This window comes from Roseicyclus salinarum (assembly GCF_029624655.1).
GTDB classification, from domain to species: Bacteria; Pseudomonadota; Alphaproteobacteria; order Rhodobacterales; family Rhodobacteraceae; genus Roseibacterium; species Roseibacterium salinarum.
The window spans coordinates 111845-167793 of sequence record NZ_JARRSA010000004.1; the positions used below are offsets into that span (position 1 = coordinate 111845).

Consider the following 55949-nt stretch of genomic DNA (forward strand, 5'->3'; position numbering starts at 1 on the left):
GCGTCGACCGCTTCCTTGTCGCCGTTGACGACCTGCAGGACGCCGTCGGGCAGACCCGCCTCCTGCATCAGCTCGGCCAGCATCATCGGCACCGAGGGGTCGCGCTCGGAGGGCTTGAGGATGAAGGCGTTGCCGCACGACAGCGCGGGCGCCATCTTCCACATCGGGATCATCGCGGGAAAGTTGAAGGGCGTGATGCCGGCGGCGACGCCGATGGGCTGGCGCATCGAGTACATGTCGATGCCGGGGCCGGCCGCATCGGTGAACTCGCCCTTCAGGAGGTGCGGCGCGCCGATGCAGAACTCGACCACTTCCAGCCCGCGCTGCACGTCGCCCTTGGCGTCCGGGATCGTCTTGCCGTGCTCGCGGCTCAGGGCCTCCGCCAGCTTGTCCATGTCGCGGTTCAAGAGGCGCACGAACTCCATCATCACCCGCGCGCGGCGCTGCGGGTTCGTGGCGGCCCATGCGGGCTGCGCGGCGGCCGCGCTGGCCACGGCGGCGTCCAGCTCGGCCTTCGAGGCGAGCGCGACCTTCGCCTGAACCTCGCCCGTGGCGGGGTTCCAGACGTCCGCGGTGCGCCCCGACGTGCCCGGCACGCGCTTGCCGTCGATCCAGTGTCCGATCTGTTCCATGGGTCTCTCCCTCCGGGTGAATGCTCTGGCGCGACCATACCCTTGCGCGGACGCCCGTAAAAGCGGCAGGTTGTCAAAGTCGTTTTGCGAAAATGCAAGGATGTGGAGATGAGCGCACCGACGAACTGGGACGACATGCGCGTCTTTCTCGCCGTAGCCCGGCAGGAGGGGCTTTCGGGCGCGGGGCGGCTGTTGCGCCTTGACCCCGCGACGGTCGGGCGGCGCGTGGCGCGGCTGGAACGGTCGCTCGGCGCGGTGCTTTTCGCGAAGTCCCCGCAGGGCTACCGCCTCACGGAGGCGGGGCAGCGCCTGCTGCCGCGGGCCGAGGCGGCGGAGGCCTCGCTGCGCGACGGGCTCGACGCGGCGGGCGACGGGGCCGGGGGGCTGACCGGCACCATCCGCATCGGCGCGCCGGACGGTTGCGCCAATTATCTCCTGCCGCAGGTCTGCGCGCGGATCTCCGCCGCGCATCCCGACCTCGACATCCAGATCCTCGCGCTTCCGCGTGTCGTCAACCTGTCGCGCCGTGAGGCGGACCTCGCCATCGCCGTCTCGGCCCCCAAGACCGACAGGCTGCGCGCCGAACGGCTGGCCGATTACCGCCTGTCGCTGGCCGCGACGCCCGAACTGCTCGAGCGCGAGGGCACGCCGCTGTCCGTGGCCGACCTGCGCGGCCGGCGGATGATCGGCTACATCCCGGACATGATCTTCGACGCCGAACTCGACTACCTCGCCTCGCTCGGCGTCACGCGGGTCACGCTGGCGTCCAACGCCGTCTCGGTGCAGCTCAATTTTGCGCGGGCGGGGGCGGGGCTGGCGATCGTGCACGATTTCGCGCTGCCCTTCGCGCCCGGCCTTGTGCGCGTGCTGCCGGGCGAGGTCGCGCTCGCGCGCACGTTCTGGCTCGTGACCCATGCAGGCCCCCGTGACGCGCGGCTCGACCGTTTCGCCACGATGCTGCGCGACGGCCTGCGCGCCGAGGTGGCGCGTCTCGAGGCCTCGGTTGCCTGAGGGCGCTCAGCGTCCCGGCGTGCGGACCGGCGCGTCGGTGCACGCAGCGGGACGCCCGTCGCACCGAGGAATGCCAAGAACACGGGCGCCTCGAGCACCAGAAGCGACAGGAGCGCGAAGGCCCACCGCCTCGGCGGCACGGGGCCCAGCCGGAACTCCGGGCCGTCGCCCGCGTAGATCAACGGTGCAAGCCCGAGCGTGGTCACGACGATGTCCCCGCACCGGCAAGTGCCGCGTTGCTGGCGAGGATGGTCATGCTCAGGCGCCGTCGCGGCATTCCTGCCCCGCGGCCATGCCGTTTTCCTTGACTCGCAGGGGGATGACGGCGGACCCTCGGTGCGAGGAGACGGACATACGGCGCAGCGGCAAGGGAGGTGCAGCGATGCTGGTGAAGCAGATACTGAAGTCGAAATCGGACGACGGGATCGTGACGGTGCAGCCCGGAACGAGCGTGGCGGATGTGGCGAAACTCTTGTCCGCAAGGCGCATCGGGGCGATCGTGGTCTCGCCCGACGGCAAGCGCGCGGCCGGCATCGTGTCCGAGCGCGACATCGTCCGCGAACTCGGCCAGTCCGGCGCGGCCTGCATGGCGCAGGATGTCGACAGCATCATGACGTCCCAGATCGTCGGATGCAGCCTGTCGGACACTTCCGACCATGTGCTGGCCGCAATGACGCAGGGACGCTTCCGCCACATGCCGGTCGTCGAGGCCGGCGAGATGGTCGGCCTCATCTCCATCGGCGACGTGGTCAAGGCGCAGCTCGCAACGCTCGAGATGGAGAAGGACGCGCTCGAGAGCATGATCAAGGGGTTCTGAGCGGCGCCGCGTCGGCGGGCAGGTCGCGCGGACAGGGGGTTGCACCCCGGCTCGCAATCGTGTTGCGTCGCCCGCGACGAGGGGCAGGGGACAGCATGACAATGCGCACAGGGCTATATCCGGGCACGTTCGACCCGATCACGTTCGGCCATGTCGACATCATCAAACGCGCCTGCCAGCTTGTGGACAAGCTGGTGATCGGCGTGGCGATCAACCGCGACAAGGGCCCGCTTTTCTCGCTGGAGGAGCGCGTGGCGATGGTCGAGGCCGAGACGGCGCACCTGACCGCGGCCACGGGCGCGGAGATCGTCGTGCATCCCTTCGAGAACCTGCTCGTCGATTGCGCCCGCGACGTCGGCGCCAGCATGATCATCCGCGGGCTGCGGGCGGTTGCGGATTTCGAGTACGAGTTCCAGATGGTGGGCATGAATCGCAAGCTCGACGCGGATATCGTGACCGTCTTCCTGATGGCCGAGGCCGATCGCCAGGCCATCGCCTCCAAGCTCGTCAAGGAGATCGCGCGGCTGAAGGGCGACGTGTCGCATTTCGTGCCGCCCGCCGTCGAGATCGCCCTGAAAGAGAAATTCGCCGGCTGAACCCGGCATCGTCACACAACGCGAAAGAGAAGAAAAATGGCCGATATCAAGGACCCGGAGAACACCATCCTGATCGAACTCAAGGGCGGCACCGTCGTGATCGAGCTTCTGCCCGACGTGGCGCCCGCACACAGCGCGCGGATGAAGGAACTCGCGCGCGAGGGCGCCTATGACGGCGTGATCTTCCACCGCGTGATCGAGGGCTTCATGGCCCAGACTGGCGACGTGGAACATGGCGTGGAGGGCGGCAACATGCGCCGCGCGGGCACCGGCGGTTCCTCGAAGCCCGACCTGCCGGCCGAGTTCTCCCGGCTGCCGCACGACCGCGGCACCCTCGGCGCGGCGCGGTCGCAGAACCCCAACTCGGCCAACAGCCAGTTCTTCATCAACTTCTCCGACAACCATTTCCTGAACGGCCAGTACACCGTCTACGGTCGCGTGATCGAAGGGATGGAGCATGTCGACGCCATCACGCGGGGCGAGCCGCCCGCCAATCCCGACAAGATGATCTCGGTCAAGGTGGCCGCCGATGCATAGGCTCGCCGCCGCGGTCTGCCTGCTCGCCGCGCCCGCCTTCGCCACCGGCCTCGAGATCGAGGTGGACGGCGACGCGCAGGGCACCATCGTGATCGACCTCTTCGAGGAGACGGCCCCCCTGCACGTCGAGCGGATCACCACGCTCGCCGCCGAGGGCGCCTATGACGACATCGTCTTCCACCGGGTGATCGACGGCTTCATGGCGCAGACGGGCGACGTGGAGTTCGGCGCCCTCGGGCAGGACATGCGCTATGCCGGGCGTGGCGGGTCGCGATATCCGGACCTTCCGGCCGAGTTCTCGAACATTCCCTTCGAGCGCGGCATCGTCGGCATGGCCCGCGCCCAGAGTCCCGACAGCGCCAACTCGCAGTTCTTCATCATGTTCGCGCCCGCACCGCCCCTGAACGGCCAGTACACTGTCGTGGGCGAGGTCGTCGCGGGGATGGACGTCGTCGATCTCATCAAGCGCGGCCGCGGTCGCAACGGCGCGGTGATCGGTGAGCCCGACCGGATGGTCGGACTGCGCGTGCTGGAGGAGGACCCCGCACCGCCCCAGGAGACGGGGAACGACGGCTGAGACGGGCCGCGGCCTCGCGGCGTGGCGACGCTTGCATGAACGATTGCGTGAAGGGGGCCGCTGCGCCCCCTTTTTCGTGGCAGACTGTCAGCAGCCACCGTGCCCGCACCCACATCCGCAGGAGCCCGCCCATGCCCCGCCGTCTTGCCGCAACATTCCCGCTCGCCTTCGTCCTCCTCCTCGCCGGGCAGGCCCCGGCCCAGTCCCCGCCTGCCTTCGCGCAATGGCCCGACACCGACTTCGCGAGCGCCACGGTCGATCTCTCCGAGATCGTCTCGGGCGGGGTGGGGCGCGACGGCATTCCGGCCATCGACGACCCCGACTTCGTGCCGGCGGCCGAGGAGGATGCGCTCGAGCCGCGCGAACCGGTCATGACCCTCGCGCTCGACGGGGTCCCGGCACGGGCCTACCCGCTGCGATACCTCACCTGGCACGAGATCGTGAACGACGAGGTCGCAGGCATTCCCGTCGCCGTGACCTTCTGCCCGCTCTGCAACACCGCGCTCGTCTTCGACCGCCGCGTAGCGGGCGAGGTCCTGACCTTCGGCGTCTCGGGCAACCTGCGCCATTCGGACATGATCATGTTCGACCGCCAGACCGAGAGCTGGTGGCAGCAGGCGGTGGGCGAGGGGATCGTCGGCCATTTCGCGGGCGCGCGCCTCGAGCCGCTCGTATCCTGGGTCGAAAGCTGGGAAAGCTTTCGCCGCAGCCATCCCGGCGGGCTCGTCATGGCCGAGCCGGACAGCGCCAGACCCTACGGACGCAACCCGTATGTCGGATATGACAGCGCCTCCGCGCCGTTCCTCTATTTCGGAGAGATGCCGCCCCACGGCATGGACCCGGTAGCGCGGGTCGTGCGCGTGGGCGCGCGGGCCTGGCCGCTCGCGCGGCTCGCGGAGGCCGGCGAGATCCGCGAGGCGGGCCTTACGATCACCTGGCAGGCCGGAGCGGCCTCCGCCCTCGATGCCGCGCGTATCGCGGAAGGCCGGGACGTGGGCCAGATCAGGGTGCGCGACGGGACCGGCGCGGATGTCCTGCACGACGTGATGTTCGCCTTCGCCTTCCACGCCTTCTGGCCAGAGGGCACCTGGATGCTCGGCGGCCAGGCGGCCGGATGCCTCGACGGCTGCGCCGCCGACCCGTGAAGCCGCGCCTCGGGACCTGAAGGCCCATCGGCGCGGCTTTCGCCTCCGGCGGGAGTTTTTTCGCAAGGATGAAGGAGGAACGCGGGAAGCTCTTCATCCTTGCACGAAAACTCCGGGGGAGCCGGCGCAAGCCGGCGGGGGCAGGGCCCCCGGCATCGCGTGTCCCCCTGGCGAGAGGCCCGCCTTGGGCGCGCCCAGCATGCTTGCCATTGACGCCCCCGCACCGTGCCAATACCTCCCGGCCATGGCGAACGCACCCATCCTTCAGCTGTCCGGTCTCACCCTGTCCTTCGGCGGCGATCCCGTGTTCGAGGGGCTCGACCTTGTCGTGCATCCTGGCGACAGGCTGGCGCTGGTTGGGCGGAACGGATCGGGCAAATCGACCCTGATGAAGGTCATGGGCGGACTGGTGGAGCCCGATGCGGGGGAACGCGTCCTGCCCGACGGCACGCGCGTGGGATACCTCGAGCAGGATCCCGATTTCTCTGGCTACGCGACGCTGGGTGATTTCGCCACCGCCGCGCTCGACCCTTCGGAGCGGTGGCGTGTCGAGGCCGCGGCGGAAGGGCTCGATCTCGATCTCGGGAAGCAGACCGGCACTGCGTCGGGCGGGGAGAAGCGGCGCGCGGCGCTGGCCCGCCTTCTGGCGGAGGCGCCCGACCTGATGCTGCTCGACGAGCCCACGAACCACCTCGACATCACGGCGATCCAGTGGCTGGAGGCGGAGCTGTCGCGCACGCGCGTGGCTTTCATCGTGATCTCCCACGACCGTGCGTTCCTGAGGCGTCTGGCGCGCGCGACGCTCTGGCTCGACCGCGGCGTCGTCCGCCGCATGGAGAAAGGCTTCGAGCATTTCGAGGAATGGCGCGACAGGATCTGGGAAGAGGAAGACCAGGCGCGCCACAAGCTCGACCGCAGGATCAAGGCCGAGGCGCGGTGGGCCGTGGAGGGCATAAGCGCGCGGCGCAAGCGCAACCAGGGGCGTGTGCGCGAGCTTGCGAACCTGCGCGCGGAGCGCGCCGGGATGATCGCGCGCAGCGGCGCGGCCGCGCTGGCGCTCGAGGCAGGGACCACGAGCGGAAAGCGCGTCATCGAGGCGAAGGGGATCTCGAAGGCCTATGGCGGCAGGACCATCGTGGCGCCGTTCGACCTGCGGGTGCTGCGCGGCGACCGCGTCGCATTCGTCGGGCCGAACGGCGCGGGCAAGACGACGCTCCTGCGGATGCTGACGGGCGAGGTGCCGCCCGACACGGGCAGCGTGCAGCTTGGCACGGGACTGGAGATCGCGGTCTTCGACCAGGCCCGCGCGGCGCTCGACCCCGAAGCGACGCTGTGGGAAAGTCTCACGAGCGATCCGGTCGTGGGCCTGAGCGGCCGGTCGGACCAGATCATGGTGCGCGGCACGCCGAAGCATGTCGTCGGATACCTGAAGGAATTCCTGTTCGACGAGGCGCAGGCGCGTGCGCCCGTGCGCTCCCTTTCGGGAGGCGAGAAGGCGCGGCTTCTGCTCGCGCGGATCATGGCGAAGCCCTCGAACCTCCTGGTCCTCGACGAGCCGACGAACGATCTCGATGTCGAGACGCTGGATCTTCTGCAAGATGTCCTCGGGGCCTATGACGGCACCGTCCTTCTGGTCAGCCATGACCGGGATTTCCTGGACCGGATCGCGACCGTGACGGTCGCGCTGGAGGGCGCGGGGCGCACGGTCGCCTATGCCGGCGGCTGGAGCGACATGCAGGCGCAGCGCGCGGCCGGTGCGGGCGGGACCGCGTCGCCCGCGAAGCCGGAGGTCCGCCCCGCGGCGCGCAAGCCCCAGCCGCAAGGCGCACCCGGAAAGTCCGCGAGGGCGGGCGGCCTTAGCTTCACGGAGGCGCACAGGCTCGAGGCGCTGCCGGCCGAGATCGACCGGCTCGAGGCCGAGATCGCGAAACTGGCCGAATTTCTCTCGGATCCCGAGGTCTATGCGTCCGCGCCGGCCAAGGCCGAGAAAGCGAGCGCGGCGCTGGCCGAGCGGCAGGCGCGCCTGGGCGCCGCCGAGGAGGAGTGGCTGAGGCTCGAGGACAAGGCGGCGGGCTAGCGCGGGGCGAGCTGGGTGAGCGCGACGCCGAGGCCCATCAGCCCGATTCCCGCCAGCCGAAGCGCGGAGACCTGCGCGACCTGCGCCCCGAACAGGCCGAAGTGGTCGATCGCCGCGGCAGACACGAGCTGCCCCAGCAGCACCAGGAAGACCGCGTTCCCGACGCCGAACGTGGGCGCGATCCAGGTGATCGAAAGGACGTAGAAGGCCACCAGAAGCCCCGCCAGGAACAGGTGCGCGGGCTGGCCCGCAAGTCCCCGGAGCGAGGCGGGGCCGGTGAACAGAAGCGTCGCGCCGGCGGCGAGAAAGGCCACGACGAACAGCACCGTCGCGGCCGCGGCGGGCGATCCCAGGTTGGCGCCCAGCCGGGCGTTGAGAGCGGCCAGAAGCGGAATGCCGATGCCGGCGGCGAACATGACGAGGGCCTGCGCGGCCATGGGTCTTCCTTTCTTCATGAACAGACGCCGCCAAGCTCGGCGCCCTCCCAGGGCAGGACCTCGGAAAGCTCGTCGGCGCGGGACTGCAGCGGCGTGACCGGCATGACCTGGCCGATCAGCGCCTCGAGGCGGGTGGTGCGCGCTCCGGTCGGATCGACCGCCCGGCAGCAGACGTATTCCTCCACCAGCGAGGCCTGCACCTCGTATCCGTAGTCGAGAAAGCGCCGGGTTTCGTGCGGATCGAAGAGGTAGGGGTCCTCGATCCGAACGTGCTCCGCGAAGGCGCGCGCGGGGTGATAGCCCGTCGTTTCGCGGTTCTGCCATTGCCAGACATGCGTCATCTCGTGGGCGAAGAACATCGCCGCGGCAAGGCTGCGCCGCCCGTCGCGCCCGGCGACGTAGTCGTCCAGCCAGAAGCCGGGCCGCACGTGCATCGTGTCGAAAAGCACGATCCCGGCGGTGCGCGTCTCGATGAAGCCGTCTTCGGGCGGCGGCCAGATGCGTTCGCGGCAGGCAGTCCGGGGCCGGGCCGGATAGCGGCGCGTTCCGAGGCCGATCAGAGGGTTCTCGACGATGCGCACGGCGCCGGCGTCGAAGGTCTCGCCCTTGAGGTCGGCCATGTAGGCGGCCTCGGCCTGCGTCAGCGGACGACCGCACGCGGCGAGCGAAAGGCAGAGCGTCAGGAGGAGAGCGAGGCGCATGGCGCGTAGGATGGCGGGATTCCCGCCGCCTTGAAAGCCCCCCGGCGCGGTTTGACCCGGATCAATGCGCCCGACGCGATGCGGGCGGAGGATGGTCGCGAAGGAGGACGACCGATGCGCATGACCATCCCGATCTCCTGCGTCGTGGCCCTTGGCCTTGCCGCGCCAGCCGCCGCGCAGGACGCCCGCGCGGGGGCGGTCCTCTATGCCGATTTCTGCGCGGTCTGCCATGGGCGCGACCTGCGGGGCGATGGGCCTTTGGCCGGCGCGCTGGCGGTGCGGCCGCCGGACCTGACGACGCTTGCAGGCGACGGCGAATTTCCGGTGCTGGAGGTCGCGCGCCAGATCGACGGGCGCAGCGGGATCCTGGCGCATGGCGGGGAGATGCCGCTTTTCGGGCGCTACTTTGAGGGGCGGGGTCCCCATGTCGCGTTGCAGGGGCCCGCCGGCCAACCGGTCCTTCTCAGCCAGCCCGTCGCCGACCTGATCGCATACCTTATGGAGGAACAGTCTTGAGACACCTGATCGCCGCGGTGGCCATGGCCGCCGCGCTGCCTGCCGCCGCGCAGGACGCCGCCCGCGGAGAGCGCCTGTTCGCCGAGCATTGCGCGGTCTGCCACGGGCTGGGTCTTCGCGGCGACGGGCCGATGGCGGAGATCCTCCTGATCCCGCCGCCCGACCTCACCCGCATCGCCGAGCGGCACGACGGCTTTCCCCGCGTCGGCATCGCCCGGACGATCGACGGGCGCGCGCCGATGGTCAGCCACGGCTCGGACATGCCGATCTACGGCTACGTGTTCAGAGAGATGAGCCGCGTCCTCCACGACGGGTCGCAGACGGTCGTGACCGCGCCCGAGGTGGTGGACCTCGTGGCCTATCTGGAGAGCGTGCAGGAATAGACGGCCGGGCGCGAGCGCCGGTCGGACGGTCATTCGACAGAACCTTGGATGCCGCTCTGCCGCCTCCGCGGCGCGGTCGGGGCCTCTGGCACATGCGCGTGGCACCCCCCGCACGCCATGTCCCCTCAAGGCGACGGGCCGGCGTGTGACAGGCCGGCCCGCCGGTCTGCTCACGATCCGGGGGCCTTGTAGCTCGCGGCGATCTTGGCGGCCTTTTCCGCGACGCCCTCGAATTCCTCGGGGCTCCAGGCGCGCATCGTCTGAAAGCTGTCGGCCACGCCCGAGGCTGCAATGGCCATGTTGACGGCCATGGAATCCGCCCCGTCAGGCATCTCGGCGATGGCGAGGACGTCGTGGCTTCCGGTGGTCATGTACATGTCCTTGAGCGTGCCGCCCGCCGCCTCGATAAGCGCGCCGATGGCCTTCCGGCGGCCCTTGGCGCCGGACATGAGCCCCTTCACGCCCTCGCGGGTGTAGCAGGCCTGAACGATGAATGTCGGCATCTTCCGATCCTCCCTAACGGTTTCAGCCGCTCGGCAGGGGATCGCCTGGATGCCTGGCTCAGGGGCGGGGAACTCTGGGGAACCCTCGGGGCGGAGCCTATCCCAGAGGGGGGATTCGGGCAATCGGCGGGGGGGGCACGGCGGCGCGGAACCCAGGGCCGGAACAGTGGCGACGCCGCCGGCCCTGCGGCTGCCGCGCCCTGGCGAGGCTTGGGGCGCGTGCCGCCCTTCAGACGGCAGCAGACCCCCGTCTTGCCGCTCCGCTCGCTTCAGACATCCAGTTCCTCCACGAACCGCGCGTTTTCCTGGATGTACTGGAACCGCAGTTCGGGTTTCTTGCCCATCAGCCGCTCCACGAGGTCGCCGGTCTCGCCCGGCACCTCGTCGTCCACCGACACCCGGATCAGCTTTCGCGAGGCGGGGTCCATCGTGGTTTCCTTGAGATCCTTGGCGTCCATCTCGCCGAGACCCTTGAAGCGGGAGACGTCGATCTTGCCCTTGCCGCCGAGGCCCTTGCGGAACCACGCGTCCTTCTCGGCCTCGTCCAGGCAGTAGACGCGCCGCGCCCCTTGCGTCAGGCGGAACAGGGGCGGGCAGGCGAGGTAAAGGTGGCCGCGGTCGATCAGGGGCTGCATCTGGCTGAAGAAGAACGTCATCAGGAGCGAGGCGATATGCGCGCCGTCGACGTCGGCGTCGGTCATGATGATGATCTTGTCGTAGCGCAGGTCCTCGATGTTGAACCGCGTGCCCATGCCGACCCCGAGGGCCTGGCAGAGGTCGGAAATCTCGGCATTCTGGCCGAGCTTGGACGAGGCGGCGCCCAGCACGTTCAGGATCTTGCCGCGAAGGGGCAGAAGCGCCTGCGTCTTGCGGTCGCGCGCCATCTTGGCCGAGCCGCCCGCGCTGTCGCCCTCGACGATGAACAGCTCGGTCCCGTCGCGCGCAGATTGCGAGCAATCGACCAGCTTGCCGGGCAGGCGCAGCTTCTTGGTGGCGGTCTTGCGCGCCGTCTCCTTCTCGGCGCGGCGGCGCAGGCGTTCCTCGGCGCGCAGCACGAGGAAGTCTAGGATGGACCCCGCCGCCTTGGTGTTGTTGGCCAGCCAGTTGTCGAAATGGTCGCGCACCGCGCCCTCGACCATCCGCGCGGCCTCGGTCGTGGCGAGGCGGTCCTTTGTCTGGCCGACGAATTCGGGCTCGGCGATGAAGCATGACACCAGCGCGCAGCCGCCCCCGGTGAGGTCCTCGCGCGTGATGTTTCCCGCCTTGCGGTTGCCCACCAGCTCGCCATATGCGCGGACGCCCTTGAGGATCGCGGCCCAGAAGCCCGCCTCGTGCGTGCCACCCTCGGGCGTGGGCACGGTGTTGCAGTAGGACTGGATGAAGCCGTCGCGCGAGGGGGTCCACGTGATCGCCCATTCGACCGAGCCGGGGGCGTTGAAGCGGGACTGGAACTCGACCCGGCCCGCGAAGGGCGCGTCGGTGTAGGTGGCCGAGCCGCCGATCGTCTCCGACAGGTAGTCCGAGAGGCCGCCGGGGAAGTGGAACGTGGCCTCGGCGGGCGTCTCGCCGTCGTCGATGGCCGATTTCCAGCGGATCTCGACACCCGAGAAAAGGTAGGCCTTGGAGCGCACCATCTTGATCAGGCGCGCGGGCTTGAAGCGGTGCGAGCCGAAGATCTGCTCGTCGGCGTGGAAGGTGACGGTGGTGCCGCGCCGGTTGCTGACCGCCCCCTCCGAGCGCACCGGACCCTGCGGGATCCCGCGCGAGAATTCCTGCACGAAAAGCTCGCGGTTGCGCGCGACCTCGACCCGGACATGGTCCGAAAGCGCGTTGACGACCGACACGCCGACGCCGTGCAGGCCGCCGCTGGTCTGGTATGCCTTGCCCGAGAACTTGCCCCCCGCATGGAGCGTGCAGAGGATCACCTCGAGCGCGGACTTGTCGGGAAACTTCGGGTGCGGGTCGATGGGGATGCCGCGCCCGTTGTCGCGCACCGACACCGAATGATCCGCGTGAAGCTCGACTTCGATGCGGCTGGCGTAACCCGCCACCGCCTCGTCCATCGAGTTGTCGAGAACTTCGGCGACGAGGTGGTGCAGCGCCCGCTCGTCGGTGCCGCCGATATACATGCCGGGACGCTTGCGGACGGGCTCCAGCCCTTCCAGCACCTCGATCGAAGAGGCGTCGTAGCCCTCGGGCGTATCGTGTCCGGACAGGAGGTCGTCGGCCATGGCGCTGCTCTATATTGTGGCGATTTCGCGCGAATATGGCAGGTTTGGTTGTGTGGGGAAAGGGCGCCGTGGCGGTCGGCAGGGCAGGTGCGACGCTTTCAGCGGGGGCGCGCGCTCCGATGTCGCGTTGCGCGGCGGGTCTTGCGCCGGACAAGCCCTGGCCGGGGCGCCGGACTTCGGGCGTCTAGCGCATCTCGGCGGGGGCGGGCGCGCTGATGTAGGGCGTGCTTCCGTCGAAACCGAAGTAGTAGTTGAGGACGGCGTCGTCGATGATGTTGCGCTGGTAGGCCACCGAGGCGACGGCATAGAGGTCGATCAGCTGCTGCTCGGTGATCGTGCCGTCCTGCAGCGCGATGATCCCGGCCTCGATCTGGTTGATCACGTCCTGATTCATCTTCTCGTTCGCCGAGGTGAACAGCTGCTCCGCACCCGCCTCCGTGACCATGCCCGTCGCGTAAAGCGGCTCGAAGTGGGCGGAGGTGAAGCCGATGAAGCTGTCGTTCAGCTGCCGGGTCCTGAGCTCGTCGTCGATCCGCGAGGTGAGGACGTCGATTCCCCCCGTGAGGACGGCCGTGGCGGCGATCGCCATGCCGACCGCTCCGGCGGCGACGACGGTGTAATCCACTGTGATTGCACCGTTTTCATCGCGCAGGTATTTCTGGACACTCGGAAACACGAACACATCCTCTCACATCGGCCGCGGGATCTCCTGATGATGGGGGACTTCGGCCGAATTATGGCGAATTGCACTCCGTGCGCTGAACAATCGCGGAAGGTACGGTAAACGACGCGGCCGAAAGCGTCGCGTTTCGGAACCAATCGCGATGCGGCGATTTCCTGCCGTCCGAGGTCCGGGGACGGGCAGGGCGCGCCGTGGCGCTTGCGCGCGCCGGGCCTTCTTCCCTATAGCGCATGGTCATGCGCAAGCTGCGAAACACTCCGATCCTTCCGGCCCTTGCCGCGCTTGGCGCGCTTGCCGCCGCGTCGCCGCTGGCCTCCCATCCCCACATCTTCATCGATGCCGGCGTGACGCTGTCGCTGGACGAGGCGGGCCGCATCGAGGCCGTGGAGGTGACGTGGCGCTATGACGAGCTGTATTCGCTGATCCTCTTGCAGGATTACGGGCTGGACGAGGATTTCGACACCAACCTGACCGAGGCCGAAATCGCCGCGACGCTGGGGTTCGACCTCAACTGGAACGGCGGTTTCGAGGGCGGGCTGCACCTGTTCCGGGGGGGCGCGCCCCTTGCGATCGGCGCGCCCGAGGCCGTTTCGCTGACGCTTCTGCCGGACGGGCGGCTGCAGACCGTGCATCGGCGGGCCGTCTCGGGCGATCCCGGCGGCGACGTGCCGGCCGAGGCGCGGATCTACGACGCGGACTTCTACATCGCCTTCGAGGCGACGCTTCCCTCGGGGGTGGCGGGCGGCGACTGCGCGCCCGAACTGGTCCGTGCCGATCTCGACGCGGCCTATGCGGCGCTCGAGGCCGAGATCGCCTCGATCGGTGGCGCCGTGGCGGCCGAGGACAACTTTCCGCCCGTGGGCGCGCTTTTCGCCGACAGCCTGGTCTTCTCATGCGGCCGCTGATGTCGCTTGCGATTCTTGCCGGCCTCGGCGCGGTCGCGGTGTTCTGGATCTCGGGCGCGGACCGCGTGGTCTGGGCCTGGTCGCTCGAGGGGCAGCGCGCCGCGCAGGGCGGGATGGCGGGCGCGATCCGAAGCCTGCGGGCAGGCGATCTGGCCGCGCTGCTCCCCCTGCTGGGCGTGTGCTTCACCTACGGCTTCTTCCACGCCGCGGGTCCGGGGCACGGCAAGCTCCTCATCGGAGGCTACGGCGCGGCGCGCGAGGTCGGTGCGTGGCGTCTTTCGGCCGTCGCGCTGGCGTCCAGCCTCGGGCAGGGGCTTACGGCGGTGGCGCTGGTGGCGGCAGGCCTCTGGCTGGTGGGCTGGAGCCGTGAGCGCATGACGGACATGGCCGACCGCCTGCTGCAGCCGCTCGGCTTCGCGGCGATCGCGGCCATCGGCCTGTGGCTCGTCCTGCGCGGCGTGCGGGGCGTCGCGTCGCGGCCCGGGCCGGCGGGTCATCACCACGCCGACCACCGCCACGACGGCGCCTGCGGGTCGGACGGGGGCTGCGGACACGCGCACGCGCCCGATCCGGCCACGGTCGCGGCGGCCACCGGCTGGCGCGAGCTTGCCGCCCTGATCGCGGCGGTCGCGGTGCGGCCCTGCACCGGAGCGCTTTTCCTGCTGATCCTGACGGCGCAGATGGGCCTGTTCGCGTGGGGTGTCCTCGGGACCTTCGCGATGGCGCTCGGCACGGCCTCGGTCACGGTGGTCGTGGCGCTCGGGGCGGTGGGGGTGCGGCGGGGCGTGCTTGGCGGGCTGGCGCGGGGCGGCGAGCGCCTGGCGCGGGTGCAGGCCGCGCTTCAGGTCGTCGTCGGGCTTGGCGTGGCGGGGATCGCCGGGGGGCTCGCGCTCGCCTCGGTCTGAGCCGCGCCGCGCAGCCCTGGGGGCATCCGGCGCGCCCGGCGACAAGCCTTGCGGCGGGTGGCGCGCGCGACTAGAGCGCCGTCATGACCCTCACCCAGCACATACGCGCCACGCTTCGCATCGGCGTGCCGCTGATCGGCGGACAGCTGGCGCAGATCCTCATCCAGCTGACCGATACCGTGATGATGGGCTGGTATGGCGTCGAGGAACTGGCGGCCGTCGCGCTCGGGGCGTCCTACTTCCACGTCATCCTGATCCTCGGGATGGGCTTCGCGCTGGCCGTCATGCCGATGGTCGCGGCCGCCGCGAGCAACGATGACGCCGTTCAGGTGCGGCGCGTGACCCGGATGGGTCTCTGGCTCGGGATCGCCTTCGGCCTCCTGATCCTGCCCGTGTTCTGGTTTTCGGGCGCGATCTTGCTGGCGGCGCGGCAGGTGCCGCAGGTGGCGCAGGACGCCCAGACCTACCTGCGCATCGCGGGCCTCGCGATCCTGCCCGGCGTCCTCGCGCTGGTGCTGCGCTCGCACCTCTCGGCGCTGGAGCGTCCGCGCGTCGTCCTCTGGGCGTGGCTTGGCGGCGCGGTCCTGAACGCAGGGCTGAACTGGGTCCTGATCTTCGGCAACCTCGGCGCGCCGGAGCTTGGCATCACCGGCGCGGCGCTCGCCTCGCTCGGGACGAACTGGCTCATCTTCGGGGTCTTGGCGGTCTTCGCGGCGCGGGCGCGGGGTCTGTCGGAGTACACGCTTTTCGCCCGCTTCTGGCGGCCCGACCGCGAAGCCTTCGTTTCGGTCTTCCGCCTTGGCTGGCCGATCGCGCTGACACTGCTGGCGGAATCGGGGCTGTTCGTCGCCACGATGCTGATGATGGGATGGATCGGGACGACCGAGCTCGCGGCCAACGGCATCGCGCTTCAGATCATCTCGGTGACATTCATGGTGCATGTCGGCCTCAGCTCGGCCGCGACGGTGCGCGCGGGCCGGGCCTGGGGACGGGCGGACCGGCCGAACCTGCGCCTTGCCGCCGTCGCGGCCCTCGGGCTTTCGGCGGCGATGGTGGCGCTGACGATCGCGCTTCTGGTGGGGTTCCCCGAACCGCTCGTCGGTCTTTTCCTGGACCCCGGCGATCCGCTTCGCCCGGCGATCGTGACGCTGGGCGCGCAGCTTCTGTTCGTGGCGGCCTTCTTCCAGCTCGCCGATGCGGCCCAGGTCATGGCGTTGGGGCTCCTGCGCGGGGTGCAGGACACTCGGATGCCGATGGTCTACGCCATCGTCAGCTACTGGCTGGTGGGAATGCCGTTGGCCTACGTGCTCGGTTTCACCCTTGGGCTCGGTGCGCCGGGTATCTGGTGGGGCCTCGTGGCGGGGCTTGGCCTCGCGGGCGGGTCGATGATCGCGCGGTTCTGGACCGGCGCGGTGCGCGGCGCAGGCCCGGAGGCAGGGCGCGCGGCATCGTGAACGGCCGGCGCCGCCGGCCCGGTTGCCTGCCGTCGCAAGGCCCGTTAAGCCGGGTCCACCCCGACACCCCGGAGATCGTGATGCGTCCGTTCCCTTTCGCCCCCGTCGTCGCTCCTGTGGCCGTTCTGATGGCAGCCCTGGTGGCCGCGCCGGCCGTGTCGCAGGACCTTCCCTCGATGCGGGACGCAAGCGCCCTCGTCTTTGCCGAGGACGGCGCGGTGGAATGGGAGGTCATCCCCGATCCTGCGCTGAGCGAGGCGGACCTCGCCACGCTCGACCAGATCAACCGGGTGCAGCCGCAGCCCTATTACGCCGCGCTTGCCATCGCGCCAGACGCGGGCCTCGCCTCGGAGATGACGGCGCTCGCGGCCAACTACCATGACGAGGCCAACGCCCGCACCGCCGCGCTCGACGCCTGCGAGGCGCGCCGCGACGAGCAGGGCGCACCCTGTATCGTGGCGCTCGTCATCCGCCCCGAAGGCTGGGAGCCGGGCCGCCCGCTGCAACTCTCGAGCCAGGCCACGGCCGCGCTTCGCGACGAATACCGGGCGCTGCCCCGGCGCAACCGGGCGATGGCGATCTCGCCCTCCACCGGCCAATGGGCCGTGGGAGAGGGGCGGCCGGCCGCCATAGAGGCCTGCGGCGCGCCCGATTGCGTCGTCGTGGTCGAGGGCTGACGGCGGGCCTCGCCCGTGTGGCCGGCGGGCCTTGACCCATGTCAATGACCGGTTCGCGTCAATTTGTACCTTGGTCTCGTCGGCCGGTGCGGACTATGTGCGAGGGACCGGGCCCGAGAGAGCTTCGCGCAGGAGATCCGCGCGAAGAGGCACGGTACGAAAAGCCAGCGTCTTGCCTGGCCTGAGGGTGCAAGCCCCGGCCTAAGGAAGGGAGATCGCCAGTGGACTACGACAGCGCGCTTTGCGGCGCCATCGATCGACTGCATCAGGAGGGCCGTTACCGGACCTTCATCGACATCGAACGCCGTCGCGGCCAGTTTCCGCACGCCGTGTGGAAGAAGCCGGACGGAACCGAGCAGGACATCACCGTCTGGTGCGGCAACGACTACCTGGGCATGGGCCAGCATCCCGTCGTGCTCGAGGCGATGCACGAGGCGCTCGAGGCGACCGGCGCAGGTTCGGGCGGGACGCGCAACATCTCGGGGACGACGGTCTACCACAAGCGGCTCGAGGCCGAGCTTGCCGATCTGCACGGCAAGGAGGCGGCGCTGGTCTTCACGTCGGCCTACATCGCCAACGACGCCACGCTTTCGACGCTGCCGAAGCTGTTTCCGGGCCTGATCATCTACTCGGACGAACTCAACCACGCCTCGATGATCGAAGGCATCCGCCGCAACGGCGGCGCCAAGCGCGTCTTCCGCCACAACGACATGGCGCACCTGCGCGCGCTGCTAGAGACCGACGATCCGTCCGCGCCCAAGCTGATCGCGTTCGAATCGATCTACTCGATGGACGGCGACTTCGGCCCGATCGCCGAGGTCGTGGCGTTGGCCGAGGAATTCGGTGCGCTGACCTACCTCGACGAGGTTCACGCGGTCGGCATGTACGGCGCGCGCGGCGCCGGCGTGGCCGAGCGCGACGGCCTGATGGACCGGATCGACATCATCAACGGGACGCTCGGCAAGGCCTTCGGCGTCATGGGCGGCTACATCGCGGCCTCGGCGCGCATGTGCGACGCCGTGCGCTCCTACGCGCCGGGTTTCATCTTCACCACATCGATTCCTCCCGTGGTCGCCGCGGGCGCCGCGGCGAGCGTGCGCCACCTCAAGGGCGACCAGGCGCTCCGCGACCTGCATCAGGAGCGGGCGCGGGTCCTGAAGGCGCGGCTGAAGGGGCTGGGCCTGCCGATCGTCGATCACGGCAGCCACATCGTGCCGGTGATCGTAGGCGACCCGATCCACACCAAGGTCATCTCGGACATGCTGCTCGCCGATCATGGCGTCTACGTGCAGCCGATCAACTTCCCCACCGTTCCCCGCGGGACCGAGCGCCTGCGCTTCACGCCCTCGCCGGTGCACGACCCGAAGATGATCGATGGTCTGGTGCGGGCGATGGACGCGCTGTGGAGCCACTGTGCGCTGAATCGCGCCGAGCTTGCGGGTTAACTCTTTCTGCAGGTGCACCACGCCCCGTCGCGTGTTAATCCACTTCAAACCGCGATCCGACTTGGGAATCGGTCGCGGTGGGGGTAACATTTCGAACAAGCCGGGCTGCCATCCGCAACATATGGAGGGCGCACCGGCGTTGCGACGGGACATGCCACATGGGCCAGGGTGACGGCCACCAGTGGGGGACAGACGAAGACCGCGCCGGTGACGGGGCGGCCTTCACAGGCTCGTCCGCCGCATTCGACGGCTACGACATGCTGGACGTCCCCCTCGGCGACCTGATGCGTGGAGAGCGTGCGACCCTGGGCAAGTCGCTTCTGGACGTCGAGCGCGAATTGCGCATCCGGGCCACCTACATCGCCGCGATCGAGAACGGCGATGTCGGGGCCTTCCAGAGCCCCGGCTTCATCGCGGGCTACGTCCGCTCCTATGCGCGCTACCTCGGGATGGAGCCCGAATGGACCTTCCGCCGCTTCTGCGACGAGACGGGGTTCCGCGGCGTCCATGGCGGAAGCGCGACCCAGTCGCGTCCGCGCAGGAGCGAGGCCCAGCCCGTGCCCCTGCGGGTCGATCCCAACGACGTGATGCGCCGCGCCCCGGTGATGCTTGCCCCCGAACGCGAGCCGTTCCTGTCGCGCCTCGAACCGGGCGCGCTCGGCTCCATGGCGGTGCTGCTCGTTCTTGCGCTCGGCATCGGCTACGGTGCCTGGGCGGTTCTTCAGGACATCCAGCGGCTTTCCATCGCGCCCGTCGACGAGGCGCCTGCGCCGCTCGCGCAGCTCGATCCTCTGTCCGGCGCGACGGGCGGCAGCCCCGACATCGGGCAGGGTTTCGACATCGCGCTGCCGGGTCCCGAGGATGGCGGGCGGCTGCGGCGGCCCGAACCTCTCGACACGCCGGTGCTCGCGCCACGCGACGAGGCGCTGGCGACGCTCGATCCCGACGAGGTCGGCACGCTTTCCGGCCTGCGGACTGCCGAACTGCGCGCCGGGACGGACACCGACGAGGCGCGCGCCGGCGTGCCCGAGCAGGGCCCCGGCCCGGTCCGCGTCACGGAGGCCTCGCTCGAGGACGAGGTCCTCGTCTTCGCGGTGCGCCCGACATGGGTTCGAATCACCTCCGCGTCCGGCACGACGCTGTTCGAGGGAACGCTGAACGCGGGCGACAGCTGGACGCTGCCCGAGACGGAAGAGGCGCCGCGCCTGCGGTCGGGCAATTCCGGCTCGCTCTACTTCGCGGTGAACGGCGTGACGCTCGGCCCGGCGGGCCAGGGCGCCTCGATCGTGCGCGACGTCGAGGTGTCGGCCGACGCGCTCAGCGCCACCTATCCCATGGCCGACGCGGGCTCGGACCCCGACCTGCCGCAGGTGGCCGAACTGGTTCTGGGCGCCGACACGCAATAGCGGACGATGGCCTGCGTCACGTCCCGGCAGGGCCTGCGCGGGGCGTTGTCCGCCGCCGCGGACGGGTCTATCCTTGCCGCCAAGACGAACCGCAGCCCGGAAGGCCAGACATGTCGCACAACCCCATCCGTCCCTGGCGGAACATCGAGCGCCGCCGGAGCCGCAAGATCCATGTCGGATCCGTCGCCGTCGGCGGCGACGCGCCGATCAGCGTTCAGACCATGACGAACACGCTGACGACGGACGTGAAGGCGACGATCGCGCAGGTGCAGGCCTGCGCCGAGGCGGGGGCCGACATCGTGCGGGTCTCGGTGCCGGACGAGGCCTCGTCGAAGGCGCTGAAGGAGATCGTGCGCGAAAGCCCGGTGCCGATCGTCGCGGACATCCACTTCCACTACAAGCGCGCCATCGAAAGCGCCGAGGCCGGCGCGGGCTGCCTGAGGATCAACCCCGGCAATATCGGCGACGAGACCCGCGTGAAGGAGGTCATCCGCGCGGCGCGCGACCACGGCTGCTCGATCCGGATCGGCGTAAACGCGGGCTCGCTGGAGCGTCACCTCCTCGAGAAATACGGCGAACCCTGTCCCGAGGCGATGATCGAGAGCGGCCTCGACCACATCCGCATCCTCCAGGACAACGATTTCTTCGAGTTCAAGATCTCCTGCAAGGCCTCGGACGTGTTCCTCGCGGCAGCGGCCTACCAGGGGCTCGCCGATGCGACGGACGCTCCGATCCACCTCGGCATCACGGAGGCGGGCGGCCTTACGTCGGGCACGATCAAGTCCGCGATCGGACTGGGAAACCTTCTGTGGATGGGCATCGGGGACACCGTGCGCGTCAGCCTGTCGGCCGACCCGGTCGAGGAGGTAAAGGTGGGCTTCGAGATCCTCAAGTCGCTTGGCCTGCGGCACCGGGGGGTGAACATCATCTCCTGTCCGTCCTGCGCCCGGCAGGGCTTCGACGTGATCAGGACGGTCGAGGCGCTCGAGAAGCGGCTGGAGCACATCAAGACGCCGATGTCGCTGTCGATCATCGGCTGCGTCGTCAACGGCCCCGGCGAGGCACTGATGACCGACGTGGGATTTACCGGGGGCGGCGCGGGGTCGGGGATGGTCTACCTCGCGGGCAAGCAGAGCCACAAGCTGTCCAACGACGAGATGATCGAGCACATCGTCGAGCAGGTGGAGAAGAAGGCCGAGGAGCTGGAAGCGCAGAAGGCCGGAGCCCAGGCGGCGGAATGAGTGCGGGCGGGCTGGTGCGAAGGCGCGGCTGCGCCGCATCGGGCCCCTGTCGCCGCGCAGGCGCGGCTCCGGCGGGGGCGCTGCCCCCGGCGGCGCCGATGGCGCCTCTCCCCCGGAGTTTCCGGCAAGGATGAAGCCCACGAAGGCTGCGTCGTGCGCTTGAGGAACGCCGGGCGTGACGCTAGCTTTCGCGGGCACGAAGGGAGGTTGCCGCCATGGCCCTGATCGCCGATCTGCCGAGAAACGAGGACGGGATCGCGACCGCGCTCGATCTGCTGCGCCAGAGGTTCGGGCCGGACCGGGTCGAGACCGGGCGGACGCTGCGCGAGCAGCACGCGCATACCACGACCTGGCTTCGGACCCAGCCGCCCGATGCGGTCGTGTTCCCCACGACCACGGAGGAGGTGCAGGCGGTGGTCGGCATCTGCGCAGCGCATCGCGTGCCGATCGTGCCGTTTGGCACCGGCAGCTCGCTCGAGGGGCACGTCAATGCGCCGGCGGGGGGGGTGAGCCTCGATTTCTCGAGGATGGACAGGATCCTCGCCGTGCATCCCGAGGACATGGACGTCGTCGTCGAGCCCGGCGTGACGCGCAAGGCGCTGAAGACGCATCTGCGCGACACGGGCCTTTTCTTTCCGGTCGATCCCGGCGCGGACGCCTCGCTGGGTGGGATGGCGGCGACGCGGGCCTCGGGGACGAACGCGGTGCGCTACGGGACGATGAAGGACAACGTGCTTGCGCTGAAGGCGGTGTTGCCGTCGGGCGAGGTGCTGAAGACGGGCGCGCGGGCGCGCAAGAGTTCCGCCGGCTACGACCTGACGCGGCTGATGGTCGGCTCGGAGGGGACGCTGGGGATCATCACGGAGCTGACGCTGAAGCTGCAGGGGATCCCCGAGGCGATTTCGGCCGCGACCTGTTCGTTCGGGTCGGTGGGCGATGCCTGCGCGGCGGTGATCGAGACCATCCAGTACGGGCTGCCGGTCGCGCGGATCGAGCTTCTGGACTCGCTTACGGTCAAGGCGGTGAACGCCTATTCGAAGCTCGACCTGCCCGAGGCGCCGCTTCTTCTGCTGGAGTTCCATGGCACCGGGGCGGGCGTGGCCGAGCAGGCGGAGGCGTTCGGCGACATCGCGGCCGGCTTCGGGGGCGAGGGCTTCGTCTTCTCCACGCGGGAGGAGGAGCGCGGGCGTCTCTGGCAGGCGCGCCACGACGCCTTCTGGGCAAGCCTCGCGCTGAGGCCGGGGGCGAAGGGCATCTCGACGGATGTCTGTGTGCCGGTCTCGCGGCTGGCCGATTGCGTCGTGGCGGCGCAGGAGAAGACGGCCGAGATGGGCTTCGTCGCGCCGGTGGTGGGGCATGTGGGCGACGGCAATTTCCACGTCCTTCTGCTGATCGACATCGGGGACGCGCAGGAGGTGGCGCGCGCCGAGCATTTCGTGGGCTGGCTGAACGAGCTTGCGATCTCGATGGACGGGACGTGCACCGGCGAGCACGGGATCGGGCAGGGCAAGGCGGCCTATCTCGAAGCCGAGCTGGGGCCTGCGGCGATGGAGGTGATGGCGGCGATCAAGCGCGGCATCGACCCCGGCAACATCCTCAATCCGGGCAAGCTGAGGCTTCCGGCATGAGCAGGCAACTCGGACCCGTGGGCGCCGTGCCCGTCTCCGCCCATGTCGAGCCGCATCTGTCAGGACGATCCGGCTGGCTGAGGGCGGCCGTTCTGGGCGCGAATGACGGCATCCTGTCGACCGCATCGCTGATCGTCGGCGTCGCGGCGGGCGGGGGCGACAAGGTTGCGATCCTGCTGGCGGGCGTGGCGGGCCTCGTGGCCGGGGCGATGAGCATGGCGGCGGGGGAATACGTATCGGTCTCGAGCCAGGCCGACGTGGAGCGCGCCGACATCGAACGGGAGACGACGGAGCTGCGGAAAAATCCCGGCGCCGAGCTGGCGGAGCTGCGCCGGATCTACGTCGAACGCGGGCTGGACGAGCCGCTGGCGCAGCAGGTGGCCGAGAAGCTGACCGAGGTAGATGCGCTCGGAGCGCACCTGCGCGACGAGATCGGACTGACCGACCTGTCGCCGCCGCGCCCGCTGCAGGCGGCCCTCGTGTCGGCGGCGACCTTCGCGGCGGGGGCGGCGGTGCCGCTCGTGGTCGGGCTGGCGTCGCCGGGCGACATTCTGGAATGGACCGTGGGCGGCGCGACGCTGGCGGCCCTGGCCGCGCTTGGCGGGCTTGGCGCACATGCGGGCGGCGCGCCGCGCGCGAGGGCGGCCGTGCGCGTTCTGGTGTGGGGCGTGATGGCGATGGCCGCCACGGGCATCATCGGGCGGCTGGTCGGCATGTCGCTTTGATCGCGGTCAGGGGCTGGCGTGCAGGACGTGCCATGCCTTGCCGTCGAACCCCTCGACATGATCGCCCTCGATATGGATCAGGCGCGCGGGCGTGCCTTGGGCGAGGCGGTTGGCCCGGCCGGTCAGCAGGCGATGGGGGCGCTCGAAGCCCATCGGCATGACCTCGGCCAGCGGACGGCCCGTCAGGCGCGCGATATGGCCGAGACCCTGCACCAGGCTGATGTCGGCGCCGGCGAGCGTTCCGTCCTCGAGCGTCAGCCTGCCGTCGCGGCGCAGCACCTCCCGTCCCGACAGGACGAAGCCCGTGCGCTCGGTGCCGGCGACGGCCATCGCGTCCGAGACGGGGATCGCGGCATGGCCGCGGGCGGCCAGCGCGACCTTCAGCGCGGCGTCCGCGACGTGGTGGCCGTCGGCGATGAGGCCGAAAGCCTCGGCGCGGGTCAGCGCCGCGCCGACGAGGCCGGGCGCGCGGTGGTGAAGTCCCGACATGGCGTTGTAGAGGTGGGTCGCCATCCGTGCCCCGGCGTCGAAGGCCGCCTCGGCCGCCTCGCAGGTGCAGGCGGTGTGGCCGAGCGCGACGAGGATGCCCGCGCGCGCAAGCTCGGCGATCAGGTCGGGTGTCGCGCGCTCGGGAGCGAGGGTGATCATCAGGGTGCCCAGCCGGGCCTTCGCGTCGATGTAGCGGGCGACGTCCTCGGACGTGAGGTCGCGCAGGCGCTCCGGGTCGTGCGCGCCGGGAACGGCGATGTGCGGCCCCTCGAGGTGAAGTCCCAGGATGCCCGCGTCCGCCCTGCGCGCGGTCTCGACGAGGTGGATCACCTTCTCCGTGGCCTGGGGCGTGTCGGAAACGAGCGTCGGAAGGATCGCCGCGGTCCCGAGACGGCGATGCGCCGAGAGGATCTCGAGCACGTCGCCCGGCGCCTCGCAGTCGCCCAGCATCCAGCCGCCGCCGCCGTTCACCTGGAGGTCGATCGGGGCCGGGCAGACGACCGGCGCACCCTTCCTGGCGACCGACGGCGCGATGTCGGCGATGCGCCCCTCGGCGATGCGAAGGTCGACGCCGCGCCGCCAGCCATCGCCGTCGAGGATGTCCACCGCAGACAGTTTCATGGCAGCCCCCGCGCGAGGTGAAGCGCCCCGTCGAGCGGGCGGCCCGCCGCGGCACGAAGGTCGCGGCGAAGGGGCGCGGGCAGATGCGGCGCGAGCATGTCGCCGAGCCCGCCGGTGATCACGAGGGGCGTGCCCGCGACATGGCCGACGTCGCCGAGGCCTTCCTCGAGCGACGCAAGCGCCTCGGCGACGAGGCGTTTCCCGAGGGGGGTTCCGGCATGGGTCAGGACGAGCCGCGCGAGCTGCGCGAAGTCGCCGGGCGCTGCGTCACGGGCGAAAAGCACCGGATGGGGCGGGGCGGCCGCGATCAGCGCCTCGGCCAGCGGATCGCGCGGCAGGCGCCCGTCGGCGACCCGCAGGCTCAGCGACAGGGCGCGGCGGCCGAGCCAGGCGGCCGAGCCCTCGTCCCCGAGATGGAAGCCCCAGCCGCCGATGTGGCGCATGTCCGCGCCGGACTTCCGGATGAAGAAGGATCCGGTGCCGAGGCTGGCGAGCGTGCCGTCCGTGCCCTGCAGCGCCCCCGCGAGCGCCGTCACGCTGTCGTCGACGACCCACGCGAGAAACGGCAGGCGCGTGGCGAAGGCGTCCGCGACGCCCGGCAGCCGCCCGCCCGCGAGACCAGCGCAGACGCGCGCGCGGCGCATGTCGTCGAGGCCGAGGCGGTGGGCGGTCAGCGCCTCGGTCAGCGCGTGGCGGATCGACGCCTCGGCAGACGCGGGGTCGGTGACGATGTTGGCGGGCCCACCGGTCGTCTCGTGCGTCGGGCCGCCGTCCACCGACACCGCGACCCGGCAGCCGGTGCCACCGCCGTCGATGCCGATGTCGATCCGTCCGGCCATGCTCAAAGGGTGACGGCCTGGCCCGAGACGGCCGATTCCTGCGCGGCGAGGCCGACCCGCACCGCCATCGCGCCGTCCTCCAGCGTCACCTCGGGCCGCTTGCCCGTGCGGACCGTGTCGAGGAACCGGCGATGCTGGTAATAGGTCGCGCCATTGTGGTCGCCGGCCTCCAGCAGCTGCGGATCGACGGGGATGTCCACGCGCCGGGGGCCGGTAGGATGGCGCGGGCTGACGATGAGGTGCGGCACCGGCTGCGGCCCGAGATCGAAGTTCCAGAAACGCGTCGGACCTGGCACGAAGGCCTGGATCTTGCCGTCCGGGCCGACCGCCGAAAGTTCTTCCTGGTAGTCGGAGCCTTCGGCGAACATGCACAACTCCAGCATCGCCCGCGCGCCGCGCGCGAAGTCGACGATGACGTAGCCGTGGTCCCAGATGTCGGGAACCTCGCCGTCTTGACGCTCGTCCAGGTGGTTCACCGCCTGGCCCGCGCTTGCCATCACGCGCACCGGTTCGTCCCGCAGGATCAGTCGCATGAGGTCGAAGAAGTGGCAGCATTTCTCGACCATCGTGCCGCCGGTCTTCCGGTTGAAGCGGTTCCAGCCGCCGACCTTGTGCAGGAAGGGAAAACGGTGCTCGCGGATCGTCAGCATCCTGATCCCGCCCGTCGCCTCCTCGGCCATCTCGCGGAAGCGGGCGATGGGGGGCATGTAGCGGTATTCCATCGCCACCCAGATCGGCGCGGGGTAATCGCGCGCGAGGCGCTGCATCGTGGCCTCGTCCTCTCGGCGCGTGAACAGGGGCTTTTCCACCAGGACGGGCACGGGCCGCGCGCTGGCCACGTCGTGCAGATGCGTGACGTGAAGGTGGTTGGGCGAGGCGATCACCAGCGCGTCCACGTCGTTGCGCGACACCAGCGCGGCAAGATCCGCGCAGGACGAGGCCTCGGGCACAAGGGCCTGCGTCCGCGCCGCCATCTCCGCGTCCGGTTCCACGAAGGCCGAGACCTTCGCCTGCGCCAGAAGTGCGATGTTGCGGATGTGCTCCTGGCCCATCATGCCGCATCCGACGATGCCGTATCGCGTCATGTCCTTCGCATCCTCCCATGCGGTCGCGCGCGTGCCATCCCTCATGGCACCGACGCGAAATAGCGTGCGCGCCCGGTGTCGAACCATGTCCGCGACGTCTCGGCCAGGCGCCTGTTTTGATCGAAGCTCTGCCGTTCGACAAGTCCCGTCACGTGTCCCGGCGGCAGGTGGAACGCCTCGGGCGTCCAGTCGGGCAGGGCCCCCGAACCCACACGGTCCTCGGCGCGGGCGATTGTCAGGTCGAGGCGCTCGGCGTAGCTCTTGTAGAGCGATTCCGACAATTGATCGGCGCGAAGCGCGCCGAAGCGTCCGTCGAGCCAGATTTCCTCGAGCGCCACATCGACGCCGTCGAGCGCGCGCAGCCTCCTGATGCGCCAGGCATGGGACGCGTCGCTGCCGAGAGTGCGCCCGGCGGGCTTGGGCAGATGATCGAGGCCGATCAGCCGCGCGGTCGGCAGGCCGCCGCCGTCGGGCACCGCCTCGAGCCGGAAGAAAGCGTAGGTGCCGACGTTCCGCCCTCCCTCGCGCACGTAGTTGCCCGAGCCCTGACGACGCTCGATCAGGCCGCGGTCGGCGACCACGGCGAGCGCCTTTCTCAGCGTCATGACCGACACGCCATGCGCATCTGCCATCCGCCGCTCGGGCGGCAGCCTGTCCCCCGGCGAAAGCCGCCCAGCTCCGATCTCGATCGTCAGGCGCTCGGCGATGCGCAGGTAGGCGGGCAGGGCGCCGGGATGCGGCTTTGGCAGCGTCGCGGACATCTGCGGGTGCGGTCCTTCGGGGCTACTCCGGCGTGCGGCGTAGCAGATTGTTATACTATTGATCTACCCGTTTTCCGGCGCTACGCAAAGGGGCCTGTCGCAATGGGAAGGGAGGCCCGCGCGCATGACCGTCGTCCCCGTCACGTCGCCCGATCTCGATGCCGCCGAGGTGTCGTGGTTCGCCGCGCTCTGCTCCGACGATTACCGCTATCTCGGGGTGCCCGAGGGTGACCTTCGCTCGTCCTGGGCGCATTGCTCGGACATTCTGCAGGAGGCCGAGGCGCAGGGTTTCCGCAACATCCTGTGCCCGTCCTCCTACCAGGTCGGGCAGGACACGCTGTCCTTCGTCGCGGCCGGAAGCCAGGTGACGGAGCGGATCAACATGCTTGCCGCCGTGCGCTGCGGCGAGATGCAGCCGATCATGCTCGCGCGCACGATCGCGACGCTCGACCACATGCTGGAGGGGCGGCTGACGGTGAACATCATCTCCTCGGACTTTCCCGGCGAGAAGGCCGAAAGCGGCTACCGCTACCGCCGATCGCGCGAGGTCGTCGAGATCCTGAAGCAGGCCTGGACCCGCGACGAGATCAATTACGAGGGCGAAGTCTATGACTTCAAGGGACTGACGACCGATCCGGTCAGGCCATACCAGACCGGCGGCCCGCTGCTTTATTTCGGGGGCTACTCGCCCGATGCACTCGAGCTGTGCGGACAGCATTGCGACGTCTACCTGATGTGGCCCGAACCGAAGGACCAGATCGCCGAGCGCATGAAGGCCGTCCACCAGGTCGCTGAAAAGGATGACAGAACGCTCGATTACGGGCTGCGCGTCCATGTCATCGTGCGCGACACGGAGGCGGAGGCGCGCGAGTATGCCGAGTATCTCGTCTCGAGGCTCGACGACGAGCTGGGGACGCTGATCCGGGAACGCGCGCTCGATTCAGGATCGCTGGGCGTCAGCCATCAGGCTCGGGCGCGCGAGCTGGCCGACCAGTTCGGCTACGTCGAGCCGCACCTTTGGACCGGCATCGGGCGCGCGCGCTCGGGCTGCGGCGCGGCCATTGTCGGCTCGGCCGACCAGGTCCTGTCCGAGATCGAGGATTACAAAAAGATGGGCATCCGCGCCTTCATCTTCTCGGGCTATCCGCACCTTGAGGAATGCCGTCATTTCGGCCGCCTCGTCATTCCCGAGCTCAAGACATGCTCGCTGCCGCACGAATACGGAAGGGTGCCGGCCGCAATGCCGGCGACGCCTCTGGGACAAGGAGAGAGACGTTGATGAACCGCGTGAAGATGGCCGAGCTGACCCTGTCCCGCATCGTCTACGGGATGTGGCGGCTGGGCGACGACAAGGACACGTCCCCGGCCCATGTCAGGGCCAAGGTCGAGGCCTGCCTCGAGCAGGGCATCACCACGATGGACCAGGCCGACATCTACGGCGACTACGGCGCCGAGGCGCTTCTGGGCGCGGCCTTCCGCGAAAGCCCCGGCCTGCGCGACCGCGTGGAGCTGGTCAGCAAGTTCGACATCGTGGCGCCCGTGGGCCGCAGCGCGGGCAGGCGGCTGAAGCATTACGACACGACCGCCGCCTACATGACCGAGGCGGTCGAAACCTCGCTGCGCGACATGGGCACGGACCGGATCGACCTGTTCCTCGTGCATCGGCCCGACCCCCTCATGGACCACGAGGAGACGGGCCGCGCGCTCGATGCGCTCGTCGCGTCCGGCAAGGTGCGCGCGGTCGGCGTCTCGAACTTCCGCCCGTGGGACTGGAAGCTCCTGCAATCGGCGATGGGCACGCCGCTCGTCACCAACCAGATCGAGATCTCGGCGATGCGGCTCGAGGCCTTCACCAATGGCGACCTGTCGTTCCATCAGCGCCACGGACATCCGGTCATGGCGTGGTCGCCGCTCGGCGGGGGGAGGCTCTTTGGCGAGGAGGGCGCGGGCCTGCGCGCGGTCCTGACGCGGATCGGGCAGGCGCAGGGCGTGGGGCCGGCCGACGTCGCGGTGGCGTTCCTGCTGCGCCACCCCGCCTGCATCCTGCCGGTCATGGGCACCAATTCGCTGGAGCGCATCCGGGGGCTGTCGGCGGCGATGAACGTCGAGCTCGACCGCGAGGACTGGTTCGAGATCTACTCCGCCTCGCTCGGCCACGAGGTGCCCTGAGGCGGTCCTTCACATTCGCAGCGTGCGGCCGCTGTCCGTGTCGAAAAGGTGGATGGCGTCCGAATTCGCGGTCAGCGCGACACGCTCGCCCGGCCGCACGCGGGTCTGGCCAGGATTGTGCACGGTCACCGGCGTGCCGTCGCCGAACGCGCCATAGAGGTAGCTGTCCGAGCCAAGCTGCTCGACCGAGCGGATCTCGGCGTGGAGCGCGCCGCCATCGCCGGGGTGCAGGTCGTTGGGGCGCAGGCCCAGCGTCACCTGCTGCCCCGCCCGCTGCGCGAAGCCGCGTTCGGGCAGCGTGACCGTGTCGCCCGTCGCAAGCAGCAGGTGCGTGCGGTCCTCGCCCACGGTGCCGTTCAGGAAGTTCATTCGCGGACTTCCGATGAACCCCGCCACGAAGAGGTTCTCGGGCGCGTTGAAAAGGTCGAGCGGGCGTCCGAACTGCTCGAGTTCGCCCAGCCGCAGGACCGCGATCTTGTCGGCCATCGTCATCGCCTCGACCTGGTCGTGGGTGACGTAGATCATCGTGTTGCCCAGACGCTTGTGCAGCGCCGATATCTCGCCGCGCATGTCCACGCGCAGCTCGGCGTCGAGGTTCGACAGCGGCTCGTCGAACAGGAAGACCTGCGGCTCGCGGACCACGGCGCGTCCGATGGCGACGCGCTGGCGCTGCCCGCCCGACAGGTCCTTGGGCCTCCGGTCCAGAAGCGGGTCGATCTGGAGCATCTTGGCGACCTGCTCGACCTTCCTCGCGATCTCGGCCTTCGGCGTGTTGATGTTCTCCAGCCCGAAGGAAAGGTTCTGGCGCACCGTCATGTGCGGGTAGAGTGCGTAGGACTGGAAGACCATCGCAAGGCCCCGGTCGGCGGCGGGCACGCGGTTCACCACGTCGCCGCCGATCGCCACCTCGCCGCCGGTGATCCCCTCGAGGCCCGCGATCATCCGCAGGAGCGTGGACTTGCCACAGCCCGAAGGCCCCACGAAGACGCAGAATTCGCCATGCTCGACGGTCAGGTCGACGCCCTTGATGACCTCCACCGCGCCGTAGGACTTGCGCACGCCGCGCAGCTCGAGCCTTGCCATCACGTTTCCCCCGTTCTTCTTGCCCTGGCGCTTCGCGGCATCTGCCGGGCGCCCGTTGTCGCGGCCGTCATTTCCCGCCGGTCGATGCGATGCCGGTGGCGATGTATTTCTGCAGGAACATGAACACGCAGGCGATCGGCAGGAGCGTCAGCACCGTCATCGCCAGCAGCGAGGACCAGTCGGTCAGAAGCTCGCCCTGGAACGAGTTCAGCGCCAGTTGCAGCGTGAAGTTCTCGGACTGCGTCAGCACGATCAGCGGCCACAGGAAATCGTTCCAGCGCCACATGATGGCGAGGATGGCGAGCACCGCGATGGCGGGCGCCGACAACGGCAGGACGATGCGCCAGTAGATCTTCCACTCGCTCGCCTTGTCCATCCGGGCGGCGTCGAGGATCTCGTCGGGGATGGTCAGCATGTATTGCCTGAGCAGGAAGACGCCCGTGGGCGTCGCCGCGCCGGGAATGATGACGCCCCAGAGCGAGTTGAACATGCCCAGCTCGGTCACGATCAGGAAAAGCGGCACCAGCACCACCGTCTGCGGGATCATCAGCGTCGAGATCACCAGAAGAAGGACGGTCGTGCGCCCGCGAAACTCGTATTTCGACAGCGCGAAGGCGGCCATGGAGTTCACCAGAAGCATGATCGCCGTCGACATCAGGGTGATGAAGGTCGAGTTCCAGAAATAGCGCAGGAAGGTGAAGCGCTCGAACAGCTCGGTGTAGTTCTCGGTGGCGAGGCGCACGCGCTGCACCGGCTCGCGCTGGTCGATGGTGGCGCGCAGCCGCTTGCCGGGATTGGCGGGGTCCACCATCTGCGCCTGAAGGCCCACGCGCCGCACCTGCGCGAGGACCATGCCCTCGTATTCGCCGCCGGTCATGAGGAAGAGGGGCAGGGGTTCGTCGTAGCCCTCAACCACCATGGTCTGCTGCTGGTAGGGCAGGAAGGTGGGTGGATAGCGCTGCAGGTCGGCCTCGGTCTTGAACGAGGACATCACAAGCCACACCACCGGCCCGAACATCAGCACGATGCCGAAGCCGAGGTAGGCGTAGGAGGCCCAGTCCGTCCAGTGCAGCCGGTCGCGGCCGCGGGTGCGGGCGAGGAAGGCGAAGCCGCGGCTCATGGTGCGGCCCTCGAGGGAAGGGGCTTGCGGCCGGGCCCGCCCGGTCGCCTGCGATCAGCCATCGACGTTCCTCCGGTTCACCCAAAGCTGCACGAGGGTCAGGATCACGAGGACGAGCGCCACCAGGAGCGAGGCCGCGGCCGCCAGCCCGAATAGCCTCGGCGCGCCGGCGAAGCCTTCCTCGTAGATGTACTGGATGATGAAGGTCGTGGCGGTGCCCGGGCCGCCGCCGGTGAAGGCATATATCTCGTCGAAGGTCTGCACGCCCTTGATGAGCGCAAGCACCAGCACGACCAGCATCGTGGGCGCCAGAAGCGGCAGTGTGATCCGGGTCAGGCTGCGCCAGGGCGAGGCGCGGTCCATGATCGCCGCCTCGTAGACGTCGCGCGGGATGGCCTGAAGCCCGGCAAGAAGGATCAGCGTGTAAAAGCCCATATGCGCCCAGACCGAGATGAATACCGACCACGCGAAAGCCCATTGCGCATCGACCAGCCAGTTGAAGCCGCCCGCGCCGGTCCAGTCGAGAAAGGCGTTCAGGACGCCTTCGCGCTGAAGGATCCACTTCCAGATCAGCGCCACGACGACGGGCGACAGAAGGACGGGAAAGAAGAACACGGCGCGGAAGAAACCGCGCGCGCGGATGTCGCGGTTCAGGATCAGCGCCGTCAGGAGCGCGAAGCCCACCATGAAGCCCACCTGCAGCGTGACGAACCACAGCGTGTTCCACACCGCGCGCCAGAACTTGTCCTCGCGGCAGGAATTGGGGTCGAGGAAACTGCCGCAATCCGTGAGCGTGGCGAAGTTGCGCAGCCCCACGTCGGGGCGGTCCGCCAGAAGCACGTTGTCCCCGCCCGTCGTCGCGTAAGAGACGTTCAGGATCACGGGGAGGAAGGCGAAAAGCGCGAAAAGGATCAGGTTCGGCGCGAGGAACACCCATGCGAGCCGGTTCATGCCGAGGAGGCGCTGAAGCGCCAGCATCGGGATCTCGACGATCCGCATGACGGAGGAGATGAACGAGAGCATGAGCGCGCGCCGCGGCGTCCGGCCCCCGCGCATGCCGGGGGCCGGGGCCATTTCAGGTCATTGCGACATCGCCGAGGCGAGGTCGTCGGCCATGCGAGCCACGGCCTCCTCGACGGTCAGCTCGCCCACGATGGCCTGGCTGACGCGCTCCACCGTGATCCCGAACATCGCGCGGTTGCCCGCGAAGCCCTGGTAGCGGAAGGCCGCCGGCGCGACGTCTGGCAGGTCCGAGGCGAAGGCCGACAACGCGCGCGATGCGGCGGGCGATGCGTCCTGGAACTCCACGCCGGCCTCTGCCACGCCGAGATGCGCGGGCAGGTTGCGCGTCCGCGCCGTGACCTCGGCATAGACGTCCTCCTGCGCAAGGAAGTCGATCACGCTTGCCACGATCTCAGGGTGTTCGGTCTGCTCGAAGCCCACGATGCCGGCGCCGCCGGGCATTCCCGAACACGCGCCTGCCGGGCCGCAGGGCGAGCCCACGACCTGCCAGTCGAAGAAGTCGCCCACCTGCTCGTCCATGCGGCCGACCTGCCATGAGCCGGAATAGTAGAACACCAGCTCGCCGTTGATGAATTCCTGCGCCGCGTCCTGGTAGGTGGCGCCGCCCTGGCCGGCCCATACGTCGCGCGCGATGGTCCCGTCGTTGTGCCAGTCCACGAACTGCTGCACGAAGGCCGTGAAGCCCTCGTCCGACAGCGTCGGCTCGCCGTCGGGGCCGAACAGCGCCGCGCCGTAGGAGATCGCGGGGCCCGCGACCCTGTGGCCCGAGCGGTCGATCGCCATCGCGAAGGGTGTTCCGGTGGCCTCGGCCACGGCGCGCGAGGCCTCGGCCCAGTCCGCCCACGTGGCGTCGGGGCCGGGCATCTCCATTCCCGCCTGCTCGAAGAGCGTCGCGTTCACGAAGGCTCCGGTGATGGTCAGCTGCGAATGCATCCCGTAGATGCCGTCGTCCTCGGGGCCCGCGCGATACCAGTCGAGCGTGCCGCCGAAGCTGTCCTCCCAGTAGCCGCGATCCACGTAGGGGGCGAGGTCGAGGTAATATTCGTTCAGGCCGCCGAGATCGGTGACCTTGGCCATGTCCGGCCCTGTGCCGGCGGCAAGCTGCACGGGAAGGTTCTCGAGGATCGCCTGGTAGGGCACCACGTCCACGATCACGTCCACGCCGGGGTTCTGCTCCTCGAAACGGGCGAGCACGTCGTCGTAGACCTCGCACTCGTTGCCGTCGGAATAGCACATGAAGCGGATTTCCTGCGCCGCGGCGGCGCCTGCCATGAGCGCGAGGCCCGTGGCGGCCGCGGTGGACGCGGCAAGTGTCTTGTGCAGCACGGTCTTTCCTCCCTGATTGACCATGTTCGTAGCTTGGCTGCGCCCGCTGTTGCGGCACGCGGCACGACGACCATGGCGCGGAAGGGGCGGCGGGGCAACCGCCGAGTGCAGGGCGCGTGGCGGGGCTGCCCCTGCGTCAACCGCCGGCCCGCTTCAGAGCCGCGACAGGTGCGAGGCGCATCCCGTAAGCGCGGCGTAGTCGTCGGTGACGACCTGAACGCCGAAGCCTTCCATGAACTCCGAGAAACGGCCCTTGCCGCGGAAGGCCTCGGCAAATCCGAATTCCGCAAGCCACGGCTGGAAGGCGCGGGTCACGCCGCCGATCAGGTAGATCCCGCCGAAGGGCAGGTGGCCGAGCGCGAGGTCGCCGATGACCGCGCCCATGACGTTCACGAAAAGCCGCCCCGTCTCGAGCGCGGCGGGGTCGCGCGCGTCCATGCCGGCAAGCACGTCCGCCGCAGCAAGCGTGGTGCCGTGAAGGGCTGCGTGCAGCGTGCTGACACCGCGCCCCGACAGGACTTCCTCGACGGGCGGAAAGCCGTGGCTGTCGGTGATCTTCGACAGGACCGGACGAAGGTCGGGGACGGATCCCGGCAGCGAGACGTGGCCCGCCTCCGAGGGCGGCACGAAGCGTCCGGCCTCGGTGTCGAAGACCGGGCAGGCGTTGAAGCCCGTGCCGATGCCCACCACAAGCTTGGCCGCCAGCGGCGAGTGCGGCGGCTGTGGCAGCACCTCGACGAGGTTGTCATCCGCGATGTGGCCGATCGCGTGGCCCTGCGCCTGCAGGTCGTTCAGGACCGCCGAGGTCGTGGCGGTCAGCGCCTCGGCAAGCACCTCGCGGTCGATGCGCCAGTCGAGGTTGGTCAGCTGCGCCACCCCGTCGCGCACCGGCCCCGCCGCCGCGACGCAGACGCCGTCGATCATGGCCTCGCCGATCCCGCGCTGCGCGAGGTAGGTCGTGATCACCGAGGCGATGCCGGAATGCTCGGCGTTGCGGAACCGTGTCACGCTCGCGGCGTCCACCACCGGCCCGCGCGCCAGCGCGACGCGGGTATTCGTGCCGCCGATATCGGCGACGAGCGACAGGCCGGGCTTGGTCGTGGTCATCTTGGCGTCTCGTTCGTGCTTGACGGGTCAGGGGGCGTCCGGGCGCCACCACCGGGCGAGCGCCTCATAGGACGCTTTCGGCGTCCTTGCCAAGCTTTCGAAGTCGACATGGACCAGACCGAAGCGTTTCTCGTAGCCGAGCGACCACTCGTAATTGTCCATCAGCGACCACACGAAGTAGCCCGCGACCGGCGCGCCTTCCGCGATCGCCTGCCGGACGGCGGCCAGATGCGCGTCGATGTAGTCGATCCGCGCCGTGTCAGGCCGGTAGGGCAGGTCTGGGTTGGCCATGCCGTTCTCGGTGACGTAGATCGGCAGGTCGCCGCTGTACTCGCGCGCGGTGCGCAGCAGGAAATCGCGCAGGCCGTCGGGGTAGATCTCCCAGCCCATCTGCGTCAGCGGCAGGACGGGCTCGGCCCCCTCGTAGGCGGGCCATGCCCCGTCGGTGGCGCGAACGAGCTTGCGGGTGTAGTAGTTGACGCCGATCCAGTCGAGCGGCCGGGTGATCACGGCGAAGTCGTCCTGCCAGCCCTCAGGCAGGTGCGGCTCCAGCCCCTCGAGGACCTCGGCGGGATATTCGCCCCGGAACAGCCCGCCTAGGAAGAAGCGGTTGTAGATGGCGTCGTAGCGGGTGGCTGCGGCAAGGTCGGCGGGGCTGTCGGTGGCGGGTTCGGACCACTCGAAATTGCAGACCGCGCCGAGGTTGCCCATGCCGAGGCCGCGCATCACCTCGATCGCGGCCCCGTGCGACTTCAGGATGTGGTGCATGGCGCGCGCGGTCGCGCGGATGTCGCGCATCCCCGGCGCCTGCAGGCCGTCGAAATGCGACAGCCAGCCGACGCACCACGGCTCGTTGATGGGCGCGGCCGACCAGACGCGGTCGCCGATGCGGCTCATCACGGTATGGGTGAAATCGGCGAACCAGTTCGGCATGTCGGCGTTGCGCCAGCCGCCCTTGTCGGCCAGCGCCTGCGGAAGTTCCCAGTGGTAGAGCGTGGCGGCCGGCCTTATGCCGCGCGCCAGCATCCCGTCCACCAGCCTGTCGTAGAAGTCGAGGCCTTCCGCGTTGGGCGCGCCGGTGCCTTCGGGCAGGACCCGCGCCCACGAGGTCGAGAAGCGGTAGACGTCCGCCCCGAGGGCCGCGACAAGGTCGAGATCCTCTTCCCAGCGGTGGTAGTGGTCGCAGGCGAGCTCGCCGTTCTCGGCGCGCACGACGTTGCCGGGGGTGGCGGCGTAGCTGTCCCAATGCGTCTTGCCCGCGCCGCCGAAGGCGTGGCCCTCGATCTGGTAGGCGGAGGTCGCGACCCCGAAGAGGAAGTCGTCGGGGAAATCGGCGCGGCTGGCCTTCATCTCTGGTGTCCTTTCAGTCGGCGGGTGCGGGGCCGGTCGACCGCCCCAGGTTGAGCTCGGTCTCCCAGAGCTCCTGCACGGGGGGCTGGCCCGGTTCGCGGATGAGACCGATCAGGATCTCGGCGCAGCGCCGCCCGGCATCCCGAATCGAGGACCGCGTCGAGGTGAAGGGCGGGCCCTCGGGGGTCGTGGTGGCATCGTTGCCGATGTAGGACAAGACGTCGTCGTGGCAGATGACCGAGATGTCCCGGCCCAGCCAAAGGCCCCGCTCGCTCGCCGCGCGGCGCACGCCGATGGCCGAGATGATCGACGAGACGAGGAAGGCCGTCGGAGGATCCTGCCCGTCGAGCATCGCGGCGGCGGCGGAAAAGCCGAAATGCTCGGTCATGACGCCTTCGCAAAGATGGCGCGGATCGGGCGTGAGGCCGCGCGCGGCCATCGCGTCGCCGAACCCCCTGCGCCTGCGCGCGGCGAAGTCGTATTCCTCCTGGCCGTTGATCAGCGCGATGCGCCTGTGGCCGAGGTCGAGAAGGAACTCGGTCGCGCGGCGGAAGGCGCGGACGTTGGCGATGTCGAGCCACGAGTAGTCGTCGAACCTGCCGGTGCGTCCATGCACGAGAAAGGGCATCCCGAGCTCGGCCATCAGGGCGATGCGCGCGTCCTCGACGCGCGGCGATTGCAGCATGACGCCGTCCACGGACCCGTTCGCAGCCATCTGGCGGTAGGCGCGCTCGACCTCGCCATTGGGAACGATGGACAACAGCAGGTCGTAGCCTTCGCGGGCATAGACCTCGCCCGCGCCTGCGAGGAAGTCAGCGAAGATGGGATTGACCAGCTCCTCCCGGCCGCTCAGCGGCAGAACGTGGCCGATGGTCATCGCGCGCCCCGTCGCCAGCCGCCGCGCCCGCGAGTTCGGGGCGTAGTTGGCGGCGCTCGCTGCGGCGAGAACCCGCGCACGGGTCTCCTCCCGGACTTCGGGATACCCGTTCAGCGCGCGGCTGACGGTTGTCTGAGACAGGCCGAGAGAGTCGGCCAGCTGCCTGAGATTCATCGCGAAATCCGCCTCAAAGCGCTTTCAATCATTGGTGAGGCTAATCATCTGGCGGCCCGGTTGTCAAAGTTTCCGCAGCGCCACATTTTTCTGCACCTGCAAAATAAACCAATAAAATTCAGGGACCTTCCGTTGGTGGATTGACTTATCGGCGGTCATCCGAAAGGGTGCCCGTAACCCAAAGCGCTTTGGGCAATGCTACGGCGTGCCCGCACCGCGATTGGGGTAGATACCAGCCGGAAGCTACCGGCATCATGTCTGGGAGGATATTTTCGATGAAGACGCGTTTCTTCACCAGCGCCGCCGCGCTCGCGCTCATGGCGGGCGCCGCGCAGGCGCAGGATCTCGCCTTTCCCGTCGGAGAAGGCGACTTCAACTGGCAGAGCTACACCGATTACGCCGAGGCCGCGCCGGACCTCAGCGGCGAGACCGTGACGATCGCGGGCCCGTGGCTGTCGCCCGAAGCCGACCGGTTCGACAACCTCCTCGCCTACTTCGAGGAGGCGACGGGCGCCGAGGCGACCTACACCGGGTCCGACAGCTTCGAACAGCAGATCGTCATCGACGCGGAGGCCGGATCCGCGCCCAACATCGCCGTCTTCCCGCAGCCCGGCCTTGCGTCGGTCATGGCGGGCAGCGGCCTTCTGAGCCCGCTCGGCGAGGACATGGCTGACTGGGTTCGCGAGAACTACGCAGCGGGCGAGTCGTGGGTCGATCTCGGCACCTACGAGAACGAGAACGGCGAGGACCAGTTCTACGGCTTCTTCTTCAACGTGAACGTGAAGTCGCTGGTCTGGTATGTCCCCGAGAATTTCGAGGATGCGGGCTACGAGGTTCCGGAGACCATGGAAGAGCTGATCGCCCTGAGCGAGCAGATGGTCGAGGACGGCGAGACGCCGTGGTGCATCGGGCTCGGCTCGGGGGCTGCGACCGGGTGGCCCGCGACCGACTGGGTCGAGGACATCCTGCTGCGCACCCAGGAACCCTCGGTCTATGACCAGTGGGTCACGAACGAGATCCCGTTCGACGACGAGCGCATCGTCAACGCCATCGAGACCTTCGGCATGTTCGCCCGGAACGACGACTGGGTGCAGGGCGGCGCGGGCGCGGTCGCGACGACCGACTTCCGCGACAGCCCCACGGGTCTCTTCGCCTCGCCGCCGGGCTGCTACATGCACCGCCAGGCGTCGTTCATCCCGGCCTTCTTCCCGGAAGGCACCGAAGTGGGCGTCGACGCCGACTTCTTCTACTTCCCCTCGTTCGAGGGCGAGGATCTGGGCAACCCGGTGCTTGGCGGCGGCACGCTGATGGCGGTCACCGATCCCTCCGACGCGACCATGGCCTTCATGGAGTTCCTGAAGACCCCGATCGCGCATGAGATCATGATGGCGCAGGGCGGCTTCCTGACCCCGCATTCCGGCGTGAACCTCGACACCTACGCAAGCAACGTCGAGGCCGGGCAGGGCCAGATCCTGCTCGACGCGACGACCTTCCGGTTCGATGGGTCCGACCTCATGCCGGGCGCGATCGGTGCGGGCACCTTCTGGACCGGCATGGTCGACTTCGCCGGCGGCGCGGACGCAAGCGAGGTCGCGGCCTCGATCCAGCAGAGCTGGGACGCGCTGGACTGATCCCACGGCCTGACCTCGGATGCGGCCGCCTGCGTGCCGGCCGCATCCGCTTCGCCCCGCCCGCAGCAACGCATCGCCACGGCCGGGGTCACTGCATCTCAAGGGGAGGGGACACATGAATCCTGCATTGCAAGGATTGATCACGATCATCGTGGGTGTCGGCGGCTGTGTCGCGTATTTCTACTTCTCGAACCAGTTTCTCGACCGGGTCCTGTACCCGCCAAAAGGGCCGAACGCCGGGCGGAACATCAATCGCGCCAACGCGATCCGGCCCTGGCTGTTCATGTTCCCGGCGATCTTCGCCCTCGGCCTCTACCTCGCCTATCCCGTCTTCGAGACGCTGCGGCTGTCGCTGACGGACCGCAGTTCGGGCGGCGCCTTCGTGGGGCTGGCCAACTACGCCCAGATGGTCGGCGAGGACAAGTTCTGGGAGGCGGTGCGCAACAACTTCCTGTGGCTTCTGATCGTGCCGGCCGCCTCGACCGCCTTCGGGCTGCTGGCCGCGCAGCTGACCGACCGCATCTCGTGGGGCAGCCTCGCCAAGTCGCTCATCTTCATGCCGATGGCGATCTCCTTCGTTGGCGCCGCCGTGATCTTCAAGCTGATCTACGACGCCCGTCCCGATGACGTGGCCCAGATCGGCGTCCTGAACGCGATCTACCTCCAGCTCGGCGGCGAAAGCCCGGTGACATGGCTCACCGTGCCGTTCTGGAACAACTTCTTCCTGATGATCGTGCTGATCTGGATCCAGACGGGCTTTGCCATGGTGATCCTGTCCGCGGCGCTTCGCGGCATCCCCGAGGAAACCGTCGAGGCCGCCATCGTGGACGGCGCCAATCCGTTCCAGATCTTCTTCAAGATCAAGATGCCGCAGATCGCCGGGACCATCGTCGTCGTCTGGACGACGATCACCATCGTGGTGCTCAAGATCTTCGACATCGTCTTCGCCATGACCAACGGCCAGTGGCAGACGCAGGTTCTGGCCAACTACATGTACGACAAGCTTTTCCGGGCCAACGATTGGGGCATCGGCTCGGCCAGCGCGATGGTCATCATGCTGATGGTGACGCCGATCCTGGTGTGGAACGTCTACAACGTCCGGAAGGAGATGCGCTGATGCCTGTCGATCGTCGCGCCGCACCCAAGGGGGGTCACGCACATGGATAACATCGCGGGCAAGAAATCCTCGCTGACCTGGGCCGTTCACATCTCGGTCGCGGCCCTCGTGCTTCTCTGGATCTTCCCCACGCTCGGGCTTCTGGTGTCGTCCTTCCGCACGACCGACCAGATCCGGACCTCGGGCTGGTGGGCGGCGATGTTCCCCGCGGTGCAGAACGAGACCCTGCGCACCGCCGATCCCGACGACGCGAGGCTCGACCTCGGCGAGGGACGCTTCATGGTCGAGGGCAACCTCTTCGTGGTCGACGGGCAGGTCGATACCCCCGACATGGTCGAGGCCGACATCTCGGCCTGGGGGACCTCGTCACGCGACATCGGCGCCTACGTTCCGGGCGAGACCGCCGACATGGGCGACGGCGAGACGATGACCGTCCAGGCCAATGGCGACTACGTCTGGGAGGGCGACGACGAACAGCTTTCGGGCAGGGGCCAGCGCGTCTTCGTGACCGCCGAAAGCCCGCCGGAATTCACCTTGGGCAACTACCGGAACGTCCTGTTCGACCCAGGCAACCGCGAGGGGATGACGCAGGCCTTCTTCAACACGCTGACCGTGACGATCCCGGCCACGATCATCCCCATCCTGATCGCGGCCTTCGCGGCCTACGCGCTTGCGTGGATGGAATTTCCCGGCCGTGCTCTTCTGGTGGCCGCCGTCGTCGCGCTTCTGGTGGTGCCGTTGCAGCTGGCGCTGATCCCGCTCCTGTCGCTCCACAACTCCATCGGCATCGGCAAGGGCTACCTCGGCGTATGGCTGGCGCATACGGGCTTCGGACTGCCGCTCGCGATCTACCTGTTGCGCAACTACATGGTCGGCTTGCCGCGCGACATCATTGAGAGCGCGAAGGTGGACGGCGCCACGGACTTCCAGATCTTCACGCGCATCATCCTGCCGCTCAGCTTCCCGGCGCTGGCCTCGTTCGCGATCTTCCAGTTCCTGTGGACGTGGAACGACCTGCTGGTGGCGATGGTGTTCCTGATCGACGCCTCGGGCGAGACCACCGTGATGACGCGCCAGATCGTCGAGCTGATGGGAACGAGGGGCGGCGACTGGGAGATCCTCGCGACCTCCGCCTTCGTCTCGATCGCGGTGCCGCTGCTGGTCTTCTTCACGATGCAGAGATACCTCGTCCGGGGGCTTCTCGCGGGCTCCGTGAAGTAACGCGAACAACGACAAGAAGACGAAGAAACGCAAATGAACCTGATGCAGGACATGGCGCGCGAACAGATCGTCGCGCCGGACAAGGACTGGTGGCGGGGGGCGGTGATCTACCAGATCTACCCCCGCAGCTTCCAGGACTCCAACCATGACGGCGTGGGCGACCTCGCCGGCATCATCCACCGCCTGCACCACGTCGCCGAGCTGGGGGTGGACGCGATCTGGATCAGTCCGTTCTTCCGCTCGCCGATGCTGGATTTCGGATACGACGTCAGCGACTACCGCGACGTGGACCCGATGTTCGGCACGCTCGGCGATTTCGACGCGCTGATCCACCGCGCGCACCAGCTGGGGCTGAAGGTGCTGATCGACCTCGTGCTCAGCCACACCTCGAACCAGCATTCGTGGTTCCAGGAAAGCGTCACCAGCCGCGACAACCCCAAGTCCGACTGGTACGTCTGGGCCGACGCCAAGCCCGACGGCAGCCCGCCCAACAACTGGCTGTCGATCTTCGGCGGCTCGGCGTGGGAATGGTCGGGCGACAGGATGCAGTATTTCCTGCACAACTTCCTGAAGGAGCAGCCCGATCTCAACCTGCACAATCCCGAGGTCCAGGAAGAGCTTCTGGGCATCGTGCGCTACTGGCTGGATCGCGGCGTCGACGGCTTCCGCCTCGACACGATCAATTTCTACTTCCACGACAAGGAACTGCGCGACAATCCCGCGCTGGAGCCCGAGCGGCGCAACGCCACGATCGCGCCCGAGGTGAACCCCTACAACTGGCAGAACCACCTCTACGACAAGAACCAGCCCGAGAACCTCGACTTCCTGCGCCGGCTGCGCGCGGTCCTCGACGAGTATCCCGCCGCGACCTCGGTGGGCGAGGTCGGCGACGCGCAATACGGGATGCAGATCCAGGCCGAGTATACCGGCGGCGGCGACAAGGTGCACATGGCCTACTCGTTCGAGTTCCTCTCGAGCGTTCCGCCCACGCCCGAGCGGGTGGGGCAGGTGATCGACGACTACGAGCGCGAGATCGGCGACGGCTGGGCCTGCTGGGCCTTCTCCAACCACGACGTCGTGCGCCATGCGAGCCGCTGGAACCTCGGCGAGGACGCGCGCCGCCTCTATGCCGGCCTTCTTCTGTCGCTGCGCGGCTCGGTCTGCCTCTATCAGGGCGAAGAGCTGGGCCTGACCGAGGCCTACGTCGCCTACGAGGACCTGCAGGACCCCTACGGCATCCGCTTCTGGCCGAACTACAAGGGGCGCGACGGCTGCCGCACGCCGCTTCCGTGGATCTCGGACAACCAGAACGGCGGCTTTTCCGACGCCAAGCCGTGGCTGCCTGTGGCGGTCGAGCACTTGCACCGCGCCGTCGCGAGGCAGGAGGGGAAGGACGATTCGACCCTCGCCTTCTACCGGGCAATGATCGGCTTCCGCAAAAGCTACCCCGCGCTCGTGAAGGGCGGCCTGACGCTTCTGCACGCGCGCGACGGCGCGGTGTCATTCATCCGCGAACACGAGGGCCAGCGACTGTTCTGCGCCTTCAACCTGACCAACACGGCGCTTCCCGTGTCCTTCCCGCCCGGAACGTGGCGGCAGGACATGGGCGCGCCATTCACCGCGACTGAGCGCGATCGCGAGATCACGCTGCCGCCTTACCAAGCCTATTTCGGAGCACAGGAAGCGGCCTGAGGGGGCCGGTGCGCGGGATCAACCGGGAGGAGACGGGGACATGGCCAATCTTAAACTGACCGACGTCGAGAAGACCTACGGCGGCACCGTGACGGTGCTGAGCGACATCGACCTCGAGATCGAGAAGGGCGAGTTGATCGTCTTCGTCGGGCCCTCGGGCTGCGGCAAGTCCACGCTTCTGCGGATGATCGCGGGGCTGGAGAAGATCACCGGCGGCGAGCTGCAGATCGACGGGATGGTCGTGAACGACGTGCCGCCGTCCCAGCGCGGCATCGCGATGGTGTTCCAGTCCTACGCCCTCTACCCGCACATGACGGTCTACGACAACATGGCCTTCGCCCTGAAGATCGCCGGCGACAGCAAGGACGTCATCGACAAGAAGGTGCGCGCAGCCGCCGACAAGCTGCAGCTGACGAACTTCCTCGACCGTCTGCCCAAGGCCCTGTCGGGCGGTCAGCGCCAGCGCGTCGCCATCGGCCGCTCAATCGTGCGCGACCCCAAGGTCTATCTCTTCGACGAGCCGCTCTCGAACCTCGACGCGGCGCTGCGGGTGGCCACCCGCATCGAGATCGCGCAGCTGAAGGAGCAGATGCCCGACTCCACGATGATCTATGTCACCCACGACCAGGTCGAGGCGATGACGCTGGCCACGCGCATCGTCGTGCTCGCAGGCGGCGGCATCGCTCAGGTGGGCTCCCCACTCGAGCTCTACCAGAAGCCCAATTCGACTTTCGTGGCGCAGTTCATCGGCTCTCCGGCCATGAACCTCCTGCCCGGGCGCATCGTCGGCACCGGCGAGACCACGACGCTGGCGCTCGACGAAGGCGGCGGCACGATCACCTCGCACTACCCCTCCACGCCCGAGGACGAGGGCGCCGTCGTTCAGGTCGGCATCCGCCCCGAGGACATGATCGAGACCGACGCCGCCGACTTCGCCTACCACGCCAGGGTCGAGATCGTGGAAGCCCTGGGCGAGGTCACGCTGCTCTACTTCCAGTCGACCTCGTCCGAACATCCGCCCGTGATCGCGAAGCTGCACGGCATCCACAAGGACCTGCGCGGCAACGACGTCCGCCTGACCGCGGATCCGCAGAACGTCCATGTCTTCAAGGACGGCATCTCGCTGCTCTACCGCGACCAGAAGGTGTTCCTGCCCGGGGTCCAGCCGCACTGAGACAGGGTGGCATGCGCGTCCCGATCGCCCGGGGCGCGATTCGGGGTGGAACCGTTAGCGCTAACTTCGTATGTCTGACCAAAGGCAGACGAAGGGGATCATGATGCCACTCGACGACCGGATCGCCAGCGTCACCGCGCGGATCGAGCAAAGATCCCGCGAGACGCGCGCAACCTATCTCGACCGGATGCGCCGCCTCGGCGAGGAGGGGCCGCGCCGCGCGCATCTCAGTTGCGGCAACCAGGCCCACGCCTATGCCGCGATGGGTGCGGACAAGGACGCCCTCGTCGGCGACCGAGCGCCCAACCTTGGCGTCGTCACCGCCTACAACGACATGCTGAGCGCGCATCAGCCGTTCAAGGACTACCCCGACCGCATCAAGGACGCCGCGCGCCGTGCCGGCGCCACGGCGCAGGTGGCGGGCGGCGTGCCCGCGATGTGCGACGGCGTCACGCAGGGCCAGACGGGGATGGAACTCAGCCTCTTCTCGCGCGACGTGATCGCCCTGGCCGCCGGCGTCGCGCTTTCGCACAACACCTTCGACGCGGCGCTCTATCTCGGCGTCTGCGACAAGATCGTGCCGGGCCTCGTCATCGCCGCGGCGACCTTCGGCTACATTCCCGGCATCTTCGTCCCCGCAGGCCCCATGACAAGCGGACTGCCCAACGACGAGAAATCGAAGGTCCGCCAGCAATTCGCCTCGGGCGAAATCGGCCGCGCCAAGCTGATGGAAGCCGAGATGGCCTCCTACCACGGGCCGGGCACCTGCACCTTCTACGGCACCGCGAATTCCAACCAGATGCTGATGGAGTTCATGGGGCTGCACCTGCCCGGCGCCTCCTTCGTGAACCCCGGCACGCCGCTCCGCGACGCGCTGACCGACGCCGCAGCCGAGCGCGCGGCCGCGATCACAGCGCTTGGCAACGACTACCGGCCGGTCTGCGACATCCTCGACGAGAAGGCCTTCGTGAACGGCATGGTCGGCCTGATGGCCACGGGCGGCTCGACCAACCTCGTGATCCACCTCGTGGCCATGGCGCGGGCCGCGGGCGTGGTGCTCGACCCGGCCGATTTCGCCGACATCTCGGCGGCGACGCCGCTCATGGCGCGGGTCTATCCCAACGGCCTCGCCGACGTGAACCATTTCCACGCCGCGGGCGGCCTCGGCTACATGATCGGCGAGCTTCTCGACGCGGGCCTCCTGCATCCCGACACCGAGACGGTGGCGGGCAGGGGCCTCGCACTCTACACGCGCGAGCCCCGGCTCGACGGCGGCGCGCTCGCCTGGGCGGAGGGTGCGAAGACCACCCTCAACGACAGGATCCTGCGGCCCGCCTCCGATCCGTTCCAGCCCACCGGCGGCCTCGTCGAGCTTGAGGGCAACCTCGGGCGCGGGGTGATGAAGGTGTCGGCCGTCGACGCCGAGCGCCACGTGATCGAGGCGCCCGCCGCCGTCTTCGAGGACCAGGGCGCGGTGAAGGAGGCCTTCCGCGCCGGAAGGCTCGACCGCGACGTCGTCGTCGTCGTGCGCTTCCAGGGCCCGAAGGCCAACGGAATGCCCGAGCTTCACGCGCTCACCCCCATCCTCGCCGTCCTGCAGGATCGCGGCCACAAGGTCGCGCTCGTGACGGACGGGCGCATGTCGGGCGCTTCGGGCAAGGTGCCCTCAGCGATACACGTCGCGCCCGAGGCGCTCGACGGCGGGCTCATCGGCAAGCTCGCGGACGGCGACGTCGTGCGCGTCGACGCCGTCGCGGGGCGGATCGAGGTCCTGACCGACGGCGTGGCCGACCGGCAGGCCGCGGTGCCCGACCTTTCCGCGAACGCGTGGGGCGTGGGCCGCGAGCTCTTCGAGGTCTTTCGCAACCGCGCGGGGCCCGCGACCATGGGCGCGGGCGTCGTCGTGTGACCCCGTCATGATCGCGCGCGCGCCCGTCCCCTGCTTCATCTTTCTCCAAGTACGCCCGCCGAAGGCGTCGGCGGCGCCGAGGTCCCACCGGGGCCGAGGCGGCGCGGCCCGGATCGGCGCCGCAGGCGTCGAGACCTTTTCCACCAGCCACGAAGACGAACCCCGATGACCCCAGCCGACCAGAGCCGCATCACCCGAGACATCGCCCACCTCGCGCCGATCGTCCCCGTCCTCGTCGTGGAGGACCCCGCCCATGCCGTGCCTCTGGCCACCGCGCTCGTGGCGGGAGGGCTTCCCGCGCTCGAGGTCACGCTGCGCACGCCCGCCGCGCTCGACGCGATCGCGGCGATGGCCGAGGTGCCGGGCGGCGTCGTCGGCGCGGGCACGCTGCTGACGGCGGCCGACGTGCGGGCCGCGAAGGCGGCGGGCGCGAAGTTCGGCGTCTCGCCGGGCGCGACGGACGAGCTGATCGCGGCCTGCATCGCCGAAGACCTGCCGCTTCTTCCGGGCGCGGCCACCGCGTCGGAGGCGATGGCGCTCCTGGCGCGCGGCTACGACATGCTGAAGTTCTTCCCCGCCGAAGCCGCCGGCGGCGTGGCCTATCTCAAGTCCCTCGCCGGGCCGCTCCCGCAGATCGGCTTCTGTCCCACGGGCGGCGTCTCGGCCGCGAACGCGGCCTCCTATCTCGCCGCGCCGAACGTGATCTGCGCGGGCGGCTCGTGGATCGCCCCGAAGGATCGCGTGGCCGCGGGCGACTGGGCGGCCATCGAGGCGCTCGCGCGCGAGGCGGCCGGCCTTCGCGGCTGACGCCAGACGCCAGACGCCAGACGCCGGACGCCCCCGCGTCCCGCTCCGCTTCCCACGCAATCACCGCTGACCGCGCGGCGTCGCCCGCTCCTGCGCGGAACCGCGGGCGGGCCGCAGGCGTTTTGCCTCGACTGCCAGGGGCCAATTGCCGCTGACGCCGGGTTCTCAAGGGGGCCTTCCGTCGCGGAAACGGCCGCGCAGGCCGGGCTTCGCCGACGCGCGGGGCCGCATCCGGCGGGCTGCCGCTCAACACGCAGGCGTGAGTGGCGGACGGCGCAACCAATGGACATGTGGTGCGTTGCAGGACTGGCGGACGCAATCGACGCTCCGCCACCTCGTCGAGCAAACGAAAGGACGACAAGACATGACCAGGAAAACGAACGCGGCGCGCGCGGGACGGCTGGCGATCACGGCAAGTGCGCTGTCCATGGCCGCCATGCCCGTTTTCGCAGGCGGCATCGCAGAACCCGCTCCGGCGCCGGCCGTCATCCCGGCGGCGCCCGCCCCGGCGCCCAGCGCCGACTGGACGGGGTTCTATGCAGGTGGCCAGCTGGAATACGGCGATGTCGGCGTCGGGCTCAATGCCGACCTCATCGGCAGCATCACCGAGGACGAGGACACGACCGGCGACGGCTTTCTCGGCGGCGTCTTCGCGGGCTACCGCTATGACCTCGGCGATTACGTCATGGGCGTCGAGCTCGACCATAACGCGGCCGACATCGACCTCGACAACGGCAGCCTCGAAAGCATTTCGCGGCTCGGCGTGGAGGCCGGCTTCGACGCGGGCCGCGCGCTGTTCTACGGAACCGCCGGCGCTGCCAATGCCCGCATCGACGTGGCGGGCGATACCTCCAGCAGCAACGGCTACTTCTACGGCGTCGGCATGGACTACGCCGTGACGCAGCAGGTCACCGTGGGCGCCGAGCTTCTCCAGCACGAGTTCGACGACTTCGACAATGGCGGCGAGGACGTGGACGCCACCACCTTCGGCATCAACGCGGCCTTCCGCTTCTGATCCGATCGTCGTCACCGTCCAAAGAGGGCCCGGGCGTTCGCGTCCGGGCCTTTCTCGTGTCCTCCGCCCGCCTTGCCCCCGCACGAAGCCTCAGGCCCGTGCGCGCGGCCGGCCACATGGGCTCGGACCTTCGCGCGCCCCGGGCGCTTCCCGCCCCCCCCTGCAGTGTGGTTTCCTTCGCCCGCGCAACCTGCTAGGTCCGCGCCGCGCGGAAGGCGCGCAGACCGGGTGGAGGGGGTTCATGGTCGAGATCAGGCTGCGGAACTCGATGACGCGACAGGTGGAGCGGCTGGAGCCGATCGACCCCTCGAACGTGCGGATGTATGTGTGCGGCCCGACGGTCTACGAGCGCGCGCATCTCGGCAACGCGCGCCCCGCCGTGGTCTTCGACGTGCTGTTCCGCCTTCTGCGCCACGTCTACGGGGCTGACCGCGTCACCTATGTGCGCAACTTCACCGACGTCGACGACAAGATCAACGCCCGTGCCGCCCAGACCGGGAGGCCCATCGGCGAGATCACCGAGGAGACGATCGCATGGTATCTGCAGGACATGGCCGCACTCGGCGTCATGGAGCCCACGCACATGCCGCGCGCCACGCGCTACATCGGCGAAATGATCGCCATGATCGAGGACCTGATCGCGCGCGGTCACGCCTACGAGGCCGAGGGCCACGTCCTGTTCTCGGTCGCGAGCTACGAGGCGTATGGCCGGCTCTCGGGGCGCGCGGTCGACGACATGATCGCGGGCGCCCGCGTCGAGGTCGCCCCCTACAAGCGCGATCCGATGGACTTCGTGCTTTGGAAGCCGTCCGATGACGACCTGCCTGGCTGGGACAGCCCCTGGGGCCGGGGCCGGCCCGGCTGGCACATCGAATGCTCGGCCATGGCGCACGAGTTGCTTGGCGACAGCTTCGACATCCACGGCGGCGGCAACGACCTGATGTTTCCGCACCACGAGAACGAGATCGCGCAATCCGCCTGCGCCCACCCCGAGGGACATTTCGCCTCGATCTGGATGCACAACGAGATGCTTCAGGTCGAGGGCAGGAAGATGTCGAAGTCGCTCGGCAACTTCTTCACCGTGCGCGAGCTTCTGGACCAGGGCATCCCGGGCGAGGTGATCCGCTTCGTGTTCCTGTCCACGCATTATTCGAAGCCGATGGACTGGACGGCCGAAAAGGCGGTCGACGCAGAAGCGACACTGCACGGCTTCATCGAAACCGTCGCGACCGTTCCAGATCCAGGCCTCGCGAGGGAGGTCACGGGGAAACCGGATGCCCGGATCGTTGAAGCACTGGCTGACGACCTCAATACGCATGGCGCCATAGCCCGGCTTTATGAGCTCCGCGATGCCGGCGACCCTGTTGCGCTCGCCCGAGGCGTCGTTTTCCTTGGATTGTTGTCGCCTGACGAACTCTTCGTCCGTGTGGAAGATCTCAAGACGGTCTGGCGACTGGCCGAGCCCGTGGCCACAAGGCTTCAGGCGATGCGTGAAACTGCCATGAAATCCAAGGATTTCAGTGAGGTGGACGCGATCAAGGCGCGACTGTCGGAAGCCGGGTTCTCGGTGCGGATGGCGAAGGACGCTACGACGATCCGGCCTGAAATCGGGTTCGATCGCTCAGTTCTGGAGGGCTTGGTATGATCATCGGGACGGCGGGCATCCGGTGCGCACCATGACCCGCGACCGCCTCTACCTCTACGACACGACGCTCCGCGATGGGCAGCAGACGCAGGGCGTCCAGTTCTCGACGCCCGAGAAGGTCCGCATCGCCGAGGCGCTCGACGCGCTCGGGCTCGACTACATCGAGGGCGGATGGCCGGGTGCGAACCCCACGGATTCGGCCTTCTTCGACGCCGCGCCCCGGACCCGCGCCACGATGACGGCCTTCGGCATGACCAAGCGCGCCGGGCGCTCGGCGGCCAACGACGACGTGCTCGCCGCCGTGCTCAACGCGGGAACGCGGGCCGTGTGCCTTGTGGGCAAGACCCATGACTTCCATGTCACCGAGGCTCTGGGGATCGCGCTGGACGAGAACCTGCAGAACATCTCGGCCTCCGTCGCCCATGTCGTCGCCGAGGGCCGCGAGGCGCTGTTCGACGCCGAGCACTTCTTCGACGGCTACAAGGCGAACCCCGGCTACGCGTTGTCGTGCGCGCGCGCGGCCTTCGAGGCGGGCGCGCGCTGGATCGTGCTGTGCGACACCAACGGCGGCACGCTGCCCGGCGAGATCGGGCGGATCGTGGCCGAGGTGATCGCCTCGGGCATCCCCGGCGAGCACGTCGGCATCCATACCCACAACGACACCGAGACCGCCGTGGCGGGGAGCCTCGCCGCCGTCGAGGCGGGCGCGCGGCAGGTCCAGGGCACGCTCAACGGGCTTGGCGAGCGCTGCGGCAACGCCAACCTGACCTCGCTGATCCCGACGCTCCTTCTTAAGGAGCCGTGGGCGAGCCGCTTCGAGACGGGCATCACGCCCGAGGCGCTCGGCGGTCTCACGCGGACGTCGCGGATGCTCGACGACATCCTGAACCGCGTGCCGATGCGGCAGTCGGCCTATGTCGGCGCCTCCGCCTTCGCGCACAAGGCGGGACTGCACGCCAGCGCGATCGTCAAGAACCCTGCCACCTACGAGCACGTGGAACCCGCCCTCGTGGGCAACGCCCGCGTCATTCCGATGTCGAACCAGGCGGGGCAGTCGAACCTGCGCCGCCGCCTCAAGGAGGCGGGCATCGAGGTCGCGGACGGCGATCCGGCGCTGGCGGCGATCCTGCAGGACATCAAGGCGCGCGAGGACGAGGGCTATTCCTACGACACCGCGCAGGCCAGCTTCGAGCTGCTGGCGCGGCGGGCCCTCGGGATCATGCCCCGTTTCTTCGAGGTGAAGCGCTACCGCGTGACGGTCGAGCGGCGGAAGAACAAGTATGACCGCATGGTCAGCCTCTCGGAGGCCGTGGTCGTTGTGAAGATCGGCGCGGACAAGATGCTGTCGGTGTCGGAATCGATGGACGAGCACGGCGGCGACCGCGGCCCGGTCAACGCCTTGGCCAAGGCGCTTGCCAAGGACCTGGGGCCTTATCAGGGCTATATCGACGACATACGTCTGGTGGACTTCAAGGTGCGCATCACCCAGGGCGGCACCGAGGCGGTCACGCGCGTCGTGATCGACAGCGAGGACAGCTCGGGGCGACGCTGGGCGACGGTGGGCGTCTCGCCCAACATCGTGGACGCGAGTTTCGAGGCGCTGCTCGACGCGATCGAATGGAAGCTGGTGCGCGACGGCGCGCCAGAGGCCCCGAGCGTGTGACGCGCCTCGTTACGCGGCGGGCGAACCCAACCTGACAGGGAACTGATCGATGGACATGGACAGATTTCTCCGCTTCCACGAGGGCGTCTCGCGGCAGGGGCCTGGCACGCCGGACGACGTGTCCTGGGCGGTGAAGGCGGCCGGCACGAAGGCGGGGGCGCGGGTGCTCGACGCGGGCGCGGGCGTGGGCGAGGACATCCGCGCGCTCCGCGAGGCGATCCCGGAGGCGCGTGTCGTGGCGCTGGAGGCGCACGAGGGCTTCGTCGAGGCGATCTCGGGGCGCTACGGGCCCGAGGTGACGGCGATCCACGGCTCGATGGGGCCCCAACCGGGCTTCGACGGGTCGGCGCCGGTCGATCTGGCCGAAAACGGCCCCTTCGACCTGATCTGGTCGGCGGGCGCCATCTACTTCGTGGGCGTCGGGACGGCGTTGGAGCACTGGAAGGGCGCGCTGGCCGAAGGCGGCGCCGCAGCCTTCACCGCGCCCGTGTTCTTCACCGACACGCCGTCCGAGGAGGCGGTGGCGTTCTGGCAGGGCGACAAGGTGGACACCGTCGGGGCGCTGAGGGACGCGGTCGCCGGGGCCGGGTACCGCATCCTCGCCGAACGCCGCGAACCCGATGCGGGCTGGGAGGCCTATTTCGCGGCGCAGGCCGTCCGTATCGCGACGCTGCGCGAGGACATCCTGCAGGGCCGCGAAGACGCCGCGATGGCCGAGATCCTCGACCAGGCCGAGCACGAGGCCGAGGCGTGGCGCAAGCTGAAGGACGAGGTCGGCTACCACGCGGTCGTCGCGGCGCCGGCATGAGCCTTCAGGCCTGCGCCGGGCTGGTCGAGCGCGGCGATCCCGAACGCTTCCGCGCCACGATGGCCACCCCGCCCGAGGCGCGGCGCGTGCTGTTTCCGGTCTATGCCTTCAACGTCGAGGTCAGCCGTGCGCCCTGGGTCACGGAAGAACCGATGATCGCCGAGATGCGACTGCAATTCTGGCGCGACGTCGCCGAGGAGATCGGCCAGCGCGCGACGCCCCGGGCGCACGAGGTGGCCGCGCCCCTCGCCGAGGCGGTGCAACCGGAGGACTGGCACCTGCTCGACGGCCTCGTTGCGGCGCGCCGCTGGGACATCCACAAGGACGCCTTCGAGGACGAGGCGCATTTCGACGCCTATCTCGATGCGACGGGCGGAAACCTCGCATGGGCGGCGGCGCGCGCACTCGGGGCGCCCGACGCGGCCGAGCCCGTGGTCCGGGACGCGGCGTGGGCCTTCGCGCTGGCGGGCTTCCTGCGCGCGGTGCCGGAACTGGCGGCGCGGGGGCGCGTGCCGCTTCTGGATGGCCGGGACGAGGGGGTGGCCGCGCTGGCGGAGCGCGGAGTGTCACGGCTGGCGGCCGCCCGCGTCCGGCGGCGGCTCGTTCCGCGACGGGCGGGCTATGCGCTTTTCGCCGGCTGGCAGGCCGGGCCGCTTCTGGAACAGGCGCGCGCCGAGCCGTGGCGCGTGGGGCAGGGCGCGCTCGGCCTCGGGGCGGCGTCGCAGAGCTGGGGCCTGCTGCGCATGGGCCTCACGGGCCGCTGGTAGCTTAGGGAAAGGCGGTTTCCCGCGGCCTGAGCGCGAGGTAGATCAGCGCCCCCCCGGCCAGCGCGAGGAAAGGCACCATCGCGAGGTTGACCGCGTTCCAGCCCGCCACCACGTCCTGCCCCGAATTCATCAGCACGCCCGAGGCGAGCGAGGCGAAGGTCACGCAGCCGAACACGAGGAAGTCGTTCATGCCCTGCACGCGGCCGCGCTCCTCGATTGAATGGGCCTGCGTCAGCAGCGCCGTGGCGCCGATGAAACCGAAGTTCCAGCCGACGCCAAGCAGGACCAGCGCGCCGAAGAACTGGAACAGCTCCACCCCGGTCAGCGCGATGCCGCCCGCGAGCGCCAGCAGGAACAGCCCGATCCCCACGATGCGCATGGCGCCGAAACGCGCGATCAGGTGGCCCGTGAAGAAGGACGGCGCGAACATCGCGACCACATGGGCCGAGACGACGTCGGCCGCCGTGCCGGTCCCGAAGCCGCAGCCGACCATGGCCAGCGGCGTCGAGGTCATCATCAGGTTCATCAGCGCGTAGGAGACCATCGCGCAGATGATGGCCACCGCGATCTTCGGGTCGCGCAGAAGCTCCAGCCGGGTCCGGCCGGCGGGCGCGTCCGGCGCGGGGGGCCTCGGCTTCGGTACGTCGAGCGCAAGAAACAGCGCCGCGCCGAGCGCGTTGATCGCGACCACGGCGAGGTATGTGCCGACGAAGGGCACCACGGTCGCCTCGGCCGTGAGCTTCACCAGTTGCGGACCGATCAGGGCCGATACGAGGCCGCCCGCCATGACGTAGGAGATCGCCTTTGGACGGAACGTCTCGGATGCCGTGTCGGCGGCGGCGAACCGGTAGAAGCCCTGCGCCGACATGTAGATGCCGGTGAGGTAGGAGCCGAGGAGAAAGACCGGGAAGCTGTCGATCCAGAGGCCCCATGCCGCGAGCAGGCCGCCGAGGCCGCCCCCGAGCACGCCGGCAAGGAACCCCGCGCGCCGCCCGAAACGCTGCATCAGCGCCGATAGCCACGGCGCGGTCGTCATCGAGCCGAAGACGATCAGCGAGATCGGGATCGTGGCGAGCGCCGGCGTGGGCGCGATCGTCAGGCCGGCAAGCCCGCCGATGACGAAGATCATGGGCATCTGGCTGCCCAGAAGCGCCTGCGCGGCCACGAGCACGGAGACGTTGCGCCGCGCGCGGCGATCGTCGGAAAGGCTGTCGTCGGAGGGGGGGTGGGAAAGGCTGGCGTCGGTCATGGCCAGAGCGCTACAGGATGGCAGGGGCGTGGTCCAGAGCATCCGCCGCCGCAGCGCGGGCGGGCCGCGCCGCACCGAGGGAAGGAGCGGGGACATGACGCCGCGCATCATCGCGACCGAAGCGGATCTCGCCGCCGCGGCGGAGGAGCTGGTGGCGCTCGAGCCGCGCTTCGGGCCCGTGGTGGCGGCCGGTCCGCTGCCGATGCGACGGCGCGCCGACGGCTTTGCGGCGCTTCTGTCGGCGATCGTGGCGCAGCAGGTCTCGACCGCGAGCGCGGCGGCGATCTGGTCGCGCCTCGAGGCGGCGGGCCTCGTTACGGAGGCGGCGGTCGCGGCGGCTGACGACGGCGCGCTCAGGGCCTGCGGTCTCAGCCGCCCCAAGATGCGCTACGCCCGCGCGCTGGCCTCGGCCGGACTCGACTGGACGGCGTTGCGCGACGCGCCCACGGACGGCGTCGTCGGGACGCTGACGACGGTGCCGGGGGTCGGCCGGTGGACGGCCGAGATATACGCCAAGTTCGCGCTCGGCCATGCCGACGCCTTCGCCGCCGGCGATCTCGCCCTGCAGGAGGCCGCGCGGCGGCTCTTCGGCCTCGAGGCCCGCCCGCCCGAGCGTGACCTGCGGGCCATGGCCGAGGGCTGGCGCCCGGTGCGGGCGGTTGCCGCCCGCGCGCTCTGGGTCTACTACCGCCTCGACACCGACCGGGAGGGCGTCTTGTGAGCAGGGTCTTGGAATACGGGCGGAAAGCGCCCTCGGCGGGGCGCGCCTCGAACCTCGTGATCTTCCTTCACGGCTACGGGGCGGACGGCAACGACCTGCTCGGCCTCGCCGATCCGCTGGCCCCGCACATGCCCGGCACCGTCTTCGTCGCGCCGAACGCGCCCGAGAAGTCGGCGATGAACCCGATGGGCTACCAATGGTTCCCGATCCCGTGGATCGACGGCTCTTCCGAGGAGCAGGCGATGGAGGGGATGGCCCGCGCGGTGGACGACCTTGACGCCTTTCTCGACCGCGTCATGGCCGAGGAAGGCATCGCCGCCGCCCGCACCGTCCTTGTGGGCTTCAGCCAGGGCACGATGATGAGCCTTCACGTCGCGCCCCGCCGGTCCGAGGCCGTGGCGGGCGTGGTGGGGTTCTCGGGGCGCCTTCTGTCGCCCGAGACGCTTGCCGACGAGGTTGTCGTGCGCCCCCCCGTCCTCCTGATCCACGGCGACCAGGACGACGTCGTGCCGCCGCAGAGCCTGCCCGAGGCGGCCGAGGCCTTGCAGAAGGCCGGCTGGAACGAAGTCTATGCCCACGTCATGAAGGGCACCGCGCATGGCATCGCCCCCGACGGCCTGTCGGTGGCGCTTGCCTTCATGCGCGAGAAGCTCGGCCTCGGCTGAGGGCTAGGCCCCGGCCCAGAGCCGGGGTTCGGCGAATTCCACCGAGTTGCCGGCCGGGTCGCGCAGGTAAAGCGACCGCGCGCCGTTCGGCCACCGGAAATCGGACTCGATCCCGACGCCCGCGGCCTCCAGGCGCGCGCGCATCGCAGCGATCGCGGGCCCGCTCGCGGCGAAGCAGACATGCCCCGGCCCCCGCGCGCCGTGTGGGGGAACGGGCAGCGCGCCCGGGGGCGCGGTCGTCTCGGTCGCGTCGGGATTGAACACCAGAAGCACCGTCGCCCCGAGCTTGTAGAAGACGTGCCTGTCGCCCGCCCGCGCGATCCGGCGCAGTCCCAGAAGGCCGCCGTAGAAGGCCTCGGCGGCGTCGAGATCGGGGGCGTAGACCGCCGCCTCGAGGATCGCGTCGGGGATGGGGGCTTCTGGAAGATCCGGCATGGGCCTGCCTCCGGGGCGTATCGGGTTCGGGCGCGCCTGCGCCGCGCGCGCGGCCTGCCCGCATGTCGCGGGCCCTGCCGTCACCGTCACGAAACTGTCAGGCGGGACCGCTAGACATGCGAACGTGATGGCACATTATCTGGTAAGGCTTGCCGGATTGCAAAGCCTAGATATA

General features: G+C 69.2%; 53 protein-coding genes (1 of these 53 cut by a window edge). 34 read left to right on the plus strand and 19 right to left on the minus strand.

Annotated elements, in window-relative coordinates:
• Window positions 1–632 carry the start of a CoA-acylating methylmalonate-semialdehyde dehydrogenase gene (locus P6F26_RS03960; protein ID WP_278027346.1) on the minus strand. It extends 868 nt beyond the left edge of the window, so the window shows 632 of its 1500 coding nt (coding positions 1–632); the start codon lies at window positions 630–632; its stop codon lies beyond the left edge, outside the window.
• A 108-nt stretch (window positions 633–740) separates the two neighbouring features.
• On the opposite strand from P6F26_RS03960, the gene P6F26_RS03965 reads away from it, so the two are divergent.
• The 7 genes from P6F26_RS03965 to P6F26_RS03995 all read left to right on the plus strand — a co-directional run bounded on the left by P6F26_RS03965 (window position 741) and on the right by P6F26_RS03995 (window position 7392).
• Entirely contained in the window at window positions 741–1643 is a 903-nt protein-coding gene (locus P6F26_RS03965) for a LysR family transcriptional regulator (RefSeq protein WP_278027347.1), read from the plus strand.
• Between the two features lie 382 nt (window positions 1644–2025).
• Window positions 2026–2460 (plus strand): CBS domain-containing protein, encoded by a 435-nt coding sequence (locus P6F26_RS03970; RefSeq protein ID WP_278027348.1) that lies wholly within the window; start codon window positions 2026–2028, stop codon window positions 2458–2460.
• 101 nt (window positions 2461–2561) lie between these two features.
• Window positions 2562–3056, plus strand: coding sequence for a pantetheine-phosphate adenylyltransferase (coaD, locus tag P6F26_RS03975; protein ID WP_278027412.1), 495 nt, complete (start codon window positions 2562–2564; stop codon window positions 3054–3056).
• A 36-nt stretch (window positions 3057–3092) separates the two neighbouring features.
• Window positions 3093–3593, plus strand: a complete 501-nt coding sequence (locus tag P6F26_RS03980; RefSeq protein WP_278027349.1) for a peptidylprolyl isomerase — start codon at window positions 3093–3095, stop codon at window positions 3591–3593.
• Window positions 3586–4170 (plus strand): peptidylprolyl isomerase, encoded by a 585-nt coding sequence (locus P6F26_RS03985; RefSeq protein WP_278027350.1) that lies wholly within the window; start codon window positions 3586–3588, stop codon window positions 4168–4170. The genes P6F26_RS03980 and P6F26_RS03985 overlap by 8 nt, the downstream gene beginning before the upstream one ends.
• Before the next feature lie 131 nt (window positions 4171–4301).
• Window positions 4302–5315, plus strand: a complete 1014-nt coding sequence (locus tag P6F26_RS03990; RefSeq protein WP_278027351.1) for a DUF3179 domain-containing protein — start codon at window positions 4302–4304, stop codon at window positions 5313–5315.
• Between the two features lie 244 nt (window positions 5316–5559).
• Complete coding sequence (locus tag P6F26_RS03995; protein WP_278027352.1) at window positions 5560–7392, plus strand: ABC-F family ATP-binding cassette domain-containing protein; 1833 nt, start codon at window positions 5560–5562, stop codon at window positions 7390–7392.
• Here the strand turns inward: P6F26_RS03995 and P6F26_RS04000 are convergent.
• The gene (locus tag P6F26_RS04000; RefSeq protein WP_278027353.1) at window positions 7389–7829 is read right to left on the minus strand and encodes a DMT family transporter; all 441 of its coding nucleotides are present in this window, start codon (window positions 7827–7829) and stop codon (window positions 7389–7391) included. The genes P6F26_RS03995 and P6F26_RS04000 overlap by 4 nt on opposite strands.
• A gap of 14 nt (window positions 7830–7843) precedes the next feature.
• A complete protein-coding gene (locus P6F26_RS04005; protein ID WP_278027354.1) occupies window positions 7844–8530 on the minus strand; it encodes a hypothetical protein in 687 nt (228 codons plus the stop codon).
• A 114-nt stretch (window positions 8531–8644) separates the two neighbouring features.
• On the opposite strand from P6F26_RS04005, the gene P6F26_RS04010 reads away from it, so the two are divergent.
• Both P6F26_RS04010 and P6F26_RS04015 read left to right on the plus strand, forming a co-directional pair.
• Entirely contained in the window at window positions 8645–9046 is a 402-nt protein-coding gene (locus P6F26_RS04010) for a c-type cytochrome (protein ID WP_278027355.1), read from the plus strand.
• Complete coding sequence (locus P6F26_RS04015; protein WP_278027356.1) at window positions 9043–9429, plus strand: c-type cytochrome; 387 nt, start codon at window positions 9043–9045, stop codon at window positions 9427–9429. Before P6F26_RS04010 ends, P6F26_RS04015 begins: the two co-directional genes overlap by 4 nt.
• Window positions 9430–9599: 170 nt before the next feature.
• On the opposite strand, the gene P6F26_RS04020 is transcribed toward P6F26_RS04015, so the two are convergent.
• The 3 genes from P6F26_RS04020 to P6F26_RS04030 all read right to left on the minus strand — a co-directional run bounded on the left by P6F26_RS04020 (window position 9600) and on the right by P6F26_RS04030 (window position 12839).
• Window positions 9600–9932, minus strand: a complete 333-nt coding sequence (locus tag P6F26_RS04020; RefSeq protein ID WP_278027357.1) for a GYD domain-containing protein — start codon at window positions 9930–9932, stop codon at window positions 9600–9602.
• 269 nt (window positions 9933–10201) lie between these two features.
• A complete protein-coding gene (gene parE / locus P6F26_RS04025) occupies window positions 10202–12163 on the minus strand; it encodes a DNA topoisomerase IV subunit B (protein WP_278027358.1) in 1962 nt (653 codons plus the stop codon).
• Between the two features lie 184 nt (window positions 12164–12347).
• Window positions 12348–12839 carry a Flp family type IVb pilin gene (locus tag P6F26_RS04030; RefSeq protein ID WP_278027359.1) on the minus strand — a complete coding sequence of 164 codons (492 nt, stop codon included), beginning with the start codon at window positions 12837–12839 and terminating at the stop codon, window positions 12348–12350.
• Between the two features lie 242 nt (window positions 12840–13081).
• Here P6F26_RS04030 and P6F26_RS04035 point away from each other — a divergent pair, with 242 nt between their 5' ends.
• The 9 genes from P6F26_RS04035 to P6F26_RS04075 all read left to right on the plus strand — a co-directional run bounded on the left by P6F26_RS04035 (window position 13082) and on the right by P6F26_RS04075 (window position 23231).
• On the plus strand, window positions 13082–13750 hold the full coding sequence (locus P6F26_RS04035) for a DUF1007 family protein (protein WP_278027360.1): 669 nt from the start codon (window positions 13082–13084) through the stop codon (window positions 13748–13750).
• The gene (locus tag P6F26_RS04040; RefSeq protein ID WP_278027361.1) at window positions 13750–14655 is read left to right on the plus strand and encodes a nickel/cobalt transporter; all 906 of its coding nucleotides are present in this window, start codon (window positions 13750–13752) and stop codon (window positions 14653–14655) included. The genes P6F26_RS04035 and P6F26_RS04040 overlap by 1 nt, the downstream gene beginning before the upstream one ends.
• A gap of 83 nt (window positions 14656–14738) precedes the next feature.
• A complete protein-coding gene (locus P6F26_RS04045; RefSeq protein ID WP_278027362.1) occupies window positions 14739–16109 on the plus strand; it encodes an MATE family efflux transporter in 1371 nt (456 codons plus the stop codon).
• Between the two features lie 80 nt (window positions 16110–16189).
• Window positions 16190–16786, plus strand: a complete 597-nt coding sequence (locus tag P6F26_RS04050; protein ID WP_278027363.1) for a 5-aminolevulic acid synthase — start codon at window positions 16190–16192, stop codon at window positions 16784–16786.
• A 221-nt stretch (window positions 16787–17007) separates the two neighbouring features.
• Window positions 17008–18231 (plus strand): 5-aminolevulinate synthase, encoded by a 1224-nt coding sequence (hemA, locus tag P6F26_RS04055; protein WP_278027364.1) that lies wholly within the window; start codon window positions 17008–17010, stop codon window positions 18229–18231.
• A 158-nt stretch (window positions 18232–18389) separates the two neighbouring features.
• Window positions 18390–19637 carry a RodZ domain-containing protein gene (locus P6F26_RS04060; RefSeq protein WP_278027365.1) on the plus strand — a complete coding sequence of 416 codons (1248 nt, stop codon included), beginning with the start codon at window positions 18390–18392 and terminating at the stop codon, window positions 19635–19637.
• Window positions 19638–19747: 110 nt separating this feature from the next.
• The gene (gene ispG / locus P6F26_RS04065) at window positions 19748–20878 is read left to right on the plus strand and encodes a flavodoxin-dependent (E)-4-hydroxy-3-methylbut-2-enyl-diphosphate synthase (protein ID WP_278027366.1); all 1131 of its coding nucleotides are present in this window, start codon (window positions 19748–19750) and stop codon (window positions 20876–20878) included.
• Between the two features lie 215 nt (window positions 20879–21093).
• A complete protein-coding gene (locus P6F26_RS04070) occupies window positions 21094–22506 on the plus strand; it encodes an FAD-binding oxidoreductase (RefSeq protein ID WP_278027367.1) in 1413 nt (470 codons plus the stop codon).
• On the plus strand, window positions 22503–23231 hold the full coding sequence (locus tag P6F26_RS04075; protein ID WP_278027368.1) for a VIT1/CCC1 transporter family protein: 729 nt from the start codon (window positions 22503–22505) through the stop codon (window positions 23229–23231). The genes P6F26_RS04070 and P6F26_RS04075 overlap by 4 nt, the downstream gene beginning before the upstream one ends.
• A 6-nt stretch (window positions 23232–23237) precedes the next feature.
• On the opposite strand, the gene P6F26_RS04080 is transcribed toward P6F26_RS04075, so the two are convergent.
• From P6F26_RS04080 to P6F26_RS04095, 4 genes are read right to left on the minus strand one after another with little or no spacing between them, the layout of a single operon-like run.
• The gene (locus P6F26_RS04080; protein ID WP_278027369.1) at window positions 23238–24341 is read right to left on the minus strand and encodes an N-acetylglucosamine-6-phosphate deacetylase; all 1104 of its coding nucleotides are present in this window, start codon (window positions 24339–24341) and stop codon (window positions 23238–23240) included.
• Window positions 24338–25180: a glucosamine kinase nucleotide-binding domain-containing protein gene (locus P6F26_RS04085; protein ID WP_278027370.1), complete on the minus strand. Its 843-nt coding sequence runs from the start codon at window positions 25178–25180 to the stop codon at window positions 24338–24340. Before P6F26_RS04085 ends, P6F26_RS04080 begins: the two co-directional genes overlap by 4 nt.
• Window positions 25181–25182: 2 nt before the next feature.
• Window positions 25183–26265 (minus strand): Gfo/Idh/MocA family protein, encoded by a 1083-nt coding sequence (locus P6F26_RS04090; RefSeq protein WP_278027371.1) that lies wholly within the window; start codon window positions 26263–26265, stop codon window positions 25183–25185.
• Window positions 26266–26306: 41 nt separating this feature from the next.
• Entirely contained in the window at window positions 26307–27026 is a 720-nt protein-coding gene (locus P6F26_RS04095) for a GntR family transcriptional regulator (RefSeq protein ID WP_278027372.1), read from the minus strand.
• 124 nt (window positions 27027–27150) lie between these two features.
• Between P6F26_RS04095 and P6F26_RS04100 the strand changes: the two genes are divergently transcribed.
• Window positions 27151–28305, plus strand: a complete 1155-nt coding sequence (locus tag P6F26_RS04100; RefSeq protein WP_278027373.1) for an LLM class flavin-dependent oxidoreductase — start codon at window positions 27151–27153, stop codon at window positions 28303–28305.
• Window positions 28305–29195, plus strand: coding sequence for an aldo/keto reductase (locus P6F26_RS04105; protein WP_278027374.1), 891 nt, complete (start codon window positions 28305–28307; stop codon window positions 29193–29195). Before P6F26_RS04100 ends, P6F26_RS04105 begins: the two co-directional genes overlap by 1 nt.
• Before the next feature lie 9 nt (window positions 29196–29204).
• Here P6F26_RS04105 and P6F26_RS04110 read toward each other — a convergent pair whose 3' ends face one another.
• The 7 genes from P6F26_RS04110 to P6F26_RS04140 form a co-directional block, all read right to left on the minus strand.
• Window positions 29205–30278 carry an ABC transporter ATP-binding protein gene (locus P6F26_RS04110; protein ID WP_278027375.1) on the minus strand — a complete coding sequence of 358 codons (1074 nt, stop codon included), beginning with the start codon at window positions 30276–30278 and terminating at the stop codon, window positions 29205–29207.
• A gap of 67 nt (window positions 30279–30345) precedes the next feature.
• Window positions 30346–31398 (minus strand): carbohydrate ABC transporter permease, encoded by a 1053-nt coding sequence (locus P6F26_RS04115; protein ID WP_278027376.1) that lies wholly within the window; start codon window positions 31396–31398, stop codon window positions 30346–30348.
• A 54-nt stretch (window positions 31399–31452) separates the two neighbouring features.
• On the minus strand, window positions 31453–32421 hold the full coding sequence (locus P6F26_RS04120) for a carbohydrate ABC transporter permease (RefSeq protein WP_278027377.1): 969 nt from the start codon (window positions 32419–32421) through the stop codon (window positions 31453–31455).
• 57 nt (window positions 32422–32478) lie between these two features.
• Window positions 32479–33747, minus strand: a complete 1269-nt coding sequence (locus P6F26_RS04125) for an ABC transporter substrate-binding protein (protein WP_278027378.1) — start codon at window positions 33745–33747, stop codon at window positions 32479–32481.
• 153 nt (window positions 33748–33900) lie between these two features.
• Window positions 33901–34854, minus strand: a complete 954-nt coding sequence (locus P6F26_RS04130; protein WP_278027379.1) for a glucokinase — start codon at window positions 34852–34854, stop codon at window positions 33901–33903.
• Window positions 34855–34881: 27 nt separating this feature from the next.
• Complete coding sequence (locus tag P6F26_RS04135; RefSeq protein WP_278027380.1) at window positions 34882–36204, minus strand: GH1 family beta-glucosidase; 1323 nt, start codon at window positions 36202–36204, stop codon at window positions 34882–34884.
• A 13-nt stretch (window positions 36205–36217) separates the two neighbouring features.
• The gene (locus tag P6F26_RS04140) at window positions 36218–37255 is read right to left on the minus strand and encodes a substrate-binding domain-containing protein (protein WP_278027381.1); all 1038 of its coding nucleotides are present in this window, start codon (window positions 37253–37255) and stop codon (window positions 36218–36220) included.
• Between the two features lie 275 nt (window positions 37256–37530).
• On the opposite strand from P6F26_RS04140, the gene P6F26_RS04145 reads away from it, so the two are divergent.
• The 12 genes from P6F26_RS04145 to P6F26_RS04200 all read left to right on the plus strand — a co-directional run bounded on the left by P6F26_RS04145 (window position 37531) and on the right by P6F26_RS04200 (window position 52704).
• Complete coding sequence (locus P6F26_RS04145) at window positions 37531–38886, plus strand: ABC transporter substrate-binding protein (protein WP_278027382.1); 1356 nt, start codon at window positions 37531–37533, stop codon at window positions 38884–38886.
• A 115-nt stretch (window positions 38887–39001) separates the two neighbouring features.
• Window positions 39002–40003: a carbohydrate ABC transporter permease gene (locus P6F26_RS04150; protein ID WP_278027383.1), complete on the plus strand. Its 1002-nt coding sequence runs from the start codon at window positions 39002–39004 to the stop codon at window positions 40001–40003.
• A gap of 42 nt (window positions 40004–40045) precedes the next feature.
• Window positions 40046–41224, plus strand: a complete 1179-nt coding sequence (locus P6F26_RS04155) for a carbohydrate ABC transporter permease (protein ID WP_278027384.1) — start codon at window positions 40046–40048, stop codon at window positions 41222–41224.
• Between the two features lie 33 nt (window positions 41225–41257).
• The gene (locus P6F26_RS04160; protein ID WP_278027385.1) at window positions 41258–42916 is read left to right on the plus strand and encodes an alpha-glucosidase family protein; all 1659 of its coding nucleotides are present in this window, start codon (window positions 41258–41260) and stop codon (window positions 42914–42916) included.
• A gap of 40 nt (window positions 42917–42956) precedes the next feature.
• Window positions 42957–44090, plus strand: coding sequence for an ABC transporter ATP-binding protein (locus P6F26_RS04165; RefSeq protein ID WP_278027386.1), 1134 nt, complete (start codon window positions 42957–42959; stop codon window positions 44088–44090).
• A gap of 103 nt (window positions 44091–44193) precedes the next feature.
• Window positions 44194–45999, plus strand: coding sequence for a phosphogluconate dehydratase (edd, locus tag P6F26_RS04170; RefSeq protein ID WP_278027413.1), 1806 nt, complete (start codon window positions 44194–44196; stop codon window positions 45997–45999).
• Between the two features lie 165 nt (window positions 46000–46164).
• Complete coding sequence (gene eda, locus P6F26_RS04175) at window positions 46165–46806, plus strand: bifunctional 4-hydroxy-2-oxoglutarate aldolase/2-dehydro-3-deoxy-phosphogluconate aldolase (RefSeq protein ID WP_278027387.1); 642 nt, start codon at window positions 46165–46167, stop codon at window positions 46804–46806.
• A 364-nt stretch (window positions 46807–47170) separates the two neighbouring features.
• The gene (locus tag P6F26_RS04180) at window positions 47171–47821 is read left to right on the plus strand and encodes an outer membrane protein (RefSeq protein ID WP_278027388.1); all 651 of its coding nucleotides are present in this window, start codon (window positions 47171–47173) and stop codon (window positions 47819–47821) included.
• 241 nt (window positions 47822–48062) lie between these two features.
• Window positions 48063–49466, plus strand: a complete 1404-nt coding sequence (cysS, locus tag P6F26_RS04185; protein WP_278027389.1) for a cysteine--tRNA ligase — start codon at window positions 48063–48065, stop codon at window positions 49464–49466.
• 31 nt (window positions 49467–49497) lie between these two features.
• Window positions 49498–51129 carry a citramalate synthase gene (gene cimA, locus P6F26_RS04190; RefSeq protein WP_278027390.1) on the plus strand — a complete coding sequence of 544 codons (1632 nt, stop codon included), beginning with the start codon at window positions 49498–49500 and terminating at the stop codon, window positions 51127–51129.
• 55 nt (window positions 51130–51184) lie between these two features.
• Entirely contained in the window at window positions 51185–51937 is a 753-nt protein-coding gene (locus P6F26_RS04195) for a class I SAM-dependent methyltransferase (RefSeq protein WP_278027391.1), read from the plus strand.
• Window positions 51934–52704, plus strand: a complete 771-nt coding sequence (locus P6F26_RS04200) for a squalene/phytoene synthase family protein (RefSeq protein ID WP_278027392.1) — start codon at window positions 51934–51936, stop codon at window positions 52702–52704. The genes P6F26_RS04195 and P6F26_RS04200 overlap by 4 nt, the downstream gene beginning before the upstream one ends.
• A 1-nt stretch (window position 52705) precedes the next feature.
• On the opposite strand, the gene P6F26_RS04205 is transcribed toward P6F26_RS04200, so the two are convergent.
• Complete coding sequence (locus P6F26_RS04205) at window positions 52706–53953, minus strand: MFS transporter (protein WP_278027414.1); 1248 nt, start codon at window positions 53951–53953, stop codon at window positions 52706–52708.
• Window positions 53954–54047: 94 nt separating this feature from the next.
• Here P6F26_RS04205 and P6F26_RS04210 point away from each other — a divergent pair, with 94 nt between their 5' ends.
• The gene (locus P6F26_RS04210) at window positions 54048–54674 is read left to right on the plus strand and encodes a DNA-3-methyladenine glycosylase family protein (RefSeq protein WP_278027393.1); all 627 of its coding nucleotides are present in this window, start codon (window positions 54048–54050) and stop codon (window positions 54672–54674) included.
• Window positions 54671–55339, plus strand: coding sequence for an alpha/beta hydrolase (locus P6F26_RS04215; protein WP_278027394.1), 669 nt, complete (start codon window positions 54671–54673; stop codon window positions 55337–55339). The genes P6F26_RS04210 and P6F26_RS04215 overlap by 4 nt, the downstream gene beginning before the upstream one ends.
• Window positions 55340–55342: 3 nt before the next feature.
• On the opposite strand, the gene P6F26_RS04220 is transcribed toward P6F26_RS04215, so the two are convergent.
• Complete coding sequence (locus P6F26_RS04220) at window positions 55343–55774, minus strand: VOC family protein (protein ID WP_278027395.1); 432 nt, start codon at window positions 55772–55774, stop codon at window positions 55343–55345.
• Between the last annotated feature and the right edge of the window lie 175 nt (window positions 55775–55949).

What these genes read in the sequence shown, in the direction of transcription:
- P6F26_RS03965 (WP_278027347.1), top strand. Translation starts at nt 741, where the DNA reads ATGAGCGCACCGACGAACTGGGACGACATGCGCGTCTTTCTCGCCGTA.
- P6F26_RS03970 (WP_278027348.1), top strand. Translation starts at nt 2,026, where the DNA reads ATGCTGGTGAAGCAGATACTGAAGTCGAAATCGGACGACGGGATCGTG.
- coaD (WP_278027412.1), top strand. Translation starts at nt 2,562, where the DNA reads ATGCGCACAGGGCTATATCCGGGCACGTTCGACCCGATCACGTTCGGC.
- P6F26_RS03980 (WP_278027349.1), top strand. Translation starts at nt 3,093, where the DNA reads ATGGCCGATATCAAGGACCCGGAGAACACCATCCTGATCGAACTCAAG.
- P6F26_RS03985 (WP_278027350.1), top strand. Translation starts at nt 3,586, where the DNA reads ATGCATAGGCTCGCCGCCGCGGTCTGCCTGCTCGCCGCGCCCGCCTTC.
- P6F26_RS03990 (WP_278027351.1), top strand. Translation starts at nt 4,302, where the DNA reads ATGCCCCGCCGTCTTGCCGCAACATTCCCGCTCGCCTTCGTCCTCCTC.
- P6F26_RS03995 (WP_278027352.1), top strand. Translation starts at nt 5,560, where the DNA reads ATGGCGAACGCACCCATCCTTCAGCTGTCCGGTCTCACCCTGTCCTTC.
- P6F26_RS04000 (WP_278027353.1), bottom strand. Translation starts at nt 7,829, where the DNA reads ATGGCCGCGCAGGCCCTCGTCATGTTCGCCGCCGGCATCGGCATTCCG.
- P6F26_RS04005 (WP_278027354.1), bottom strand. Translation starts at nt 8,530, where the DNA reads ATGCGCCTCGCTCTCCTCCTGACGCTCTGCCTTTCGCTCGCCGCGTGC.
- P6F26_RS04010 (WP_278027355.1), top strand. Translation starts at nt 8,645, where the DNA reads ATGCGCATGACCATCCCGATCTCCTGCGTCGTGGCCCTTGGCCTTGCC.
- P6F26_RS04020 (WP_278027357.1), bottom strand. Translation starts at nt 9,932, where the DNA reads ATGCCGACATTCATCGTTCAGGCCTGCTACACCCGCGAGGGCGTGAAG.
- parE (WP_278027358.1), bottom strand. Translation starts at nt 12,163, where the DNA reads ATGGCCGACGACCTCCTGTCCGGACACGATACGCCCGAGGGCTACGAC.
- P6F26_RS04035 (WP_278027360.1), top strand. Translation starts at nt 13,082, where the DNA reads ATGCGCAAGCTGCGAAACACTCCGATCCTTCCGGCCCTTGCCGCGCTT.
- P6F26_RS04040 (WP_278027361.1), top strand. Translation starts at nt 13,750, where the DNA reads ATGTCGCTTGCGATTCTTGCCGGCCTCGGCGCGGTCGCGGTGTTCTGG.
- P6F26_RS04045 (WP_278027362.1), top strand. Translation starts at nt 14,739, where the DNA reads ATGACCCTCACCCAGCACATACGCGCCACGCTTCGCATCGGCGTGCCG.
- P6F26_RS04050 (WP_278027363.1), top strand. Translation starts at nt 16,190, where the DNA reads ATGCGTCCGTTCCCTTTCGCCCCCGTCGTCGCTCCTGTGGCCGTTCTG.
- P6F26_RS04060 (WP_278027365.1), top strand. Translation starts at nt 18,390, where the DNA reads ATGGGCCAGGGTGACGGCCACCAGTGGGGGACAGACGAAGACCGCGCC.
- ispG (WP_278027366.1), top strand. Translation starts at nt 19,748, where the DNA reads ATGTCGCACAACCCCATCCGTCCCTGGCGGAACATCGAGCGCCGCCGG.
- P6F26_RS04070 (WP_278027367.1), top strand. Translation starts at nt 21,094, where the DNA reads ATGGCCCTGATCGCCGATCTGCCGAGAAACGAGGACGGGATCGCGACC.
- P6F26_RS04075 (WP_278027368.1), top strand. Translation starts at nt 22,503, where the DNA reads ATGAGCAGGCAACTCGGACCCGTGGGCGCCGTGCCCGTCTCCGCCCAT.
- P6F26_RS04080 (WP_278027369.1), bottom strand. Translation starts at nt 24,341, where the DNA reads ATGAAACTGTCTGCGGTGGACATCCTCGACGGCGATGGCTGGCGGCGC.
- P6F26_RS04085 (WP_278027370.1), bottom strand. Translation starts at nt 25,180, where the DNA reads ATGGCCGGACGGATCGACATCGGCATCGACGGCGGTGGCACCGGCTGC.
- P6F26_RS04090 (WP_278027371.1), bottom strand. Translation starts at nt 26,265, where the DNA reads ATGACGCGATACGGCATCGTCGGATGCGGCATGATGGGCCAGGAGCAC.
- P6F26_RS04095 (WP_278027372.1), bottom strand. Translation starts at nt 27,026, where the DNA reads ATGTCCGCGACGCTGCCAAAGCCGCATCCCGGCGCCCTGCCCGCCTAC.
- P6F26_RS04100 (WP_278027373.1), top strand. Translation starts at nt 27,151, where the DNA reads ATGACCGTCGTCCCCGTCACGTCGCCCGATCTCGATGCCGCCGAGGTG.
- P6F26_RS04105 (WP_278027374.1), top strand. Translation starts at nt 28,305, where the DNA reads ATGAACCGCGTGAAGATGGCCGAGCTGACCCTGTCCCGCATCGTCTAC.
- P6F26_RS04110 (WP_278027375.1), bottom strand. Translation starts at nt 30,278, where the DNA reads ATGGCAAGGCTCGAGCTGCGCGGCGTGCGCAAGTCCTACGGCGCGGTG.
- P6F26_RS04115 (WP_278027376.1), bottom strand. Translation starts at nt 31,398, where the DNA reads ATGAGCCGCGGCTTCGCCTTCCTCGCCCGCACCCGCGGCCGCGACCGG.
- P6F26_RS04120 (WP_278027377.1), bottom strand. Translation starts at nt 32,421, where the DNA reads ATGCTCTCGTTCATCTCCTCCGTCATGCGGATCGTCGAGATCCCGATG.
- P6F26_RS04130 (WP_278027379.1), bottom strand. Translation starts at nt 34,854, where the DNA reads ATGACCACGACCAAGCCCGGCCTGTCGCTCGTCGCCGATATCGGCGGC.
- P6F26_RS04135 (WP_278027380.1), bottom strand. Translation starts at nt 36,204, where the DNA reads ATGAAGGCCAGCCGCGCCGATTTCCCCGACGACTTCCTCTTCGGGGTC.
- P6F26_RS04140 (WP_278027381.1), bottom strand. Translation starts at nt 37,255, where the DNA reads ATGAATCTCAGGCAGCTGGCCGACTCTCTCGGCCTGTCTCAGACAACC.
- P6F26_RS04145 (WP_278027382.1), top strand. Translation starts at nt 37,531, where the DNA reads ATGAAGACGCGTTTCTTCACCAGCGCCGCCGCGCTCGCGCTCATGGCG.
- P6F26_RS04150 (WP_278027383.1), top strand. Translation starts at nt 39,002, where the DNA reads ATGAATCCTGCATTGCAAGGATTGATCACGATCATCGTGGGTGTCGGC.
- P6F26_RS04155 (WP_278027384.1), top strand. Translation starts at nt 40,046, where the DNA reads ATGGATAACATCGCGGGCAAGAAATCCTCGCTGACCTGGGCCGTTCAC.
- P6F26_RS04160 (WP_278027385.1), top strand. Translation starts at nt 41,258, where the DNA reads ATGAACCTGATGCAGGACATGGCGCGCGAACAGATCGTCGCGCCGGAC.
- P6F26_RS04165 (WP_278027386.1), top strand. Translation starts at nt 42,957, where the DNA reads ATGGCCAATCTTAAACTGACCGACGTCGAGAAGACCTACGGCGGCACC.
- edd (WP_278027413.1), top strand. Translation starts at nt 44,194, where the DNA reads ATGCCACTCGACGACCGGATCGCCAGCGTCACCGCGCGGATCGAGCAA.
- eda (WP_278027387.1), top strand. Translation starts at nt 46,165, where the DNA reads ATGACCCCAGCCGACCAGAGCCGCATCACCCGAGACATCGCCCACCTC.
- P6F26_RS04180 (WP_278027388.1), top strand. Translation starts at nt 47,171, where the DNA reads ATGACCAGGAAAACGAACGCGGCGCGCGCGGGACGGCTGGCGATCACG.
- cysS (WP_278027389.1), top strand. Translation starts at nt 48,063, where the DNA reads ATGGTCGAGATCAGGCTGCGGAACTCGATGACGCGACAGGTGGAGCGG.
- cimA (WP_278027390.1), top strand. Translation starts at nt 49,498, where the DNA reads ATGACCCGCGACCGCCTCTACCTCTACGACACGACGCTCCGCGATGGG.
- P6F26_RS04195 (WP_278027391.1), top strand. Translation starts at nt 51,185, where the DNA reads ATGGACAGATTTCTCCGCTTCCACGAGGGCGTCTCGCGGCAGGGGCCT.
- P6F26_RS04200 (WP_278027392.1), top strand. Translation starts at nt 51,934, where the DNA reads ATGAGCCTTCAGGCCTGCGCCGGGCTGGTCGAGCGCGGCGATCCCGAA.
- P6F26_RS04205 (WP_278027414.1), bottom strand. Translation starts at nt 53,953, where the DNA reads ATGACCGACGCCAGCCTTTCCCACCCCCCCTCCGACGACAGCCTTTCC.
- P6F26_RS04210 (WP_278027393.1), top strand. Translation starts at nt 54,048, where the DNA reads ATGACGCCGCGCATCATCGCGACCGAAGCGGATCTCGCCGCCGCGGCG.
- P6F26_RS04220 (WP_278027395.1), bottom strand. Translation starts at nt 55,774, where the DNA reads ATGCCGGATCTTCCAGAAGCCCCCATCCCCGACGCGATCCTCGAGGCG.